Raw genomic sequence first — 46789 nt, 5'->3', positions numbered from 1 at the left:
GGCTGGGGGGCGGCAGCAGGCGGGTCCGGCATCATGGGTCTCCTTCTCCTGGAGCGACGCGGTGAGCCCGGCGAGCACATCGCGACGACCATAGCGCAGCCCGTCCGGCGGCGTGCAGGTGCTGCCTCCCATTGTCGGCGCGCGGGAAGGCCGGGATCTCACCTCCCGCGGATGAGCCAGCGGAACCGGCGGCGGGAGGAAGGGCGCGCGGGCCGGGCGCGTCCCGGGTCTGGACCGGCCGCCGGACCCGGGAAAGAATGAGGATCGTACCCGCACAGGCGCCGGCGGGCCGTCGGCGGGAGACACCCCGCGGGCACGCCGTCGAAGGAGCACGCATCGTGGAGCAGACAGCAGCGCCGGACCAGCCTCCTCCCGGCGCCATGCTCACGGCCACCCGGTCCTGGAAGCAGGGCACCTGGCGTACCCCCTCCCGGGCCCTCGCCCCGGCAGCCCTGGTGTCCCTCGCCGGCTTCGTGCTGCTCGTCCTCCACCAGCCCCTGGCCGGGTACGGACTCCTCGGTGCGGCGCTCGCCGTCGCCGCCGTGGTCGATCGCGCGCTGTTCCGGGACCTGCTGCTCATCGCCTTCGGCCTCACCGTCATGACCCTCGTGCCCATCACCACGGACATCAGCGTGGAGCACATGGCGGTCATGGGGTCGGCGATGATCCTCGCCGTCGGCGTGCCCTACACCGTCTCGCGCTTCGTGTACCGGGACCACGCGATCACCTTCCCGGTCCGGACCGGCGAACCCTGGACCCGCACCGAGAAGTGGTACCTGCCCGTCGTCGTCGTGCTGGGCTACGCCGTGCTGCCCTTCTACATGATCAGCACCGGGGTCTACACGAACTGGCCGGCGGCGTCGGAACCGGCGGAGATCGCCCGCCTGTTCGTCGGCACCAACGGGCTCGGGATCTGGGACGAGCTGTTCTTCATCTGCACCGTCTTCGCGCTCCTGCGCCGGCACCTGCCCATGGTGCAGGCCAACCTGCTGCAGGCGGTCCTGTTCACCTCGTTCCTGTGGGAGCTGGGCTTCAGGGCGTGGGCGCCGCTGTTCATCGTCCCGTTCGCGCTCCTCCAGGCCTTCATCTTCACCCGCACGCGCTCGCTGTCGTACATCATCTGCGTGCACCTCCTGTTCGACTTCGTGCTGTTCCTCGTCCTCCTCCACGCGCACAACCGGGCGTGGTTCGATGTCTTCGTCTACTGAGGGCGGTCTTCCGATGCATTTCGCGGCATTGACAGGTATTTCGGGTAGGACTAGTATCGCCGTCACAACCGTATATCGCGCATATTAAGCCATCGCGAATGTCACGCTATTCCCTGCCCGGCACAATTACCGGGTGCGGGTGGCTTCCTCCCCTCGGTATTCCATGCATCGTTTCGCAACGGAGCGCCATGAGCAGTGTCGGTTTGCTGTACGTCGGGGCGGTTCTCTTCATCAATGGATTGATGCTTATCGGGGTTGTTCCCGGTAAGTCCGCCGCCATTCTCAATTTCTTCGTCGGGGTGATGCAGGTCGTCTTCCCGACCATCATCCTCATCCAGTCGAACAACGACCTGCCGACCATCTTCGGTGCGGCAGGCCTGTACCTGTTCGGCTTCACCTACCTCTATGTGGGAATCCTCCAGATCACCGGTATCGACGGTGAGGGCCTCGGCTGGTTCTCGTTGTTCGTGGCGGTCTGTGCCGTGGTGATCGGCGCCCTCCAGTTCACCCTCGTGGGGGACCCTGTTTTCGGCGTCATCTGGTGGACGTGGGCCGTCCTGTGGTTGTTGTTCTTCCTGCTGCTGGGCCTGGGGAAGGAATCACTGGCCTACCCCACGGGCTGGTTCACGATCTTCGTCGCGCACCTCACCGGCACCATGCCGGCCTTCTTCCTGTTGGTGGGCCGCTATGAGACGACCACGGGGATCGCACTGGTGGTGGCGGTCGGAGCGGCTGCCTCCCTGGCAGCAGCCTTCCTCCTCGGGCGCCGGGGCATCCCGCGTCGGAACCCGTCCACGCACGAGGGCGCGGTGGTCTCGCCCGCCTGATCCTCCGCCCCTGCACGAATCCGTCCCTGGAAAGAGAGGCCCGCTCCATGCCGATCTACGAGTACTCCTGCCCCGGATGCGACGTGTACGAGGTCATCCGCGGCATGGGGGCGGCACCCGCAGAGGACGCCTGCCCGACCTGCGGGCAGCCTGCCCGGCGCAGGATCAGTGCGCCCCACCTCGCCAGGACGGGGACGGCAGCCTTCCAGCTGATCGACTCGACCGAGCGCAGCGCGTCGGAGCCCCGCGTGGTCTCCGGGGGTCTTCCGTCCCCCGGCCGGGGCGCCACCCCGACCTACACGACGAATCCGCTTCACCAGAAATTGCCGCGCCCCTAGTCCGGGTGCACGGCGACAATCATCAAAGGAGATGAAATGCCTGACGTCATATTCCCACTCGATTCGACCAAGAAGTTCGAGGACCAGGAGAAAGTCGGCCACAACCGGTGGCACCCCGAAATTCCTCCGGTGGCCACCGTGAAGCCCGGGGAATCCTTCAGGGTCCATTGTCGGGAATGGTTCGACGGCGCCATCGTCAACGACGATTCCGCCGACGACATCCTGAATGCCCCGCTCCTCACCGTGCACAAACTCAGCGGCCCCTTCGCGGTCGAGGGAGCGAAGCCGGGGGACCTCCTCGTCGTCGACATCCTGGACGTCGGCCCGATCCCCCAGGAGGATTCCGGTCCGCTCGCCGGCCAGGGGTGGGGGTACACCGGTATCTTCTCCCGGAATAACGGCGGCGGTTTCCTGACCGAGCAGTTCCCCGACGCCTACAAGGCCATCTGGGACTTCAATGGGCAGGTGGCCACCTCGCGCCACGTGCCGGAGGTGTCCTACGTGGGGCTCATCCACCCGGGACTCATGGGCACGGCGCCCTCGGCGAGCCTGCTGGCGAAGTGGAACAAGCGCGAGGGAGACCTGATCGCCACGGACCCGCACCGCGTTCCTCCGCTCGCGCTGCCGCCCGAGGCGGAGCACGCCGTGCTCGGGAGCCTGCCGGCGTCGGAGTTCGACCGCGTGGCGGGGGAGGCGGCCCGCACAGCACCGCCCCGCGAGAACGGAGGCAACCAGGACATCAAGAACCTGTCCAAGGGCTCGCGGATCTTCTACCCCGTGTTCGTGGACGGCGCGAACCTGTCCCTGGGCGATCTCCACTTCTCGCAGGGCGACGGCGAGATCACCTTCTGCGGTGCGATCGAGATGGGTGGTTTCATCGACCTCCGGGTCGACATCATCAGGGGCGGCATGGACACGTACGGCGTGAGCGAGAACGCGATCTTCATGCCCGGCATTGTCGACCCCCGGTACAGCGAATGGATCGCCTTCTCCGGCACCTCCGTGACGCTCGACGGCAAGCAGCACTACCTCGATTCGCACCTGTCCTACCAGCGGGCATGCCTGCACGCGATCGATTACCTGACGAAGTTCGGCTACAGCCCGGAGCAGGCCTACCTGCTGCTGGGATCGGCGCCGATCGAAGGGCGGCTGTCCGGGGTGGTGGACATCCCGAACTCCTGCTCGACCGTGTACCTCCCCACCGCGATGTTCTCCTTCGACGTCCGTCCCTCCGCGGCCGGTCCGCACAGGATCGACCCGGGGATGGGTGCGCCTCGGTCGGCGAACGCCTAGGGGCGTCGACCGGGCGCGGACGGCAGCCCGGACGGGAGTCCTTTGACACGCGTTGCCCCACGTGATTCGTTGGTGGGGCAACGCGCGGGACACCGCGGAGACCACCCGGCCGCGGAGGACGTCATGAGCAGGATGCCCACCCCGTGAGCGCGCCGGGCGACGCCGCCGACTTCATCGCCGACGCCCTCCAGTACGAGAGCTCCTGGGAGCGTGCCGAGGACTACGAGCGGCGTCTCGGCGCAGGGCTGGAGTACTACGGGGCGTCCGTCGGCGCGGTCCGCGGGACGGTCCGCAACGCCGAACGCCGCTTCCCGGACCTCGGGCACGACGACGTCACCGCCCTCGCCGCGGAGCTCTGGTCGCGTCCCGTGTTCGAGTGCCGTCTCGCGGCCGTGGTCCTGCTGCAGTCGGCGGTCCGGCTGCTGCGCGCCTCCGACCTCACGCGCATCGAGGGCTTCCTCCGCTCCGCGCGGCTGCCCGACCTCGCGGATCCGCTCGTGGTCGACGTCGTCGGGCCGATGCTCCTGCGGCTCGGCGGCCAGGACGCCGCCCGGGCGGCGACCGTTTTGGACCGGTGGGCAGCGGGGCAGGACGCCGCGCTGCGTCGCGCCGCGGTCCTCGCCCACCTGCCGGCCTTCCGGGCAGGCCGGGGCGACGACGCGCGGTTCCGCAGGACGGTCCGGCTCGTCTCGGGTGCCGGGCAGGACCGTGTACCGGCGGTGGAGGACGCGATCGGGCTCGTGCGGGGCAGCGGCGCGGGCTGAGCGCCCGGCAGGCGGCGGTCCCGGCTGGTAGTACAGCTAGCGGATGTCGATGGTCCGGACGATCCTGCCACGGAGCGCCGGCATGAGGTGGTGGATGCCCATCAGGGCGAGGCCGTACCGGCGGACGCGCCGCATCGACGTCGCGACCCGCACCCGGGGATCGATGCGCACGGCGCCGAGTCCCAGGCGGCGCGAGATCCTGACGGAGAAGTCGATGTCCTCGTCGCGCTCGTCGATCGAGGTCCGCCCGATCCCGCCGCTGGCCAGGTAGGCCGAGGAGCGCACCGCCATGTTGTGGCCGGCGACGAAGCGCAGATAGGCGGGATCCAGGTGCTTCACCGCCAGCAGGATCCGCAGCATCACCAGCGCGCCAGGCATGAGCAGGTGGTCGCCCCACCGGAAGTGCCGGTCCCGCAGCGGGACGCTCGCGCCGCCCACCAGCTGCACCTGCGGACGGTGCACGAACAGGGCGCGGATCCGGCTGGTCCAGTCCGCCTCGGGTTCGCTGTCGCCGTCGGTACGGGCGACGAGCGTGAAGCCGTCCGCGATCGCCGCGCGGAACCCCGTGTCGCACGCCGCGCCCGTGCCCTTCTGCCGCTCCACCAGGATCCTCACGTCGAAGGCCGGTCGCGCGGCGATGAAGTGTTCGACACGCTCCACCGTGTCATCGGTGGAACCGTTGTCCACGACGTAGACGCGCAGGTCCACGGCATCCCGCTGCCTGTGGAGGGCGTCGAGCGTGCGGGCTATGCCGGGTTCGTTGAACACCGGGACGACGACGGCGAGGCGGTCGGTCACGGACAGGTCCTTCGGGGGAGCGGGGGTGGGGTCGGGCATGGGTTAGGGGCGGTCGAGGTCGGACGCCGCGAAGGTGTCGCAGGACGCCAGGTCCCCGGTTTCGAAGCCCTCCGAGAACCAGGCCTGGCGCTGGGCGCTGGACCCGTGGGTCCAGCCCTCCGGGTTGACCTGCCCGGTCGCGGCCTCCTGGATGCGGTCGTCGCCCACCGATGCCGCCGCGGAGAGGGCGTCCTGCAGGTCCGTGTCCGAGAACGGGCGCAGGAACGGTTCACCCGACTCCGGGTCGGGGACGGAGACGGCGTGGGCGGCCCACATCCCGGCGAGACAGTCCGCCTGCAGCTCGACGCGGACCCCGCCCGACTCCGGTCCCTGCGGGTCCTGCTGTGCGGCGCCGAGGGTCCCGATGAGGTTCTGGATGTGGTGGCCGAACTCGTGGGCCACCACGTACTCCTGGGCGAGGGGCCCACGGGAGGCCCCGAAGCGGGTGACGAGGTCGTCGAAGAAGGCCGTGTCGTAGTAGGTCTGCTCGTCCGCCGGGCAGTAGAACGGGCCCACGGCGCTCGTCGCCGTGCCGCAGCCCGTGTTCTGCCGGCCGGAGAAGAGGACGACGCCCGGCTGGGTGTACGTCACGCCGACCTGCTCGAGGTACGGCAGCCAGAAGCCGTCGAGGCTCTCCGCCGTCGCCAGGATCCGGCAGTCGAGCTGCTCGTTGGCGTCCGCGCCGGTGAGGCACTCCGTGATCGCCCCGCCCGGGACGCCGGCGTCCTGCTCCTGCGTGGTGCCGGATCCGTCGTCGAGCCCGAGCTCGTCCACCACGCCGGGACCGAAGATCAGCGACAGGATGAGGAGCAGGCCGCCGCCCACGCCGCCGCCGACCACCGCGCCGCGACCTCGTCCCCGCCGGTCGCTGACCCGCGAGGGGTCGAGTTGCACGTTGTCGTTGAAGCTCATGATCCAACCATAAGCTGACTTAGCGTCGACCGTGGTCCCGGCCCGCCGGGAGTGCGGGGCGGGCGTCTAGTGCAGGGGTGCCGGGGCGTCGTCGGCGGTGTCGGGCCTGCGCACGAAGAACGAGGCGACGACGGCGAGCAGGAAGATCACCGCCCCGTACAGGAAGGCCGCCCGGATGCCGCCGGCGAGCGCGACGTCGGCCGCAGCACCGCTTTCCGCCAGGGCGGTGCTCCGGATGGTCATGACGGAGATGAACAGTGCTGTGCCGGCCGCGCCGGCCAGCTGCTGGACGGTGCCGAAGACCGCGCTGCCGTGGGAGTACAGGCGCGGCCGCACCGAGCCCAGGGCGGAGGTCAGGAGGGGCGTGAACATGAGCGCGAGCCCGATGCTGAGCAGGACGTGCGCGACGAGGACGAGGGGCACGGGCGTGGTCTCGCTCACCTGCGTCATGGCCCAGAAGACGGCGCTCACCAGGAACGCGCCCGGGACCAGGAGGACGCGGGGGCCGCGGCGGTCGTAGATGCGGCCGACCACCGGTCCGAGCAGTCCCATCGCCAGCCCGCCGGGGAGCAGCAGCAGCCCGGACTGGAAGGGGCTCAGGCCGAGGACGGACTGCGCGTAGATGGGGACCAGGATGATGGTGCCGAACAGGGCCATCATGCTGACCGCGATGGCGACGATCGAGATGGAGAAGTTCCTGGAGGTGAACACCCGCAGGTCGAGGAGGGCGGCGTCGCGCCGCTGCAGGACCAGCTGGCGGGTGACGAACACCGCGAGGCCGGCGACGCCGACGGCGAGGGGGAGCCAGGCGGGGACCGCGCTGCCCGTGGACGCCTCGCCGAGCTGGCTCAGGCCGTAGATGATCCCGCCGAACGCGACGGCGGAGAGCACGACCGAGGGGACGTCGATGGAGGATTTCCGCGGCGTGGTCACGTTCTGCATCTTCGCCGCACCGATGCCCAGTGCTCCGAGCGCGATCGGCAGGACCAGCCAGAACAGCCAGCGCCAGTCCAGCGTGCTGAGGATAGCGCCTGAGATGGTGGGGCCGAGCGCCGGGGCGACGGAGATGACGATCGAGATGTTGCCCATCACCCTGCCCCGAGAGGTCGGCGGCACGAGCGTCATGACCGTGGTCATCAGCAGCGGCATCATGATCGCGGTGCCGCTGGCCTGCACCACCCGGCCGGCCACGAGGACCTCGAAGCCCGGAGCCATCGCCGCGATGAACGTGCCGAGGCTGAACAGTCCCATCGCGCTCATGAAGACGGGCCGGGTGTCGAAGCGCTGCAGGAGGAAGCCGGTGATGGGGATGACCACCGCCATGGTGAGCATGAACGCCGTCGTCAGCCACTGGCCCGCACCCACGGTGATCCCGAGGTCGGTGACCAGGCGGGGGATCGCGACGCCCATGATGGTCTCGTTGAGGATCACCACGAACGCCGAGATGAGCAGGAGCGTGATGACCAGCCGGTCCCGGGCGGGGAGGGCAGCGGGGGCGGGCGTGTCGTGCTGGGGTGCGGTCCGGTCGGCGGTGTCCTCGAGGCGGGACGGGCTCTGGGTCATGACAATCCTTGATGGTTGATGCGGTCAATCAACGGAACCGCCGCCGACGGGACTCTATTCCGGCAGGTGGCGCCACCGGTGTCGCCTAGCATGGGCGGGTGAATTCTTTCTACCGTGATCTCGGCAGCGGCAAATTCGAGTCGACCATCCACGCCCAGGGCGCCTGGAACCCGCAGGAGCAGCACATGGCGCCGATCTCCGGCCTGCTCACGCAGTGCCTGCTCGAATGCGAGCCCCGCGACGGCATGCAGCTCAGCCGGGTGAGCTTCGACATCCTCGGGATGATCCCCGGTGGTGAATTCTACGTGACCACGGCCGTCGTGCGTCCGGGCCGCACCATCGAACTGGTCGAGGCCCGCATGGAGGCGGCCGGACGGACGGCGATCGTCGCCAGGGCCTGGCGACTCGCCACGCAGGACACCGCCGACGTCGCCGCCGCGGAGGACCCGAGCATGCCGGGCCCCGACGAGGCCGGACCCCACGAGGGCATGACGGCGTGGCCGGGCGGTTTCATCAGGTCGCTGGAGGTCCGGGTGGTGCCCGGGCACCGGCCCGGCCGGGGGCAGGTCTGGATGCGGAACCCCCACGCCATGGTGGAGGGACGTCAGGCCCCCGACGTCGTGCGGCTGGTCGGGATGATGGACGCCGCCAACGGGATCGCCTCCCGTGTGGAGCCCGGAGGCGACAGCTGGATGTTCCCCAACGTGGACCTGCAGATCCACCTGCACCGCATGCCGCGCGGGGAGTGGCTGGGCCTGGACACCCGCGTGACCTTCGGCGAGCACGGCGTGGGCCTGACCTCCAGCGTGGTGCACGACCTCGACGGGCCCTTCGGCCGGCTGGAGCAGATCCTCACGGTCCGGCGGCTCTGACGCCCGACGGAATGCCCCGGCCCGCCCGCGGGTTGCACGGGGTACGCAGTCCGCGCCGCGGGGCCGGACGCCGTCGAGGAGGAGGAAGCATGCCGAAGGCACTCTGGAAGGACACCGTCATCGCCCGGTCGGACACGACGGTGATGGTCGAGGGGAACCACTACTTCCCGCCGGAATCCATTGCGCAGGAATACTTCCGGCCCTCCGACACGCAGACCGTCTGCCACTGGAAGGGCACGGCCAGCTACTACACGCTGACCGTCGACGGCCAGCAGAACCCGGACGCGGCCTGGACCTACCCGGAGCCGAAGGAGGCGGCGGAGAACATCCGCGGTCACTACGCTTTCTGGAAGGGCGTCACGATCAGCGACTGACACCACCCGGAAGGGCGCCGTCGTCCCGACGGCGCCCTTCCGCGTGTCGCCCATGACACCCCACCGACGACGGCGCCGCCCGGCGCCCTGACGAAGGAGCACCCATGCAGTATCGGACACTCGGCAACAGCGGCACCTCGGTGTCGCACCTCGCCCTCGGCACGATGACCTTCGGGGCGGAAGCGGACGAGGCGGGCTCCCACGCCATCCTGTCGGACTACGCCGCCGCGGGCGGCAACCTGATCGACACCGCGGACGTCTACACCGCCGGCGCGTCGGAGGAGATCATCGGGCGGTGGCTCGCGAAGAACCCGGCGGAGCGGGACCGCATGGTGCTCGCGTCCAAGGGCCGGTTCCCGATGGGCGAGGACGTCAACGACCTCGGTCTCTCCCGGCGCCACCTCCGCAAGGCCCTGGACGCGTCGCTGACCCGCCTCGGCGTCGACCACATCGACCTCTACCAGGTCCACTCGTGGGACCCGCTGACCCCGCTCGAGGAGACCCTCGGCTTCCTGAACGAGGCCGTGGTCCAGGGCAAGATCGGCTACTACGGCTTCTCGAACTACACCGGGTGGCAGCTGACGAAGGCCGTGATGATCGCCCGGCAGCGCGGCTACAGCCTCCCGGTCACCCTGCAGCCCCAGTACTCGCTGCTCGTGCGCGAGATCGAGGCGGAGATCGTGCCGGCCGTGCTCGACGCCGGCATGGGCATGCTCCCGTGGTCGCCGCTGGGCGGCGGCTGGCTGACGGGCAAGTACACGCGCGACACCGAGCCCACGGGGGCCACCCGCCTCGGCGAGAACCCGCAGCGCGGCATGGAGGCGTGGGAGCAGCGCAACGCCCAGGAGCGCACCTGGCGGATCATCGACACCGTGACCGGCATCGCCTCCGACCGCGGCGTCAACGCCTCGCACGTGGCGCTCGCCTGGGTGGCGGCGAAGCCCGGCGTGACGTCCGTGATCCTCGGTGCCCGGACGCAGGAGCAGCTGGCCGACAACCTCGCCTCCGCCGACCTGGAGCTGACCCCGGAGGAACTCGGACGCTTGGACGAGGTCAGCGCCCCGACGTTCTCCGACTACCCGTACGGCGTCCCCGGCATCGAGCAGCGCAGCCGCGCGATCGACGGCGGCCGCTAGGAGCCTGCGGCGCAGCCCGGGGCGCCGACTGCCTACGATGGACGGATGAGCACTCCGTGGCAGGGCGCACCCGGGCTGGTACTGGTCCGTGATCCGGCGTCCGACGACGCCGCCGCCGACCTCGACCGCGGGATCGGCCTCCTGCGGGAGGTCGCCGCCGGGGACCGGCCGCCGACCCTGCGGCTCTACCGTCCGGCCCCCACGGTCGCCTTCGGCCAGCGGGACGCCCGGCTGCCCGGGTTCGGCGAGGCCGCGGCCGCCGTGGCCCGGCGCGGTTTCACGCCGCTCGTGCGGCGGGCCGGCGGCCGCGCCGCCGCCTACCATCGGGGCTGCCTCGTGGTCGACCACATCGAGCCGGCGCACGACGCCGTGGCCCTCACCCGGGCGCGCTTCGCGGCGTTCGGGGACTTCTTCGCAGGGGTGCTCGCCGACGTCGGGGCCGACGCCCACGTGGGCGAGGTGCCGGGGGAGTACTGCCCGGGCGAGTTCAGCGTGCACGGGAGGTTCGGCGGCGTCCCGGCGATCAAGCTCGTCGGGACCGCCCAGCGGGTGGTCGCGGGCGCCTGGCTGTTCTCGTCGGTGATCGTCGTCGAGGACGCCGCGCCCCTGCGGGAGGTCCTGGCCGACGCCTACGCGGGCCTGGGGCTGACGTGGCGCCCCTCCACCGCGGGCGCCGTCGAGGACCTCGCGCCGGGGGTGACCGTCGACGACGTCGAGGCCGCGCTGCTCGCCGCGTACGGCGGCGTCGTCCCGCTCACCGGCGACACGGGGGAGACCGGCGCGCTCGGCGCGCTCTGGGCGTCCGGCCCGTCCTGAGACCGGACGCCGCCGGGCGTCAGGATCCGCGCCGGATCCACTCCTGCAGGTGCGGGGCCTCGGCCCCGATCGTGGTGCTGTCCCCGTGCCCGGTCCGGGCGACGGTCTCCGGCGGCAGCGTGAGCAGCCTCGTCCGGATGGACTCGATGATCGTCGGGAAGTCGCTGTAGGAGCGCCCCGTCGCCCCGGGGCCGCCCTGGAACAGCGTGTCCCCGGTGAAGACGGTGCCCGCATCCTCAAGGTAGTAGCACACGGAGCCGGGGGAGTGGCCCGGCGTGTGCAGCGCGCGCAGGGTCACCCCGGCGACGTCGATCGTGTCGCCGTCGCCGACCGGCCGGTCGGGAGCCCTGTCGGGGAACACCATGTCCCACAGGGGGCGGTCGCCGTCGTGCAGGAGGACCGGCGCGTGCACGGCGTCGACCAGGTCGCCGACCGCGCGGATGTGGTCGTCGTGCGCGTGGGTGAGGAGGATCGCCCTGACCGTCCGTCCCCCGACCTGCTCCACGATCGCCGCGGCGTCGTGCGGGGCGTCGATGACCACGCACTCGTCGTCGTCGCCCACGATCCAGACGTTGTTGTCGACGTCCCAGGTGCCGCCGTCGAGCGAGAAGGTGCCCGAGGTGACGAGGTGCTCCACCCGCGCGGCCATCAGAGCTCCACCACCGAGCGGAGGACCGTGCCGCCGTGCATCTTGTCGAAGGCCTCCTCCACCTGGTCGAGCCGGATGCGCTCGGTGACGAAGGCGTCCAGGTCGAGGGTGCCCTGCAGGTAGTGGTCGACGAGCATCGGGAAGTCCCGGCTCGGCAGGCAGTCCCCGTACCAGGAGGACTTCAGGGAGCCGCCACGCCCGAAGACGTCGAGCAGCGGCAGTTCGACGGTCATCTCCGGGTTGGGGACCCCGACGAGCACCACGGTCCCGGCGAGGTCGCGAGCGTAGAACGCCTGCTTGTACGTCTCGGGGCGTCCGACGGCGTCGATCACGACGTCGGCGCCGTTGCCTCCGGTCAGCGCCCGGATGGCCTCCACGGGGTCCTTCTCCTTCGAGTTCAGGACGTGCGTGGCGCCGAGGCCCTTCGCGAGCTCGAGCTTCCGGTCGTCGATGTCGACGGCGATGATCCGCGTGGCCCCGGCGAGCTTCGCCCCGGCGACGGCCGCGATCCCCACGCCGCCACAGCCGATGACGGCGACGGAGTCGCCGCGGGACACGTTGCCCGTGTTGATCGCCGCGCCGATCCCGGCCATGACGCCGCACCCCAGCAGGCCCACGGCGGCGGCGTCGGCCGCCGGGTCCACCTTGGTGCACTGGCCGGCCGCGACGAGGGTCTTCTCCGCGAACGCGCCGATGCCGAGGGCCGCGGTCAGTTCGGTGCCGTCCTCGAGGGTCATCTTCTGGGTGGCGTTGTGCGTGGCGAAGCAGTACTGCGGCTCACCCCGGCGGCACGCCCGGCACTCGCCGCACACGGCGCGCCAGTTCAGGATCACGCGGTCGCCGGGAGCGACCGTCGTGACGTCCTCGCCGACCGCACTCACCACGCCGGTGGCCTCGTGGCCGAGGAGGAACGGGAACTCGTCGTTGATGGCGCCCTGCTTGTAGTGCAGGTCCGTGTGGCAGACGCCGCAGGTGAGGATGTCGACGAGGGCCTCGCCGGGCCCGGGATCCGGGACCAGGATGGTCTCGATGGTGGCGGGGGCGTCCTTCACCCGCACCACGACGCCCTGAACTTTGTGCACCATGTGTTGCTGTCCTTCCGCTGGGGGCGGCGGCCGGGTGACCGACCGCCGCTCCCAGCATATGGGGACGGCGCGGTGCCGCGGGGGGCGGCGGTCCTACGCGGCGATCCTCGCCTGGACCTCGGCGAGCGACGGGTTGGTGGCGGTGCTGCCGTCGGGGAAGATGACGGTCGGCACCGTCTGGTTGCCGCCGTTCAGGGAGGCCACGAGCTCCGCGGTGCCGTCCACCTCCTCGATGTTGATCTCGGTGAAGCCGATGCCCTGGGCGGAGAGCTGGGACTTCAGGCGACGGCAGTACCCGCACCACGTGGTGGAGAACATGGTGATGGATCCTGCTTCTGGCGTGTAGTCCACGGTGCTCCTCGTCTGTGCGCGCGGCGTCCCCGCGCGCGGATGCTGGAAGGGTGCGGGCCCGGATGGCCCCGCACGGTGGTCAACGCGGAGACGCCGCGGCTCATTCCTGCGCGGCCGTCCCGTGGAACCCGTTGCGCGCGGCGCATGCGCGGGTAGGCTTCCGGCATGGCTGAACCCGAGGATGACCAGAGCGTGAAGCAGTTGGCCGCCGTCCGCGTGGCCATCAACGAGGTGGACGAGCAGATCGTGTCCCTCATCTCCCGCCGCGAGCGGCTCGTCCGGAGGGCCGGCGCCCTCAAACGGGACGACGCGTCCGTCCGCGCCCCGGCCCGGGTGGAGCAGGTCATCGCCAACGTCCGCGGCTACGCGTCGGCGCAGGGCGTGGACCCGACCGTCGTCGAGCAGACGTACCGCGCCATGATCGATGCGTTCATCGAGTACGAGCTGCGGGTGCGGCGGGAGCGGTAGCGTCCGGATGGCACTCCGCCGTCGTCCCCGGGCGGGCCTGTTGGTCGGCCCTGCACGCACCCGATACGATCAGCAGGACGGTCCCCGGGCTCACCGGGTGCCGTCCCGCCCTGTCGGGCGCCCCTGTTCCGATTCCCCAAGGAGACCCTCCGTGTCAGCGCCGCAGTCCATGAAACTCATCGTCGACGGCGAAGACACGCAGGCGACGACGGGCACCACCGGCACGGAGCTGTTCTCCGAGCGGCGCGACGTCGTCGTCATGCGGGTCGACGGCGCCCTGATGGACCTCGACCGGGAACTGCCCGACGGCGCCGCCGTCGAGGGGGTCACGCTCGAGGACCCCGACGGGCTGGAGGTCCTCCGCCACTCCGCCGCGCACGTCATGGCGCAGGCCGTGCAGCAGCTGCGCCCCGGGGCGCAGCTGGGGATCGGCCCGTACATCACGGACGGCTTCTACTTCGACTTCGACGTCGAGGAGCCCTTCACGCCCGACGAGCTCAAGCAGCTCGAGAAGATGATGCTGAAGATCGTCAACGCCAACCAGCGCTTCGTCCGGCGCGTGGTGTCCGAGGACGAGGCCCGCGAGGCCATGAAGGACGAGCCGTACAAGCTCGAGCTGATCGGCCTGAAGGGCGGTGCCACGGACGAGGACGGCGCCTCCGTGGAGGTCGGCGCCGGTGAGCTGACCGTGTACGACAACGTGGACCGCAAGTCCGGCGACGTCGTGTGGAAGGACCTGTGCCGCGGCCCCCACCTGCCCAACACCAAGCTCATCTCCAACGCGTACGCGCTCACGCGGTCGGCGGCCGCCTACTGGCGCGGCAGCGAGAAGAACAAGCAGCTGCAGCGCATCTACGGCACGGCGTGGCCGACCAAGGACGCCCTCAAGGCCTACCAGGAGCGGCTGGCCGAGGCCGAGCGGCGCGATCACCGTCGCCTCGGCACGGAGCTCGACCTGTTCTCCTTCCCGGACGAACTCGGCTCCGGCCTGCCCGTGTTCCACCCCAAGGGCGGGGTCATCCGCAAGGCCATGGAGGACTACTCCCGCCAGCGCCACACCGACGCCGGGTACGAGTTCGTCTACACACCCCACATCACGAAGGGGCACCTCTACGAGGTCTCCGGGCACCTCGACTGGTACCGGGACGGCATGTTCCCGGCCATGCACGTCGACGAGGAGCTGAACGAGGACGGCACCGTCCGCAAGCCCGGGCAGGACTACTACCTCAAGCCCATGAACTGCCCCATGCACAACCTCGTCTTCAGGTCCCGCGGGCGGTCCTACCGTGAACTGCCGCTGCGCCTGTTCGAATTCGGGTCGGTCTACCGCTACGAGAAGTCCGGCGTGGTGCACGGCCTCACGCGCGTCCGGGGCATGACCCAGGACGACGCCCACATCTACTGCACCCGCGAGCAGATGAAGGACGAGCTCACCGGGACGCTGAACTTCGTGCTCGGCCTGCTGAAGGACTACGGGCTCGACGACTTCTACCTGGAACTCTCCACGCGCAACCCGGAGAAGTCGGTGGGCTCGGAGGACATCTGGGACGAGGCCACCCGCACCCTCGCCGAGGTCGCCGAGGCCTCGGGCCTGGAGCTCGTGCCCGATCCGGGGGGAGCCGCGTTCTACGGCCCGAAGATCTCCGTCCAGGCGCGCGACGCGATCGGCCGCACCTGGCAGATGTCCACCATCCAGCTGGACTTCAACCTGCCCGAGCGCTTCGAGCTCGAATACCAGGCGGCGGACGGCTCCCGCCAGCGCCCGGTCATGATCCACCGGGCCCTGTTCGGCTCGATCGAGCGCTTCATGGGCGTCCTCACCGAGCACTACGCCGGGGCGTTCCCCGCCTGGCTGGCACCGGTGCAGGTGCTCGCCGTCCCCGTGGCCGAGGCGTTCAACGACTACCTGTTCGACGTCGTCGACAAGCTCAAGGCCGAGGGGATCCGCGCACAGGTGGACGCCGGGTCCGACCGCTTCCCGAAGAAGATCCGGACGGCGAGCAAGGAGAAGGTTCCGTTCGTCCTCATCGCCGGAGGCGAGGACCAGGAGGCGAACGCGGTCTCCTTCCGGTTCCGCGACGGCAGCCAGGACAACCAGGTGCCGGTCGACGAGGCCGTCCGCCGCATCGTGGAGGCGGTTCGCAGCAGGGAGGCGACCCTCTGATGGCCGACGCCGACAGTCCGGAGACCTCCTTCCTCGCCGGGCCGCCGGCGTCCTACCCGGGGGACCGGGAGGTCACCGACGGGTTCGAACTCGCCGGCGTGCCCGACGCCTTCCAGCGGCTGTGGACCCCGCACCGCCTCGCCTACATCAAGGGGGGGCAGGAGCAGGTGACCACGGAGGACTCCTGCCCGTTCTGCCGCGCACCGCACCTCGGCGACGAGGACGCCCTGATCGTCCACCGGGGCACCCACGCCTTCGTGCTGCTCAACCTGTTCCCCTACAACGCCGGCCACCTCCTGGTCTGCCCGTACCGACACGTGCCCGACTACACGGACATCGACGACGCCGAGACCGCGGAGATCGCGGCCCTCACGCAGACGGCGATGCGCGTGCTGCGCCGGGTCTCCAACCCCTCCGGGTTCAACCTGGGCATGAACCAGGGCGTCACGGGCGGCGCCGGCATCGCAGCCCACCTGCACCAGCACGTGGTGCCGCGCTGGGGTGGGGACGGCAACTTCCTGCCGATCATCGCCCAGACCAAGGCCATCACGCAGACGCTCGGTGACGTGCGCGAGCAGGTCGCCACGGCGTGGTCCGCCGCCGACCGGGCCGGATCGGCCTCCTGATGCTCAACAAGTACGCGAGGGGCTTCTTCACACGGCTCTTCACGCCCCTGGCGCGGCTGCTCCTGAAATGGGGCGTCACGCCCGACGCCGTGACCATCACCGGGACCATCGGCGTCGCCGGCGGCGCGCTGGTGCTCTACCCGCTCGGCCAGCTGTTCTGGGGCACGGTGTTCATCACGCTGTTCGTGTTCTCCGACCTCGTGGACGGCATCATGGCCAGGATCAAGGGTCGCAGCGGCCTCTGGGGCAACTTCCTGGACTCCACGCTCGACCGCATCGCCGACGGCGCGCTCTTCGCCGGCGTCGCCATCTGGTTCTTCACGGGCGGGCAGAACACGCCCGTCGCGATCGCGGCCCTGGCCTGCCTCGTCCTCGGCATGATCGTGTCCTACGCACGCGCGAAGGCGGAGTCGCTCGGGTTCACCGCGAACGTGGGACTGGCGGAGCGCGCGGAGCGCCTCGTGTCCGTCCTCGTGGTCACCGGCCTCACGGGGCTCGGGCTGCCCGAAGGGTTCCTGCTCGCGGTGCTCGTCGTCCTCGCCGCCGCGAGCCTGATCACCATCTACCAGCGCATCAGCGCCGTCCGGCGGCAGTCCCGCGAACCGCGGCCGGCTGCCTGACCTCTCCCGGCAACCGCAGGAGCGCGACGCCGACGGCGGCGAACCACGCCCACAGGAGCGGGCCGTACACGGCATAGAGGCCCGGCACGGCGAAACGGAGGACCTCGCTGACGAGGCCGAGCGTCCCGGCGACGATCCCAAGCCATCCGATCCAGCGGGGAAGCACGCCCCGGGTCATGGGCAGCGAGATCAGGAGGAGCCCCAGCGGTGTGAGCGCCCCGGCGAGCGCGACCGTGTTGTTCTCCGCCACGAACGCCTCGGCCGCGGCGACCAGCGACGCCCGCACGGCCGCATCCGTCTCCACCGCGAACCTGTCGCTCAGGTACACGAGGGACAGCGTTCCCTCGCTCGTGACCGGGACGGCGAGCAGGGCGGTCCAGGACCCGGCGCCGACCGTGAAACCCAGGACCGTGAGGCTGGGACCGCTGGGCATCAGGGCGATCAGGAGGGCGACGAAGACGATCAGCCCGAACAGGGACGGAACGAGCCAGAGGAGCTGCTGGGCGATGTAGGACGCCCTGTGGTCGGCGATGAAGCGCAGCGTCGCCTCACCGCCGGACACCGGCGGCGGGTCCAGGGCGTAGAGGACGAGGGCGACGATCCCGAAGAGGACGAAGAGGATCCCCGCGACCCCGGCCACACGGTACAGCAGACCCCAGGCAGGGGCTTCGGGCCAGGACTCCGGTGACATGGCCCGACGCTAGGTGCCGTGACGCGGGGGGCCAAGGGCCTTAGGCCCCGTTCGGGCGGCGTCCCTCGTGTCTCAGGACGCGGAGGCGAGGACCGGACGGGCGCCGGCGAACGCGGCCGCGTGGTCGCGCAGGGGCGTCAGTGCGGTGCCCAGCGCGGACAGGTACTCGGCGCGGCGCTTCGGAGCCACCCTCGACGTCGGTGCGGGTGACGCGCCGGGGACGTCGGAGTAGTGGGTGGCGAGGCCGTCGTGCAGCAGCCGGAGCGCCTCGGACTTCTGCTGGGACACGGCCGAGTGCGTGGTGCCGAGTTCGGCCGCGACGTCGGTCACCGAACGGCCCTCGAAGAAGACCTGCTCGATGATGTGGCGCATCCGCTCGGGAAGATGGACCACGGCGGCCCGCAGGTGGCGGATCTGCTCGTCGGCGAGGAGGGACGCCTCGGGCAGCTGGTCCAGTGCCGGGACGAGGTCGAGCACGGTGTCGTCGAGAACGTGCACGGAGCGGGCGGCGTCGTCCAGCGCCGCATGGACCTCCTGGCGGCTGACGCCCAGCGTCATGGCGAGCTCGTCCGTCGTCGGCTTCCGCCCGAGTGTGGCCGCCAGGGAGTCCTGCGCCCCCAGGGTGTCGCCGATCCGCCGTCGGACGGAGCGTGGCGCCCAGTCGTTGGACCGCATCTCGTCCGCGAAGGCGCCGGTGATGCGACGCCGGGCGTACGCGCCGAACGGCACACCGAGCGTGGGGTCGAAGGAGTCCGCCGAGGTGATGAGCGCGATCGCGCCGACGGACGCCAGGTCCTCCCGGGAGAGGTGCGTGGCGCGGGCGCACAAGGAAGAGACGAGATACCCGACCAGTGGCAGGTTGTCGACGATGAGTGTTTCACGGTCCTGTGAATGCATGAGCAAGCTCCCCAGCTGCTTAGTCGCATTGCTGCCCGGAAGGGCCCGGTGAGGGCTGCCGAGCGGCGGTGTCGGAATGAAGCTATCAGCGGCATTTCGGGCGGGAAGGGCCCTTGGGCCAATCCTGCTCAAAGGCTGAGTATTGGCGCCTTACACCCGGCAATCCTTCGCTTCGCCGCCTCGATTCCTGCGCGGCGGAGGCGATGATTCGTGGTCGCCGGATCCGTCTGAAGGGGGACCACCCACGCTGAGAGGAAGGACATGCGATGCCGCACATCCCGGCGATCCTGCCACCCGACCTGCACATCGTCTCCCAGGCGGAGCTGCTCCTGCTGGAACGGGGAGCCGCCACGCGCGGAGGCCCGGCGGCGGACGGCCCGGCGGGGACGCCCTCGCGGTGGCCGGAGGAACCCCTCGACCGGCTGCTCGACGAACTCGAACGTCGCGAGGTGGGCCCGGGCGACCGAGCGGCCGTCGCGGGACGCGTATCATGAAGTGTCAGCTTTTATCTACGTTTTAGGGGCAAGTTGTGTCCACCGTTGAAGGAAATTCGGCAACCACAGCACAGACCGGTGGAAACCGGGTGAAGCGCGGGATGGCCGAGATGCTCAAGGGCGGCGTCATCATGGATGTCGTCACCGCCGAGCAGGCGCGCATCGCCGAGGATGCCGGTGCCGTCGCGGTCATGGCGCTCGAGCGGGTACCCGCGGACATCCGGGCCCAGGGCGGCGTCTCCCGCATGAGCGACCCCGACATGATCGACAGCATCATCGCTGCCGTCTCCATCCCGGTCATGGCCAAGGCGCGTATCGGCCACTTCGTGGAGGCACAGGTCCTGCAGTCCCTCGGCGTCGACTACATCGACGAGTCCGAGGTCCTGACGCCCGCCGACTTCACCAACCACATCGACAAGTGGAAGTTCACGGTCCCCTTCGTCTGCGGTGCCACCAACCTCGGCGAGGCCCTGCGGCGCATCAACGAGGGTGCCGCGATGATCCGGTCGAAGGGCGAGGCCGGCACCGGCGACGTCTCGAACGCGACGATGCACATGCGCAAGATCCGTTCGGAGATCAACCGCCTGTCCTCGATGGCCGAGGACGAGCTGTACGTGGCAGCCAAGGAACTGCAGGCCCCGTACGAGCTCGTGAAGGAGGTCGCCGCGGCGGGCCGCCTGCCGGTCGTGCTCTTCACCGCCGGCGGTATCGCGACCCCCGCCGACGCGGCCATGATGATGCAGCTCGGCGCGGACGGCGTCTTCGTGGGCTCCGGCATCTTCAAGTCGGGCAACCCGGCGGAGCGCGCGAACGCCATCGTCCAGGCGACGACGTTCCACGACGACCCCGACATGATCGCCAAGGTCTCCCGGGGCCTCGGCGAGGCCATGGTCGGGATCAACGTCGACGAGATCCCGCAGCCGCACCGCCTGGCCGAGCGCGGCTGGTAGTCCACCCGAACGTCCCCGAGGGGCCGCCGCCGCGAGGCTGCGGCCCTTCGGCGTTCCCGGGCGGCGCCGTCCTGCCTCGTGGCGGGACCCGCGGCGAGGTCGAATCCTGCGCCGGACCGACGGCCGGTGAGGACCTTTTCGAGGAGATCGCCTGGACCGGCTTCGCGACGCACGAACTCCGCCGGCGGCACGGGGTGCCGGCGACCGGCGCGGCGCTATGGGCCGTCGTGGTGGCGGTCCTGGCAGCCGAACGGGTCAGAGTCCCAGGGCGTACGTCTTCCCGCGACCGAGGAGCGTGAACCCCCGGCGGGAGAGGAACGCGAAACCCTGCGGCGTGGCGTTCACCGCAAGATCGACCGCCCCCGCCGCTCCGGCGGCGCGCGCGGTGGCGCTGAGCAGCGCCGTCGCGAGCCCCCGCCGCTGGTAGGCGGGCAGGACCTCCAGCTGGTGGATACCGCCGAGCCCCTTCAGCCCTGCGACGCCGGCCGGGTAGAACGAGTACGCGGCGCCCGAGATGTTGCCGTGCTCGCGATCGCGCGTCACGGCGTGCCAGGCCTGGCGAGGCTGCGACCGGACCACCCGCAGCTCCTGCTGCAGCGGCCCCGAGTAGTCGGGGACGTCGGTGGTGAGGACGGCGGCGCCGTCGTCGGCCCGGACGACGGCGGAGACGGGCGCCGCCATCCACCAGGGCTGCCAGCTCGGACCGAACCCCAGGTCGCCGAGCTCGGTGCCGTCCACCGCGCCGTTGAGCCAGACCCGTACGGAGGTCGCACCGAGCCTCGTGCCCTCGGCGAGGGCCGGCCGGACGGCGTACGCGCGGACCGTCTCGGGGAACATCATCATGAGTTCCCGCCGCGCCGGCAGCCACACCCAGGTGGCGCCGTGCGTGGAGAACGTCCTGCCGCCCGTCGCCGACGCGAGGGCCGCGCACCAGGCGGACTGCAGCCGCTGGCACGCGGCGATGCTCACCACGGCCGACCGCCGGCCGGGGGCTGCCTCACGCGAGGCCGCGGCGGACCAGCAGGGGCTGCAGGTCCGCGTCGCGCCCCCGGAACCTGCGGAACGCCTCCAGGGGATCGATGCTGTTGCCGCGCGAGAGCAGTTCGCGCCGGAAGTGGTCGCCGTTCTCCCGGGTGAGACCTCCGGAGGACTTGAACCACTCCACGGTGTCGGCGTCGAGCATCTCGCTCCAGATGTACGCGTAGTAGGACGCGGCGTAGCCGCCGGCGAAGATGTGCTTGAAGTAGGAGGTGCGGTACCGGGGCGGGACCGGCGCGAAGTCGATGCCCGCATTGGTGAGGGCTGCGGCCTCGAAGGCCAGCGGATCCTCGATCACCGTGCCGGCCGGCAGGGAGTGCCAGGCGAGGTCGAGCAGGGTGGCGCCCAGGTAGGCGGTCGTCTCGAATCCCTCACCCCAGGCGCCCGCGGCGTGGATGCGGTCGATGACGTCCTGGGGGAGCGCCTCGCCTGTCTCGTGGTGCCGCGCGTAGTGCGCCACGATCTCCGGCCACAGGATCCACATCTCGTTGACCTGCGACGGGTACTCGACGAAGTCGCGCGGCACGGACGTGCCCGCGAAGAGCGGGTACGTGACGTCGGAGAACAGGCCGTGCAGGGCGTGGCCGAATTCGTGGAACAGGGTGACCACCTGGTCGTAGGAGAGCAGTGTGGGCTCCCCGGCGCCCGGCGTCGAGATGTTGAGGTTGTTGATGACGATCGCGCGCGTGCCCTCGAGGTGGGACTGGTCCACGAAGGAGTTCATCCACGCCCCTCCGCTCTTCGTGTCGCGCGTGTAGAAGTCGCCGAGGAACAGTCCGAGCCCGGACCCGTCCTCGTTGAAGACCTCCCACACACGCACGTCCGGGTGGTAGCCCGTGAGATCGGGGCGCTCCGTGAACGTCAGCCCGTACAGTCGGTTCGCGGCGTGGAACACGCCGTCGACGAGTACGCGCTCGAGCTCGAAGTAGGGGCGCAGGGCCTCGAGGTCGACGTCGAACCTGGCCTTCCGCACCTTCGCGGCATAGAAGGCCCAGTCCCACGGCTCGATGGGGTGGCCGGCCTCGGCCTCGAGTTCGGCGGCCTCGGCGCGGGCGTTGCGGACCGCCGGAGCCGCGAGGACGCGCATGCGGTCGAGGATCGCCTCCAGCGACGGCGCCGTCTGGTTGTCGGTCGCCGCGGCCGCGTGGGTGTAGAAGCCGAGGAGGGCGGCGCGCTCCGCGCGGAGGGCGGCCATGCGCACGGCGACGGCGAGGGTGTCGGCGTCGTTGCCGCGTGCCCCGCGGGTCACGGAGGCCTCGTGCAGGCGACGGCGGACGTCGCGGTCGGTGAGCGACTCCAGCGCCGGCTGCGCCGTGGGCAGGATGAGGGTCAGGAGGTACTTGCCCTCGTGGCCGGCCTCCGCCGCCGCGGTCGCCGCGGCGGAGACGGCGTCGGCGGAGAGCCCGTCGAGTTGCGCGGGGGAGTCCAGGAGCAGCGCGGAATCGTTCGTGTCCTTCAGCAGCTTCTGCGAGAACTCGGTGCTCAGCGCCGACAGTTCCGCGTTGAGTCCGCGCAGCGTGGCCTGTGCGTCGTCGTCGAGCTCCGCCCCCGCGCGCACGAAGCTGCGCAGGTACTCCTCGACGAGCCGCACCGACTCGGCGTCGAGCCCGTCGAGGGGCACCTCCCGGATGCGCTCGAAGAGGGCACGGTTGAGCTTGATGTTGTCCTCGTGCTCCGCGAGGCGGGGAGCGATCCGCTGCTCAAGCTCCTGGATGGCCTCCGTCGCGTGGCTGACGGAATTGCTGAAGAAGACCCGCGACACGCGGTCCAGCGTGCCGCCGGCGCGTTCGAGGGCGACGAGCGTGTTCTCGAAGGAGGCCGGTTCCCCGGAACCCGTGATGCGGTCGATCTCGGCGATGTGCTCCGCGAAGCCGGCATCGAAGGCGGGCAGGTAGTGCTCGTCCCGGATGGCCGCGAACGGGGGCAGCTGGTAGTCGAGGGTGCTGGGCTCAAGGAAAGGGTTGCTCATGGGAACTAACTTTTGCACGTTGTTGCACCTGCGCGCACCACCCTTGACCCCGCCGCGCCCGCCTCTCTAGTGTCGAAATGCTTCGCTGCCTGATGATCTCGCGTCCACCCGGACCGGCGCTCACCGGGCGGGGGCGCACGGCACCGACGCCGCTGCGATGCGAGGCGCGCCGGGCAGTGCAGCCCGGCCTCGAGAAGGAGCACCGATGAGTCATCGTTCCCGAACATCCATCCTGCTGACACTGTCCCTCGCGCTCACGGGTCTCGGCGTGTCGGCAGGCCCCGCCGGCGCGGCCCCGCCCGCGCCGAAGGTCGCGCCGGCACCGGACGGCACGACGCCGATCCCCGCCGTGGAGGGGCCCCTCGCCTCGACCGAGGACTCCTACCCGTTCGGCGCCGCCGATCACCAGGAGGTTCCGCAGGACCTGGGACGGCTGGGCTACGTGGAGGAGGAGTACCTGGTCAGCGGCACCTCGAACGTCTACACGTGGCCGTCCGCCGGGCCGGCCCAGATCCGTACCGAGGACGCGCCGTACACCACCCGCGTGCTCGTCCGGAAGCCCGCCAAGGGCCAGAAGTTCAGCGGCAACGTCGTCGTCGAGATGCTCAACCCGAGCAACCTGTTCGACCTCAACATCGGCTGGGCCATGGCGCAGGAGCAGATCGTGGCCAACGGCGACGCCTGGGTGGGGATCACCGCCAAGCCGATCGCCGTGCAGGCGCTGAAGAACTTCGACCCGGAACGGTACGCGTCCCTCTCCTTCGCGAACCCCCTGCCCCTGGATTATCCGCGCAACTGCGCGACGGTCGCGGCCGATTCGGCCCGGACCACCGAGAACGGGCTGATCTGGGACATCTACTCGCAGGTGGGGGCGTGGCTGAAGAGCAGCGACGCCGACAACCCGCTGCGCTACGGAGCACGGGACTCCCAGGTGGAGCACGCCTACGGCTTCGGCTACTCCCAGACCGGCGGGTACCTCGTGAACTACATCAACGGCGTGCACCCGCTCGTCGTCGAGTCCGACGGAAAGCCCGTCTACGACGCCTACATCGTCGCCGTCGCCGGTGGTGCCTTCGCCGGCGCCTACCCGATGAACCAGTGCGAGCCTGCTCCTCCGGCCACCGACACCCGCCGCCAGTTCGAGGACGTCGGTGTGCCGATCATGCGCATCATGTCGCAGTCCGACTACCTCCTCGGCATCGGCTCCCGTCGTGCGGACAGCGACGAGCCCGGCGACGAGTACCGGCACTACGAGATGGCCGGTGCCGGCCACGCGACGCCGGACGAACTGACGTTCTCGGCGTCGTCCGCGGACATCCTCGCGGCAGGGCGCGCCGTCCCGCCGGCGTCGTGCAACGAGGGCCCACGCAGCAGGTTCCCGAGCTCCATCTTCTTCAACGCCGCGCTCCGGAACCTCGACCTCTGGGTACGGGAGGGCATCGCACCGCCGCGTGCCGAGCCGATCCTGGTCCGTGACGGGGCTCCCGTGCTGGACGAGTTCGGCAACGTGCAGGGCGGGCTCCGTTCGCCGTTTCTCGACGCGCCGACCAGCACCTGGTACGGCACGGCCACAGGGGCGTCGTTCTGCTTCATCGCGGGCTACGAGCGGCCGCTGTCGCAGGACGTGCTCGACGGCCTATACCGGAACCACGGAAGCTACATCCGGGCGGTCAAGGACAGTGCACGGACCCTCGAGGACGAGGGGTTCCTGACCCGCTACGACGCCCGCGAGCTGTGGCAGGACGCGGCACGCAGCGACATCCCCTGACCGGGGGCCGGCGGGCGAGCTCGGCGAGCGAGTCGTCGATCCCGCCGGGCTCGAAAGCACCGAACTTCCGTTCGGCGGCGGTACGCAGGAGGAAGTCGGCGATCGCCGGGTTCTTGGGCAGCAGCGAGCCGTGCAGGTAGCTCGCAACGATGTTCCGGTAGCGGGCGCCCTCGTGCTTCTCCTCGGCGTTGTTGCCGGCGCCCTTGACCACGGTCGCCAGGGGCCGCAGCCCGTCGCCGAGGAAGGTCTGCCCGCTGTGGTTCTCGTAGCCGTGGATCTCCCCGAACTCCTCGCTCGTGGCCACGACGTTCCCGATGAGCCGCTCGGAGCCGCCGCGGGTCTCGAGGTCGAGCACCCCGATGCCCGGGATCACGGTGCCCTCGACGGTGCGGAAGCTGTTGCCAAAGAGCTGGTACAGCCCGCAGATGAGGAGCATCGGGGTGCCGTCCTCGGCGAGGTCCCGCAGGCGTGGGGCGATGGCCTGCAGGTCCTCCTGGATGACCACCTGCCCGCTGTCCTGGCCGCCGCCGCCGACGATGATGTCGACGTCGTCCGGGAACGGATCGCCCGCGTTGTGCTCGAGGATCTCCGCGCCGTAGCCACGCCAGGCCAGGCGCTGCTTCAGCACGAGGACGTTGCCGTAGTCGCCGTAGATATTCATCTCGCGCGGGTACAGCTGCAGGATGCGCAGCGACCCCTTCTGCGGGTCGGTGGGGGCCCCGGTGAGGGCGGCGGCGGATGGGGCGTCACTCATCAGGAGACCACCTCGACCTTCGTGATCTTGGACAGCTCGCGGCGTACCGCGAGCATGGCGGTGTAGGTACAAAAGATGCGCTTCGGACGCCCCGAGGCGACCCGGATGAACTGCCGGAGGGCTTCGGTGGTGTCGGGTTCGACGGCGCCGACCCGGACGTCGTCGTACGTCAGGCGCAGTGCCATGTCGTAGGCGCGGACCCCGCTGACCAGGTCCACGCCGCCCAGACCCAGCGAGTCGAAGTCCACGTCCCACAGCCAGGACATGTCGCGTCCGTCGGCGTAGTTGTCGTTGATGGCGATCATGGTGGCGCACCCGGCGGGATCGAAGGACTTCAGGCCCAGGCGGAAGCCGCTCGGATTCTTGACCAGCACCAGTTCCAGGGCCTGGCCGTCGACGACGAGGCTCTCGCCCCGGCCGAACGCCGGTTCCACGGCGGCGAGGGAGGAGAACAGGCGGCCGTTGTCCGCGCTGCCGCCGAGGACGGCGCGGGCGGCCGCGAGGGCCGCCGCCGCGTTGAAGATGTTGTAGACGCCGCGCAGGCGGAGGTGGGTGTGCGTCGTCGCGCCGTCCACGTCGAAGGTGGCCGACGCGCCGTCCACGGACGCGAGGACGACGTCGGCGGGCAGCGCCGAGGCGGGGGCGGTGCCCGCGGCGCCGCGCAGTTCGTCGTCGTTCGGGAAGGTGCTGCGCAGCGAGGCGTCGAGACCGAAGTACACGACGTCGGCCGCCGTGATCGACGCCGCCAGGCCGGCGACGCGCGGATCCTCGCGGTTCAGCACCACCGTGTCCGTGGTGGCGAGCGCGATCCGCTCGAGCAGGCGCGTGGTCGCGTCGATCTCCCCGAAGCGGTCCAGCTGGTCGCGGAGGACGTTCAGCAGCAAGGAGTACCGGGGAGGGACGAGCTTCACGAAGTGCACGGCGTGGGCCTCGTCCAGTTCCAGGACGGCGACGTCGGCCCTGAGGCGCCCGCGCCAGTCGACCTCGCCGAGCAGGGCCGCGGCGACGCCGCGCGTGAAGTTGCTGCCCGTGCGGTTGGTGAACACCGTGAGGCCCTGGCCCTCGAGGAGCTCCACGACCATCTTGGTGGTGGTCGTCTTGCCGTTCGTGCCGCTGACGACGACGACGCCGCGGGGGAGGGTGGACAGCGCGCGGCCCATGAAGCCGGGGTCGAGACGTTCGACCACGAGGCCCGGGAACGCGGAGCCGCCGCCGCGCAGGCGGGAGGCGAAGCGCGCAGCCTTGCCCACGAGAACTGGAAGGGGATTCATGCCTCCAAATTATCGCAGCCCGGCCGGCCTTCCCGGGACGCGGCGGGGAGGCGCTCCTCACGCCCCCGGCGAGGACGGGGGCGGGAGAACCTAGAATCGGAGGATGACCTTCCCGTCCGCCCCGGCTCCTCCGCCCCGCTCCGACGTCGTCGTCGGCGTCCTCGCCGTCCAGGGCGACGTCCGCGAGCACATCGCGACCATCGAGTCCCTCGGCGGGCGCGCGGTGCCCGTCCGGCGGGCCTCGGAACTGGCCGGCGTGGACGGCCTGATCATCCCCGGCGGGGAATCGACGACGATGGACAAGCTCACCCGCACCTTCGGACTGGCCGAGCCGCTGCGCGAGGGCATCGCCGGCGGGTTGCCCGTCTACGGCTCCTGCGCCGGGATGATCATGCTCTCCGACGTCCTGGCGGATCCGTCGACGGACCGCCTCGGCAACCCGCAGCAGACGCTCGGAGGGCTGGACATGGTGGTGCGGCGCAACGCGTTCGGGCGGCAGCGCGAGTCCTTCGAGACGGATCTGGCCTTCGGCGGTCTCGCCGCGACCGGGGATGCGTCCGGCACCGATCCGGTGCGGGCCGTGTTCATCCGCGCGCCCTGGGTGGAGAAGGTGGGCGAGGGCGTCGAGGTGCTGGCGCAGGTGCCCGCGGCGGAGACCCCCCAGCCCGGGCCCCCGCCGGACGGGGACGGCGCCGACTTGGAACCGGTCGCTAGAATTGTCGCAGTGCGTTCAGGGAACCTGCTGGCCACGAGCTTCCACCCGGAGGTCACCGGCGAGCGGCGGGTCCACGAACTGTTTATTCGGATGATCAGAGGAGAAGCGTAGGCATGTCGGGGCACTCCAAGTGGGCAACAACGAAGCACAAGAAGGCCGCGATCGACGCCAAGCGCGCGAAGTCCTTCGCGAAGCTGATCAAGAACATCGAGGTCGCGGCACGGGCCGGCGGCGCCGACGTCGCCGGTAACCCGGGTCTCGAACTGGCCGTCTCGAAGGCCAAGAAGACCTCCGTCCCGATCGACAACATCAACCGCGCCGTCAAGCGCGGGGCGGGGCTGCTCGGCGAGGCCGTCGACTACCAGACCATCATGTACGAGGCCCGCGGACCCCAGGGCTCGGCGCTGCTGATCGAGTGCCTCACGGACAACAAGAACCGCGCGGCCTCCGAGGTGCGCCTCGGCATCTCCCGCAACGGCGGCACCGTCGCCGATCCCGGCTCCGTCGCGTACCTGTTCGCGCGCAAGGGTGTCGTCACGCTGCCGAAGAAGGACCTCACCGAGGACGAGCTGCTGATGTCCGTCCTCGACGCCGGCGCCGACGAGGTCAAGGAGTCGGCCGAGACGTTCGAGATCGTCTCCGAGCCGCAGGATCTGCGGGCCGTGGTCGCGGCGCTCGACGAGAGCAGCATCGAGTACGAGACCGACGACGTCGAGTTCGTGCCGTCCATGCAGGTGGACCTGGACGCCGACGGAGCGCGGAAGTTCCTCAAGCTCGTGGACGCCCTCGAGGAGCTCGACGACGTCCAGAACGTCTACTCGAACGCGCACCTCCCGGACGAGGTCCTCGCCGAGCTCGAGAACGACGACTGACATCGCCCGTCCCCGCCCCGGGCGTGGGGTAGCCCCGTGACCTTCCGTGTGATGGGCGTCGATCCCGGGCTGACGCGCTGCGGGCTCGCCGTCGTCGACATCGAACCGAACCGGCGCTCCACCCTCGTGGCCGTGGGCGTGGTCGGCACCGACGCCGGCCAGAGCCTCGACCAGCGGCTGCTGGTCATCGCGGAGGCCGTCGACACGTGGCTGGACCTGCACGAGCCGCAGGCCCTCGCCGTCGAACGCGTGTTCAGCGGGACCAACATCAGCACCATGATGGGCACGGCGCAGGCCTCCGGCGTCGTCATCGTGTCCGCCGCGCGCCGCGGCGTCCCGGTGGCCCTGCACACGCCCACCGAGGTGAAGGCCGCCGTCACCGGCAACGGGCAGGCGGACAAGGTCGCGGTCACGAAGATGGTGACGAAGATCCTGCGCCTCGACACGCCGCCCCGGCCCGCCGACGCCGCCGACGCCCTGGCCCTGGCCATCACGCACGCGTGGCGCCGGGGAGTGGGGACGCAGGGTGCGGCCGCCGCGGCGGCGGGTGCGCTGCTGACCCCCGCGCAGCGCCTCTGGGCCGAGGCGGAGGCCCGTGCCCGGCGCCGCTGACCGGACGGCCCGCGGTGTGGCGACTCGTGCGCTTCGCGGGACGCCGGTACCGTAGTGCATTAGAACGTATGTTCGACGCCGGGTGGACGCCCGGCGGTCCCGCCCCGCAAGTGCCCTTGGAGCCCTTCATGATCAGTTCCCTCCGCGGAACAGTGACCCACGTGGGCCTGCACTCCGCCGTCCTCGACGTCAACGGCTTCGGTATGCAGGTCCAGGCCACCCCCCAGACCCTCGCCGGGCTCCGCGTGGGGGAGCAGGCCACGATCGCCACGGCCATGATCGTCCGCGAGGACTCGATGACACTCTTCGGCTTCGAGGACGCCGACCAGCGCGAGGTCTTCGAGACGCTCCTGGCGGTCAGCGGCGTCGGGCCCCGCCTGGCCCTCGCCGTCCTCGCCGTCCACACGCCCGACGCCATCCGCATCGCCGCGGCCGCGGGCGACGACAAGGCGTTCAGCAAGGTGTCGGGCATCGGGCCCAAGGGCGCCCGCCGGATCGTGCTCGAGCTCGCCGGCAAGCTGGTCCCGCTCGACGCGAAGCCCGGCGTGCCCAAGCAGACCTGGCAGGGCCAGGTCCTCACCGCCATGATGGGCCTCGGCTGGTCCGAGAAGGACGCCGGCGCGGCGATCGACGCCGCCGTCGAGGAAGCGCCCGAGGTCGCCGCGACCGGTGACGTGGGCCAGATCCTGAAACTCACGCTGCGCCGGCTCGGCCAGGACGGTGCCCGCAGCTCGGCCCGGACGAAGGTGGGCACATGACCGACAAGCAGCAGGAGGAGGCGCCGCTCGTCGCGCCGGCCGCCGATCCCGAGGACCGTGCCGTCGAGGCGGCGCTCCGGCCGAAGAACCTCGACGACTTCGTGGGCCAGAAGCGCGTGCGCCGTCAGCTCTCGCTGGTCCTGGAGGCATCCCGCCTGCGGGGCCGCAGCGCGGACCACGTGCTCCTGTCCGGGCCTCCCGGCCTCGGCAAGACCACGCTCGCCATGATCATCGCGGCGGAGATGAACGCGCCGCTGCGCATCACGTCCGGGCCCGCCATCCAGCACGCCGGCGACCTCGCCGCCATCCTCTCCTCCCTCACCGAGGGCGAGGTGCTCTTCCTCGACGAGATCCACCGCATGTCCCGGCCCGCCGAGGAGATGCTCTACATGGCCATGGAGGACTTCCGCGTCGACATCATCGTCGGCAAGGGGCCCGGGGCCACGGCGATCCCGCTCGAACTGCCGCCCTTCACCCTCGTCGGCGCGACGACGCGCGCGGGGCTGCTGCCCGGCCCGCTCCGCGACCGGTTCGGCTTCACCGGGCACCTCGAGTTCTACTCCACCGAGGAGCTCGAGCTGGTGCTCCGCCGCTCGGCCATGCTCATGGACATGAAGGTCAACTCGGCCGCGTTCGCCGAGATCGCCGGCCGGTCCCGGGGTACCCCGCGTATCTCCAACCGCCTGCTCCGGCGCGTCCGGGACTGGGCGCTGGTGCACGGCGTCGACCTCATCGACGCCCGGTCCGCGGGAGCGGCACTGGACATGTACGAGGTGGACGCGCGGGGACTGGACCGGCTGGACCGCTCGGTGCTCACCGCGCTCATCACCAAGTTCAACGGCGGGCCCGTGGGCCTGTCGACCCTGGCGATCGCCGTCGGCGAGGAACCGGAGACGGTCGAGACCGTCGCCGAGCCCTACCTGGTCCGCGAAGGCATGCTGGGGCGTACGCCGCGAGGCCGGATCGCGACGGCCGCCGCATGGCGGCACCTGGGGATCGAGATGCCCGCCACCGTGGCCGCGGCGATGCCCGAGGACCTCTTCTCCGTGACCCCCGAGGACCTCCTGGACGCGGAGGCGGACGCCGACAGCTGGGCGCAGCCGGACTCCTGACACGGGGACGCTCAGGAAACCGCTCTACACTGGTGTCTCACGATGTGTGCCGCGGCACAGTCCTGCCACCCACACCCCATCCCCAGGAACGGATCCCCAGTGCTTGCACATGTAGTCGCCCAGCCCACCACCGGTCAGTCCGGAGGCTTCGACATCTTCAATCTGCTGCTCCCGCTGGCCCTGGCCTTCCTCATCTTCACCATGTTCCGCCGGCAGCGGAAGGCGCAGCAGCAGGTCAAGGACATGCGGACGCAGATGGAACCCGGTACCGAGGTCATGACCCAGTTCGGCCTCTTCGGCACGATCGTCTCGATCGACCAGGAGAACAACAAGGCCGTCCTCGAGCTGTCGCCCGGGAACTTCGCGACGGTCCACACCCAGGCGCTGTCGAAGGTGGTCCAGCAGGAACCCGCCGTGGCCGCCGGGGACACGGACGCCGCCGTCGTCGAACCGGCGGACCGCGCCGGCCTCGACGGCGTGGTGGCGCCCGACGACGCCTCCTCCATCGACGGCGTCGACCGCGGCCCCGCCGGTGGTTCCAGCGTCGCCGGCACCCCGGGGTCCCCCTCGGGCGCCGAGACGCCCGAGGAGACCCTGGCGCGCCTGGACCGGGAGGCGCAGCGGGAAAACCGCGACGCGCGCAACGCCCGCGACCCGAAAGCGGACCCGGACAACTAGCATTCCGTAGGGTGCCGGTCCCCGGACCGGCACCCCCACGATCCACCGGCGCACCAGACACGCCACTTCATAAGGACTTCTCACCATGCCTCGTACCGGTCCCGGGACGGCAGCCAAGCGGACACTCGTCTGGCTGGGCGTACTGACAGCACTGCTCGCCACCCTGCTGGGAGCGGGCGCCCACTGGGGCACCGCGAGCTGGAGCCCGCGCCTGGCCCTCGACCTCGAGGGGGGCACCCAGATGATCCTGGCCCCCCGGGTCCAGGGCGGCAGTGAGATCACGCCCGAACAGCTCGACCAGGCGGTGGAGATCATCCGCCAGCGCGTCGACGGATCCGGTGTCGCGGAAGCCGAGATCAGCACGCAGTCCGGCCAGAACGTGATCGTCTCCCTGCCCGGCACCCCCGACGCACAGACGCGCGACCTCATCCAGGCGTCGGCGCAGATGGAGTTCCGCCCGGTCCTCGCCGGCGGACCCGGGCAGGCGCCGCCGGCCGAGACCCCCACGCCGGAGGACCAGCTCCCGACGCCGGCCGCGGAGCCGCAGAACGCGAGCGATCCCAACTGGATCACCCCCGAGCTGTACAAGGAGTTCGAGGCCCTCGACTGCCTCGACCCGGCAGCGCTGGAGCCCGCCGAGGAGCCCGCGCCCGCCGACGAGCCGATGGTCGCGTGCGAGCCGGACACCCAGGGCAAGTACATCCTCGGCCCCGTGGAGGTGCCCGGAACCGACATCACCACGGCCAGCTACGGGCTGCAGCGCAGCCAGGGGGGCCAGTCGCTCAACAGCTGGGCCGTGAACATCGACTTCAACGACGAGGGCACCGAGACCTTCCGCGAGGTCACCGAGCGCCTCTACGCGCTCGGGGAGGGCGACCCGCGCAACCAGTTCGCGATCGTCCTCGACGGCCGGATCGTGTCCGCCCCGACCACCAACGCCGTCATCCCCGACGGCAACCCCCAGATCAGCGGCAACTTCACGGAGGAATCCGCGGCGGCCCTCGCGGAGCAGCTGAAGTACGGAGCGCTGCCGATCAGCTTCGAGATCCAGAGCGAACAGCAGATCTCCGCGACCCTGGGTGCCGACCAGCTGCGCCTCGGGCTCATCGCCGGCCTCATCGGCCTCCTGCTCGTCGCTGCCTACTCGATGTTCCAGTACCGGCTCCTCGGCCTGGTCACCATCGCCTCCCTCGTCGTCGCCGGTGTGCTCACCTACCTGGCCATCTGCATCCTCGGCTGGACGGAGAACTACCGTCTCTCGCTCGCCGGCGTCGCCGGCCTGATCGTCGCCATCGGCCAGACCGCGGACTCGTTCATCGTCTACTTCGAACGCATCCGCGACGAGCTCCGCGAGGGGCGCGGCCTCGTCTCCGCCGTCGAGAACGGCTGGCGGCGGGCCAAGCGCACGGTGCTCGCCTCCAAGGCCGTGAACCTGCTGGCCGCGCTCGTGCTCTTCTTCGTCGCCGTCGGCAACGTCCGTGGTTTCGCGTTCACGCTCGGCCTCACCGCGATCGCCGACCTCATCGTCGTCTTCCTCTTCACCCACCCGGTCCTCCGGCTCCTGGCGAGGACGAAGTTCTTCGGCGAGGGCCACCCGTGGTCCGGCCTGGACCCGAGCCGGCTCGGCGGCATCCCGCTCTACCGCGGTGCCGGGCGCCTCCGCCAGCCGGGCGAGGGCACGGTCAAGCCCGTCGCCGTCGCACGGACCAAGAACAAGGGCGCCTCCGCCGAGGCCGAGCGTCGCCTGACCATCGCCGAGCGTCGCCGTGCGGAACAGCAGAAGGCCCTCGCGGGCCGCACCGGTTCGTCCCAGAAGGAGACCAACGAATGAGCCGCACGAACTTCGCCACCTTCGGCAACGAGCTGTACTCGGGGAAGCGCTCCTACCCCTTCGTCGCCAAGCGGAACCTCTGGTTCCTCATCGCCGGCATCGCCCTCCTGATCTCGATCATCATCCCCGTCGTCAAGGGCGGCTTCAACCTCGGCATCGACTTCCGGGGCGGCTCGGAGTTCACCGTGTCCTCCGCGCAGGACACGGATCCCGCGATCGGCGAACGGGCCGTGACCGACGTCGTCCCCGAGGCCGTGCCGCGGGTCACCAACATCGCGGGCGACACCATGCGCGTCCAGACGGAGCGCCTCTCGGACGACCAGACGCTGAGCGTGCGCGACAGCCTGGCGAGCGGGTACGGCGTGGGCGAGGACCAGGTCACCTCGAGCTTCGTGGGCCCCACCTGGGGTGAGGACGTCAGCCGGCAGGCCCTTCTCGGGTTCGGGGTGTTCGTCCTCCTCGCCGCGATCCTCATGGCGGTCTACTTCCGCACCTGGAAGATGGCCCTCGCCGCGATGGCCGCCCTGGTGGTGGTCATGGTCGTCACCGCCGGGCTCTACTCGCTGAGCAACTTCGAGGTCACGCCGTCAGCCATCATCGGCTTCCTGACGATCCTGAGCTACGCCCTCTACGACACCGTGGTGGTGTTCGACAAGATCCGCGAGAACACCTCCGACATGAAGACCTCCACCGAGCGCACGTTCGCCGAACAGGTCAACCTCGCGGTGAACCAGACGCTCGTGCGGTCCATCAACACCTCCGTCGTCGCGATCCTCCCGGTCGCCTCGATCCTGTTCATCGGCGCCTTCCTCCTGGGCGCCGGTACCCTCCAGGACCTGTCCCTGGCCCTGTTCATCGGCATCATCCTCGGCACGCTCGGCACCATCTTCATCGCCGCGCCCCTCTACGCCGCGCTCCGGCTCAACGAACCCGAGCTGAAGAAGCAGGAGGAGAAGGTGCTCGCCCGGCGCTCCCTCGCAGCGCATCCCGCCTGAGCGACCCATGGGCCATAGCACCGCCGGCCGCAGGCAACCCGTCCGGGTTCCCTGCGGCCGGCGGCGTTCTCCGCACGGCTAGAATTGGACCGTCGCACGACCGGTGGTATCGCGGGCCCTCCACGGGCCCGGGATCGAGATTGAGGGATGGCACATGGCTGAAGCGGGTAAGCCCACGGCAGGGCCCGACGGCGGCCCGGCCGCGCCCGTGGCGGGTGGGCAGGGCCCGATCGCCACCGATGCCGCGCGCCCCGCAGCGTCCCGCGGCGTCGTGCAGCCCGAGACGCCGGGCTCGGCGCCGTCCGCGGCGAGCGCCGACCAGGTGGCCCCCGGCCGGCGCGGACGGACCCGCGCGCGTATCGCCCGGCTGACCGGCCGCGGCTCCTCCGGCTACTCGCCCGTGCTCGAGCCGCTCCTGCGGACCGTGCGGGCGAACAACCCCAAGGAGGATCTCGACCTCATCCAGCGGGCCTACCTCGTCGCCGAGCGCAGCCACGAGGGGCAGACCCGCAAGAGCGGCGACCCGTACATCACGCACCCGGTCGCCGTCGCCACCATCCTGGCCGAGCTCGGCATGACCGGCACCACGCTCGCGGCGGCGCTGCTGCACGACACCGTCGAGGACACCTCCTACACCCTCGAGGAGCTCAAGCGCGATTTCGGGCCCGAGGTGGCCATGCTCGTCGACGGCGTGACCAAGCTCGACAAGGTCTCCTTCGGCGACGCCGCGCAGGCCGAGACCGTGCGGAAGATGGTCGTCGCCATGGCGAAGGACATCCGGGTCCTCGTCATCAAGCTCGCCGACCGGCTGCACAACGCCCGCACGTGGCGCTTCGTCTCGCCCGCCTCCTCCGCCAAGAAGGCCCGGGAGACCCTCGAGATCTTCGCCCCGCTCGCCCACCGGCTGGGCATGAACACCATCAAGTGGGAACTCGAGGACCTGTCCTTCGCGGCCCTGCACCCCAAGGTGTACGAGGAGATCGTCCGCATGGTGGGGGACAGGACCCCCGAGCGCGAGAAGCACCTCAGCCTCGTCCGGAACCAGATCGAGGAGGACCTGCGGACCGTCAAGATCAAGGCGACGATCACGGGGCGGCCCAAGCACTACTACTCCATCTACCAGAAGATGATCGTCCGCGGTAAGGACTTCGACGACATCCACGACCTGATGGGTGTGCGCGTCCTGGTGGACAGCGTCCGGGACTGCTACGCGACCCTCGGCTCCCTGCATTCGCGCTGGAACCCCCTGCCGGGGCGGTTCAAGGACTACATCGCGATGCCGAAGTTCAACATGTACCAGTCGCTGCACACCACCGTGATCGGTCCGGGCGGCAAGCCCGTCGAGATCCAGATCAGGACCCACGACATGCACCGGCGCGCCGAGTACGGCGTCGCCGCCCACTGGAAGTACAAGAGCGGCGGCCGGCAGCTCGAGGCGCAGGACGGCGGGGACATGGGGTGGCTGCGCAGCCTCGTGGACTGGCAGCAGGAGACCTCGGACCCGAACGAGTTCCTCGACTCCCTGCGGTTCGAGATCAACGCCGCGGAGGTCTTCGTCTTCACGCCCAAGGGCGAGGTGATGGCGCTGCCGGCCGGGTCGACGCCGGTGGACTTCGCCTACGCCGTCCATACCGAGGTGGGTCACCGGACCATCGGGGCGAGGGTCAACGGGAAGCTCGTGCCCCTCAACAGCACCCTCAACCACGGTGACTCGGTGGAGATCTTCACCTCGAAGGCCGAGGGGGCAGGCCCGAGCCAGGACTGGCAGGGCTTCGTCAAGAGCCCGCGCGCACGCAACAAGATCCGGCAGTGGTTCACGAAGGAGCGGCGCGAGGAAGCCGTGGACAAGGGCAAGGACCTGCTCACGCGCGCCATGCGCAAGCAGAACCTGCCCCTGCAGCGCATGATGACGCACACCGCCCTGATGACCGTGGCGGAGGAACTGCACCACCAGGACATCTCGGCGCTGTACGCCGCCGTCGGGGACGGCCACACTTCCGCCCAGAACGTGATCGAGCACCTCGTGGCTCTCATGGGCGGGCACGAGGGCGCGGAGGAGAGCATCGCCGAGACCGTGGTGCCGGCGCAGCCCCGGCGCCCGAAGTTCTCCGACTCCGGTGTGACCGTCCGCGGCGTCGGCGACGTCTGGGTGAAGCTGGCCCGCTGCTGCACCCCCGTGCCGCCGGATCCCATCATCGGGTTCGTCACCCGCGGCTCGGGCGTCTCGGTGCACCGCAACGACTGCCGGAACGTGCAGGAGTTGCGCGACCAGCCGGATCGCATCGTCCCTGTTGACTGGGCTCCCACGCAGTCGAGCGTGTTCCTGGTGGAGATCCAGGTCGAGGCCCTCGACCGCAAGAGCCTGCTCTCCGACGTCACGAGCGTGCTCGCCGAGAACCACGTGAACATCCTCGCGGCCAACGTGAACACGTCGTCGGATCGGGTGGCGATGTCCCGCTTCGCGTTCGAGATGGGTGACCCCAAGTACCTCAGCCACGTCCTCAGCGCCGTCCGGCGCATCGACGGCGTGTTCGACGTCTACCGGACCACCGGCTCGCAGCGCCGGCCCTGACGGCGGGGGCCGGACGGCGGTCGGTGCGCGCCGGCTCATCGTGTCCGGTCCGCCGGCCGCCGGGCGGTCCGCACCCTCGACAGGGCGCGTGTCTTCCCGGGCACCCGGGAGGCGTTGACGAGCGCCGCCTCCACGAGGCGGAGCGGGCAGCCCAGGTCGCGGTCGCGGCCGATCGCGCGCAGGATGTCCACCGCGTCACGGTCCTCGCCGTGCACCGCGATGTCCAGGGCCGTGCGAAGCGGTGTGGTCACGGCCACCCCGCCGACCCTGTTCACGTCGAACGGGCCGAGGGCCACCTGGTGCATGACGGCGGCGCTGAAGGGCGGCAGCGCCGTGGTCCGGCGCCGGTGGTCCGTCACGAGGCTGACCACGGCGGGAGGCGCGGCGCACCCGTACACCCAGGCCGCACAGGACCGGCCCAGTGCCACGCGGGGCCGCACCGACTGCGGGATGCTCCTGGCCGCGGCCTGCGAACGGATGGCGGGGTTCTCGCGGACGTCGCTCCTGAGGTAGGAACCGCCGAAGACGAGGCGCACCAGGCCCTCGAGGCGCATGGCCTGCAGCTCCGCCGCGCCGAAGATGTCGCCGGCGTGGAAGAGCACGCCGCCGGTCGAGGTGACGGGAGGGTGCAACGCCCCCGGGTAGCGTTCGGGAGGAGCTGCGGCCGAGGGGGTGTGCAGGGGAGCCATCCCCTCAGCATGGGGATCGCGCAGCCCACGGAAAAGCCCTCCGGCGCCCATGTGGACAAGGGTGCCGGAGGGCTTCCGCCGCGTGCGCCGCTAGGAGAAGTCCTGGGCCGATCTCTGCAGCATGTCGAGCCACTGCTCCCGGGCGGCCAGCGCCTCGCGGGCCGTGGCGATCTTCTTGGCGTCACCGTCGCGCTCGGCGGCGGCGAGGTCCTGCTTGAGCTGGGCGATGGTCGCTTCGAGCTGGCTCAGGGCACTGTTGGTGCGCGCCTTCGTCTCGGGATTCGTCCTGGTCCAGTGCTCGTCGTCGGCGGCCTTGACGGCGTCCTCCACCTTGCGGAGGCCGGCGTCGATGCGGCCCATGTCGGCGCGCGGGACCTTGCCGGCCTCGTCCCACCGGTCGCGGACGGACTGCAGGGCCTTCTTCGCCGCGGCGAGATCCCTGATCGGCAGGATCTGCTGGGCCTCCCGCAACAGGGCCTCCTTGGCCACCAGATTGCCCGCGTACTCCTCGTCGACGGCTTCGTTGGCCGCCTTGCGGGCCTCGAAGAACCGGTCCTGGGCGGCGCGGAAGCGGGCCCACAGGGCGTCGTCGTCCTTGCGGCTGGCCCGCTTGGAGGCCTTCCACTCGTCCATCAGGTGCCGGTACTCGGCCGCGGTGTGGCCCCAGTCCGTCGAGCCGGACAGCTGCTCGGCCCGCTTGATCAGGGCCTCCTTGGCCTGCTTGGCCTCGGCGTTGTCGCTGTCCAGCTGGGAGAAGTAGGCGCGGCGGTGGCGGTCGAAGACGGTGCGGGCGGAGCGGAAGCGCTTCCAGAGCGCGTCCTCCGTGCCGCGGCCGAGCCTCGGGCCGTTCTTCTGGGCGGCCTTCCAGAGCTCGAACAGCTCGTTCATCCGGGTGCTGCTGGCCTTCCACTGCACGGTGGAGGGGTCGCGGCCGGCAAGTTCCTCCGCCTCCGCCACGATGGCCTCGCGCGCCGCGAGCTCCTTCGCCTTCAGCTCGTCCTGGACGGCCCGTTCGGCCTTCTCGAGCCCCGCGATGGCCCCGAGCAGGGCGTCGATCCGGGCCTCGAGGGCGACGACGTCGCCGACCACCTTGCGTTCGCCGACCTGCGAGCGCAGGTGCTTGGCGGTCTTGGCCATGTCCGAGGCCGGAGCCTTGGCCTGGACCCGCTGTTCGAGCAGCGCCACCTGGCTGACGATGTCGTCGAACTTGCGCACGAAGTAGGCGAGTGCCTCCTCGCGCGTGGCATCCGGGTACTGGCCTACCGGGTGCTCCTCGCCGTCGACGAGCAGGAAGACGTGGCCGTCCTCCTCGACGCGCGCGAACCGGGCGGCCTCGGCCAGCGGCGTGCTGTGCGCGACAGGGGCTGCCACCGGCGTCTTGGCCTTCTTCAGCGGGCGCGGGGCCATCGTCGTGGGAAGCGGCGGGCGGGGCGCGGCCGCCTGCGGCGACGGGCTGCCGAGCGGCGCTGCCTCGGCGGCGGACGGAGTGTCCCCGGCCGGGGCGGCGTCCGCGGGTGCGGCCTGCTCTGCCGGGGCGGCGTCCGCGGGTGCGGTCTGCTCTGCCGGGGCGGCGTCCGCGGGTGCGGTCTGCTCTGCCGGGGCGGCGTCCGCGGGTGCGGTCTGCTCTGCCGACGCGGGAGGAACGTCTGCCTCGGCGTGGTCGGCCGGGGTCCCGTCGGCGGGTACCGCTGCCGAGTCCTCGGCTGCGGCGGTCTCTGCCGTCACGGATGCTGCGCTGGCGCCGTCGCCTGCCGCAGCGTCCTGCTGCGGGTCCTGGCCGATGGTCGTGTCGTCGGATTGCTGACTGTCTGTCACCGCTAGAAGTCTTTCGCTCGTCGGATGGCCGTGAACCGCGCCAGGGCCATGTCGTGCAGGGTCTCGGAGTCTATCGCTCGTGCCGACGGGGAACGGCGGGACGCGCCTTCCGGCCGATCTCGCTCCGCACCCCGCCCCGACCTCGCTACCGGGAACCTGCCCTGAGGCTACTTTACCCATTGGCCTGCGTTCCGCGGCATGGCCGGAGGCAGGCGCACGGGGCTGCACCGGCCGCCGTCCGGTCCGGGCTTTTCCCGCGGAGGCCGACCGGCACCTAGGATTGAGGCCGCAGAACCGGATCGCCCGATGTCGGGACGACGACCGGACAACCCGCGCACGAGGAGATCCCCCCAATGGCCCGCAAGGCATCACTGTCAGGCTTTCCCGAATGGCTCCCCGAGGAGCGCCTGATCGAGCTCCACGTGCTCGAGGTGCTGCAGCGCACGTTCGAGCTGCACGGGTTCTCCAGCATCGAGACACGCGCCGTCGAGACCGTGGACCATCTGCTGCGCAAGGGTGAGATCGACAAGGAGGTGTACGCCGTCTCCCGCCTGCAGGCCGATGAGGCGTCCGCCTCGGAGAGCGGCCTGGCCCTCCACTACGACCTCACCGTGCCGTTTGCACGCTATGTCGTCGAGAACGCAGGCCACCTCGCCTTCCCCTTCCGCCGGTTCCAGATCCAGAAGTGCTGGCGTGGCGAGCGTCCGCAGGAGGGCCGTGCCCGCGAGTTCACGCAGGCGGACATCGACGTCGTCGGCGACGGGTCGCTGCCGTTCCGGTACGACGTCGAACTGGCCCTCGCCGTCGTCGAGGCCCTCGGTGCCCTCCCGATCCCCGACTTCACCCTGCGCGTCAACAACCGCAAGCTCGCGGAGGGGTTCTACCGCGCGATCGGGCTCGAGGACACGGCGGCGGTGCTGCGCAGCATCGACAAGCTCGAGAAGATCGGACCAGAGAAGGTCGGCGCGCTGCTGCGCGACGAGGTCGGAGCGAACGAGGAGCAGGTGCGTCTCGCCCTCGACCTCGCCGGGATCCGCACCGCGGACACGTCCTTCGTGGAGCGTGTCCGTGGGCTCGGCGTCACGAACGAGCTGCTCGAGGAAGGGCTCGAGGAGCTCCGGCAGGTCGTGGGGGAGGCGTCGCGGCGTGCGCCAGGCCGGGTGGTCGCGGACCTCAGCATCGCCCGCGGGCTCGACTACTACACGGGCACCGTCTACGAGACGGTGCTCGACGGGCACGAGGGGCTCGGCTCCATCTGCTCCGGCGGGCGCTACGACTCGCTCGCGCGCAAGGGCAACCGCACGTTCCCCGGCGTCGGGCTGTCCATCGGGGTCACCCGGATCGTCTCGCGGATCCTCAGCCAGGGCTTCGCAACCGTATCGCGTGCGGTGCCGACGGCGGTTCTGGTGACGCTCGCGGACGACGACGCCTGGTCGCAGGCCCAGGACGTCGCGACGGCACTCCGGAGCCGCGGCATCTCCGCCGAGGTGGCCGCGACGGCCGAGAAGTTCGGGAAGCAGATCAAGTTCGCCGATCGCCGGGGCATCCCGTTCGTGTGGTTCACCTCGACGGACGGCACGCACGAGGTGAAGGACATCCGGTCGGGTGACCAGGTGCCGGCGGACCCGTCGTCCTGGACGCCGCCGGCGGACGACCTCCGACCCGTCGTCGCCCGGGCCTGACGCGGCCCTTGCGGTGCGGACCGCCGCGGCGGGAGTGCAAACCCGGGGGAACGTTGCACCGGGTCTGCACCGCCGCGCCGGGTGCACGCACGGAGGCGGGGACGTTGCCCCGGGTCTGGGCCGCCGCGCCGGGTGCACGCACGGAGCGAGTGCCGGACGGTTCGTCAGGCTCGGCGCCGACGACGGGCCAGGACCGCGAACCGCACCGCCACCCCGGCGGCGAGCACCCCGAGCATGGTCAGCACCGACGTCGCCGGCAGGGTGAAGGCGAGCACCAGGCAGGCTGCCGCCCCGACCGCGTTGAGCCACCGCGGGGCGTACCACTGCCGGTCGGAGAGCGTGAACGCGGAGACGTTCGCGATTGCGTAGTAGACGAGCACCCCGAAGCTGGAGAACCCGACGACGGTCAGCACGTCCGTGGCGAGCAGCAGGACCACCACGACGACGGCGGTCGTGACATCCGCCACCCACGGCACCCCGAACCGCGTCGAGATGCGCGAGAGGACCGGGGGGAGGTCCCTGTTGCGGGCCATCGCGAGGCTCGTACGGCCCACGCCGGCGATCAGGGCGAGCAGGGCGCCGAGGCTCGCGAGCGCCGCCGCCGCGACGACCACGGTGTCGAGCACTCCGGCGGCGCCGTCGGGCTGTGCCGCCGCGTCGACGACGTCCAGCAGCGGCGCCGTCGACGCGGCGAGGGCCTCCGGACCGAGGGCGTGGAGGAGCGAGAGTGCCAGGAGCAGGTACAGCGCGAGGGTGAAGCCGAGGGCGCCGAAGATCGCCCGCGGGATGTTCCGGCGGGGGTCCCGCACCTCTTCGCCCATGGTCGCGATGCGCGCGTAGCCGGCGAAGGCGAAGAAGAGCAGGGCGGCAGCCTGCAGGACGCCGTCCACCCCGCCGGGCGCGGCGGACCCGGTCGCGGGGGCCGCGGGTGCGGTGAACGCCACGACCACGACGAAGGCCAGGACGGGCACGACGAGCGCGACGATCACGCGCGTCGCGAGGGCCGTCCGCGTGACCCCGAGGAGATTCACCACCGTCAGCCCGACGACGGCGGCCACGGCGGCTGCCTTCTCCGCCCCCGGTGCCGCGTACAGGCCGAACGTGAGGGCCATCGCCGCGCAGGATGCCAGTTTGCCCGTGACGAAGCCCCATCCGGCGAGGAACCCCGGCCAGGGACCGAGCCGCTCCCTGCCGTACAGGTAGGTACCGCCGCTCGAGGGGTAGTGGACGGCGAGCGAGGCCGTCGCGGCGGCGTTGCAGTAGGCCACGAAGCCCGCGATGACCACTGCGAGGGGCAGCAGCGCGCCCGCCGAGGCACTGGCGGGGGAGAAGACCACGAAGGCGCCGGCGCCGATCATCGCACCGACGCCGACCGTGGTGGCATCGAAACCGCCCATCACGCGGCGCAGTCCCGGTGACTGGGTCATGGTCCTCCTCGATGGCTGGGGAACTCGGCGGATCCGGAGCCCGACGCGTCGTGAACGCCGCGATTCCTGAGCGGGACGGTCCCACGACGCGGCGGTCCCGGGTGGCTGTCCGGCCGGTCGGGACCGGACCGGTAAAGTTGGACCGGTTTGCATCAACTCTAGGCAGGCGAGCTCGCCTGCGACTCATCGAACGTATCTGTGGGAAGGAATGCTGTGCTCCGCACGCATGAACTCGGCTCGCTTCGGCCCGAGCACGTAGGACAAACGGTCACCCTGGCGGGATGGGTCGCCCGTCGCCGCGATCACGGCGGCGTCGCGTTCCTCGATCTCCGGGACGCCTCCGGGGTCGCGCAGGTCGTCGTCCGCGAGGAGGACGTCTTCTCGAGCCTGCGCAACGAGTACGTCCTGCAGATCGTCGGCGAGGTCCAGCAGCGCCCCGAGGGCAACGAGAACCCGGCCCTGCCCACCGGTGCGATCGAGGTCATCGCGGACACCGTGACCATCCTCAACACCTCGGACCCCCTGCCGTTCCAGATCGACGAGCACGTCGAGGTGGGCGAGGAGGCGCGGCTGCGCCACCGCTACCTCGACCTCCGACGCCCCGGCCCCCAGGCGAACCTGCGCCTCCGGTCCGAGGCCAGCCGGATCGCCCGCGAACTCCTGCACGCGGACGGGTTCGTCGAGATCGAGACCCCCACCCTGACGCGTTCCACGCCCGAGGGTGCCCGCGACTTCCTGGTGCCCGCGCGCCTGGCCCCCGGCTCCTGGTACGCCCTTCCGCAGTCCCCGCAGCTGTTCAAGCAGCTCCTGCAGGTCGGCGGGTTCGAGAAGTACTACCAGCTGGCCCGCTGCTACCGGGACGAGGACTTCCGGGCGGACCGCCAGCCCGAGTTCACCCAGCTCGACATCGAGGCCAGCTTTGTGGAGGAGGACGACATCATCGCCCTCGGCGAGCAGCTCGTCGCCGCGCTCTGGAAGCTGATCGACGTCGAGATCCCCCTGCCGATCCGCCGCATGACGTACGCCGAGGCGATGGCCAAGTACGGGTCGGACAAGCCGGACCTCCGCTTCGGGCTCGAGCTCACGGAGCTGACCGAGTTCTTCAAGGACACCGGCTTCGGCGTCTTCAAGGCCCCTTACGTGGGTGCCGTCGTCATGCCCGGCGGCGCGTCGCAGCCGCGCCGGCAGCTGGACGCGTGGCAGGAGTGGGCGAAGCAGCGCGGCGCGAAGGGCCTCGCCTACGTCCTCATCGACGACGACGGCAGCCTCCGCGGCCCCGTCGCCAAGAACCTCACCGACGCCGAACGCGAGGGCCTGGCCGGCGCCACCGGGGCGAATCCCGGCGACTGCATCTTCTTCGCGGCCGGCGACCGGGCGTCCTCCCGCGCCATCCTCGGCGCCGCCCGGGTCGAGATCGGCCGCCGCACGGGACTCATCTCCGAGGGCGACTGGGCCTTCGTGTGGATCGTCGACGCGCCCATGTTCGAGCCGGCCTCCGCCGCCGTCGCCGCGGGCGACGTCGCCGTCGGGGGCGGCGCGTGGACGGCGGTCCACCACGCCTTCACCTCCCCGAAGCCCGAGTTCCTCGACACGTTCGACACCGATCCGGAGAACGCCGTCGCCTACGCCTACGACATCGTGTGCAACGGCAACGAGCTCGGCGGCGGATCGATCCGTATCCACCAGCGCGACGTGCAGGAGCGGGTGTTCGCGGTCATGGGCATCAGCAGGGAGGAAGCGCAGGAGAAGTTCGGCTTCCTGCTCGAGGGCTTCAAGTACGGGGCGCCCCCGCACGGCGGCATCGCCCTGGGCTGGGACCGGGTGGTCTCGCTCCTCGCGGGGACGGATTCCATCCGCGACGTCATCGCGTTCCCGAAGTCCGGTGGCGGGTTCGATCCCCTGACCGCGGCTCCGGCGCCGATCACAGCACAGCAGCGCCGGGAGGCCGGCGTCGACGCGAAACCGAAGGCAGATGCCACGCCCAAGCCAGATGCCACGCCGAAGGCCGCCGAGGGCTGATCGCCGGCTCTCCTCCTTCGAAGTGCAGCAGTGGCGGGTGCGGGTTCATGGCACCCGCCACAGCTGTATCCCGGGGACGCGGCGGAACGGACACCGTCTGGACGGACGTCGGCGGAACGGACACCGTCTGGACGGACGCGGCGGAACGGACGCACCGGTACTGCTTCGCTGTCGGACGAATTGTGACCGATGGGCGGGGGAGCGCGGGCGGGCTGTGAAATAATCGGCGGAGTACGTGCTCCGGGGTCGGTGTAAGTCCGAACCGGCGGTGATAGTCCGCGACCCGCTCAACGTCCCGCACCCGCGGGGTGGCGGCGGTTGAGCCGGTGGAATTCCGGGACCGACAGTCAAAGTCTGGATGGGAGAAGCACGAACAGCAGGGACTGACCGCTGCCCGTCGCCGGGCCGCGGCACCTGTCGTGGCAGCCGCCGCGCCGGGGCGTCCCTTCTGCTGCCGTTGCCCGGAGCCGTCGACTCGGTGAAGGATTGGCATGGATTTTCTGCAGTGGCTCTTCGAAGCCCGCATCCCCGTAGGCAACGGTTCCCTCCTGCTGCGCGAAGTGATGGGCAACGTCTTCGGTCTCCTCAGCGCCCTCGGTGGCATGCGCCGGCGCGTGTGGGCCTGGCCGGTCGGGATCGTCGGCAACGTGCTGCTCCTCACCGTCTTCCTCGGATCCCTCTTCGGCGCCGCGAGCGCCGCCAACCTGCTGGGGCAGGCCGGGCGGCAGGTCATGTTCATCGCCGTCTCGATCTACGGGTGGCGCCGGTGGCGGGCCGGCCGTGACCAGGGCGGCCAGGCCGTCGAACCCCGCTGGGCCGGGACGAGGGCCCGCATCGGGATGGTCTCCTTCATGATCGTGGGCACCTTCGCCCTGACGCCCCTGTTCCGCGTGCTCGGCTCCTACGAGCCCGTGTGGGCCGATGCCTGGACCTTCGTCGGCTCCCTCCTGGCCACCTACGGGATGGCCAAGGGCTGGGTGGAGTTCTGGCTCGTGTGGGTCGCCGTCGACATCGTCGGCGTGCCCCTGCTGTTCAGCGCGGGATACTACGCCAGCGCCTTCATGTACCTGTTCTACGGGGCCTTCACCCTCGTCGGGTTCTTCGTCTGGGCCCGTGCCCAGGCCGCCGAGAAGCCGCGCATCGAGACCCTCCTGCCGGATCCGACTCTGCGATGAGCACGACGACGAGCCCCCGGACCACCGCCGCGGAGGCGTCCGCCATGCTGCACGCCCTGGACCTCGCCGGCCGGGGGGTGCGCGGCGCCAACCCCCTGGTGGGCGCCGTCCTGCTCTCCGCCGACGGCACCGTCCTGGGGGAGGGGCACCACCGGGGGGCGGGCACGCCGCACGCGGAGCCCGCAGCCCTCGCGGACGCCCGGCGGCGCGGCACCGACCCGCGCGGCGCCACCATGGTCGTCACCCTCGAGCCGTGCAATCACACCGGCCGGACCGGCCCGTGCAGCGAGGCACTCGTCGAGGCCGGCGTGGCCCGCGTGGTGTACGCGGCCGACGACGTCAACGGTGCCGCAGCCGGCGGGGCCCGCCGGCTGCGGGAGGCCGGCGTGGACTGCGTCGGTGGCCTCGAGGCCGCCCGCGCGGGGCACCTCAACCGGCGGTGGACGGCGTCCGTCGTCGCCGGTCGCCCCTTCGTCACACTGAAGTCCGCGCAGTCCCTCGACGGGCGCGTGGCGGCCCGGGACAGCTCCAGCCAGTGGATCACGGGCGCCGAGGCCCGCGCTGACGGCCACCGGATCCGAGCCCTCGCCGACGCCGTCCTCGTCGGCACCGGGACCGTCCTCGCCGACGATCCGCGCCTCACCGCACGCAGCGGCGCCGCGCTGCCAGACACCGCGCTGTCCGACGCCGGGAACGCCGCGGCGGCGTCACCGGAACGGCGCCCCGGACTGCGGGTCGTCCTGGGGCGGACCCCCGTCCCCGACGACGCCCTCGTGCGGGGCGAGGGCTTCCTCCACCTCGACACGCGGGACGTCCACGAGGCCCTCGGCGACCTCCACGCCCGGGGCGTCCGGCACGTCCTCGTCGAGGGAGGGCCACGCATCGCCTCCGCCTTCCTCCGGGCCGGAGTGGTGGACGAGCTGTTCAGCTACGTCGCTCCGCTGATCCTCGGTGACGGCGCCCCCGCCTTCCCCGACCTCGGTGTGGGAACCCTCGCCGACGCCGTCCGCTGGGTGCCCGACGACGCCGGCGGGCCCGCCGTCCGGCAGTTCGGCCCCGACGTGCGGCTGCACCTCGGACCGCCCTAGCCTCCCGCCCGACC

General features: G+C 70.9%; 44 protein-coding genes and 1 riboswitch. Of the genes, 29 read left to right on the top strand and 15 right to left on the bottom strand.

Translation table 11 applies throughout. The features are described 5' to 3' along the window. The first annotated feature begins 380 nt into the window (after positions 1–380). The 5 genes from ACSGDB_RS10195 (at position 381) to ACSGDB_RS10175 (ending at position 4430) form a co-directional block, all read left to right on the top strand. Entirely contained in the window at positions 381–1208 is an 828-nt protein-coding gene (locus tag ACSGDB_RS10195; RefSeq protein ID WP_434994552.1) for a CPBP family intramembrane glutamic endopeptidase, read from the top strand. A 188-nt stretch (positions 1209–1396) separates the two neighbouring features. Next, complete coding sequence (locus ACSGDB_RS10190) at positions 1397–2035, top strand: AmiS/UreI family transporter (protein ID WP_434994546.1); 639 nt, start codon at positions 1397–1399, stop codon at positions 2033–2035. 47 nt (positions 2036–2082) lie between these two features. Beyond that, positions 2083–2373, top strand: coding sequence for an FmdB family zinc ribbon protein (locus tag ACSGDB_RS10185; protein WP_434994545.1), 291 nt, complete (start codon positions 2083–2085; stop codon positions 2371–2373). Positions 2374–2409: 36 nt separating this feature from the next. Beyond that, positions 2410–3666, top strand: a complete 1257-nt coding sequence (gene fmdA, locus ACSGDB_RS10180; RefSeq protein ID WP_434994543.1) for a formamidase — start codon at positions 2410–2412, stop codon at positions 3664–3666. Positions 3667–3809: 143 nt separating this feature from the next. Continuing rightward, a complete protein-coding gene (locus ACSGDB_RS10175) occupies positions 3810–4430 on the top strand; it encodes a DNA alkylation repair protein (RefSeq protein ID WP_434994542.1) in 621 nt (206 codons plus the stop codon). Positions 4431–4466: 36 nt separating this feature from the next. On the opposite strand, the gene ACSGDB_RS10170 is transcribed toward ACSGDB_RS10175, so the two are convergent. The 3 genes from ACSGDB_RS10170 to ACSGDB_RS10160 all read right to left on the bottom strand — a co-directional run bounded on the left by ACSGDB_RS10170 (position 4467) and on the right by ACSGDB_RS10160 (position 7742). Next, a complete protein-coding gene (locus tag ACSGDB_RS10170; RefSeq protein ID WP_434994541.1) occupies positions 4467–5228 on the bottom strand; it encodes a glycosyltransferase in 762 nt (253 codons plus the stop codon). A gap of 42 nt (positions 5229–5270) precedes the next feature. Then, positions 5271–6179, bottom strand: coding sequence for a KPN_02809 family neutral zinc metallopeptidase (ypfJ, locus tag ACSGDB_RS10165; protein WP_434994539.1), 909 nt, complete (start codon positions 6177–6179; stop codon positions 5271–5273). 66 nt (positions 6180–6245) lie between these two features. Beyond that, the gene (locus tag ACSGDB_RS10160) at positions 6246–7742 is read right to left on the bottom strand and encodes an MDR family MFS transporter (protein ID WP_434994538.1); all 1497 of its coding nucleotides are present in this window, start codon (positions 7740–7742) and stop codon (positions 6246–6248) included. A gap of 98 nt (positions 7743–7840) precedes the next feature. Here ACSGDB_RS10160 and ACSGDB_RS10155 point away from each other — a divergent pair, with 98 nt between their 5' ends. From ACSGDB_RS10155 to ACSGDB_RS10140, 4 genes are all read left to right on the top strand, one after another. After that, positions 7841–8614 carry a thioesterase family protein gene (locus ACSGDB_RS10155; protein WP_434994536.1) on the top strand — a complete coding sequence of 258 codons (774 nt, stop codon included), beginning with the start codon at positions 7841–7843 and terminating at the stop codon, positions 8612–8614. Between the two features lie 89 nt (positions 8615–8703). Next, entirely contained in the window at positions 8704–8988 is a 285-nt protein-coding gene (locus ACSGDB_RS10150) for a DUF427 domain-containing protein (protein WP_434994535.1), read from the top strand. A gap of 104 nt (positions 8989–9092) precedes the next feature. After that, on the top strand, positions 9093–10124 hold the full coding sequence (locus ACSGDB_RS10145; protein ID WP_434994534.1) for an aldo/keto reductase: 1032 nt from the start codon (positions 9093–9095) through the stop codon (positions 10122–10124). 45 nt (positions 10125–10169) lie between these two features. Next, complete coding sequence (locus ACSGDB_RS10140) at positions 10170–10940, top strand: lipoate--protein ligase family protein (RefSeq protein WP_434994533.1); 771 nt, start codon at positions 10170–10172, stop codon at positions 10938–10940. A 19-nt stretch (positions 10941–10959) separates the two neighbouring features. Here ACSGDB_RS10140 and ACSGDB_RS10135 read toward each other — a convergent pair whose 3' ends face one another. The 3 genes from ACSGDB_RS10135 to ACSGDB_RS10125 all read right to left on the bottom strand — a co-directional run bounded on the left by ACSGDB_RS10135 (position 10960) and on the right by ACSGDB_RS10125 (position 13025). Beyond that, positions 10960–11589, bottom strand: a complete 630-nt coding sequence (locus ACSGDB_RS10135) for an MBL fold metallo-hydrolase (RefSeq protein WP_434994532.1) — start codon at positions 11587–11589, stop codon at positions 10960–10962. After that, positions 11589–12674, bottom strand: coding sequence for an S-(hydroxymethyl)mycothiol dehydrogenase (locus ACSGDB_RS10130; protein WP_434994531.1), 1086 nt, complete (start codon positions 12672–12674; stop codon positions 11589–11591). The genes ACSGDB_RS10135 and ACSGDB_RS10130 overlap by 1 nt, the downstream gene beginning before the upstream one ends. Positions 12675–12767: 93 nt before the next feature. Then, positions 12768–13025, bottom strand: a complete 258-nt coding sequence (locus ACSGDB_RS10125; RefSeq protein WP_434994530.1) for a mycoredoxin — start codon at positions 13023–13025, stop codon at positions 12768–12770. A 165-nt stretch (positions 13026–13190) separates the two neighbouring features. Here ACSGDB_RS10125 and ACSGDB_RS10120 point away from each other — a divergent pair, with 165 nt between their 5' ends. From ACSGDB_RS10120 to pgsA, 4 genes are all read left to right on the top strand, one after another. Further along, the gene (locus ACSGDB_RS10120; protein WP_434994529.1) at positions 13191–13493 is read left to right on the top strand and encodes a chorismate mutase; all 303 of its coding nucleotides are present in this window, start codon (positions 13191–13193) and stop codon (positions 13491–13493) included. Between the two features lie 169 nt (positions 13494–13662). Beyond that, entirely contained in the window at positions 13663–15657 is a 1995-nt protein-coding gene (thrS, locus tag ACSGDB_RS10115; RefSeq protein ID WP_434994550.1) for a threonine--tRNA ligase, read from the top strand. Further along, on the top strand, positions 15657–16283 hold the full coding sequence (locus ACSGDB_RS10110) for an HIT family protein (RefSeq protein ID WP_434994528.1): 627 nt from the start codon (positions 15657–15659) through the stop codon (positions 16281–16283). The genes thrS and ACSGDB_RS10110 overlap by 1 nt, the downstream gene beginning before the upstream one ends. Next, a complete protein-coding gene (gene pgsA, locus ACSGDB_RS10105; RefSeq protein WP_434994548.1) occupies positions 16283–16903 on the top strand; it encodes a phosphatidylinositol phosphate synthase in 621 nt (206 codons plus the stop codon). Before ACSGDB_RS10110 ends, pgsA begins: the two co-directional genes overlap by 1 nt. Here pgsA and ACSGDB_RS10100 read toward each other — a convergent pair. Together ACSGDB_RS10100 and ACSGDB_RS10095 are read right to left on the bottom strand one after the other, a co-directional pair. Beyond that, entirely contained in the window at positions 16857–17594 is a 738-nt protein-coding gene (locus ACSGDB_RS10100) for a DUF4386 family protein (RefSeq protein ID WP_434994526.1), read from the bottom strand. The two genes, pgsA and ACSGDB_RS10100, sit on opposite strands and share 47 nt — an antisense overlap. A 72-nt stretch (positions 17595–17666) precedes the next feature. Beyond that, a complete protein-coding gene (locus ACSGDB_RS10095) occupies positions 17667–18491 on the bottom strand; it encodes a sigma-70 family RNA polymerase sigma factor (protein WP_434994525.1) in 825 nt (274 codons plus the stop codon). Positions 18492–18757: 266 nt separating this feature from the next. On the opposite strand from ACSGDB_RS10095, the gene ACSGDB_RS10090 reads away from it, so the two are divergent. Together ACSGDB_RS10090 and pdxS are read left to right on the top strand one after the other, a co-directional pair. Continuing rightward, the gene (locus tag ACSGDB_RS10090; protein WP_434994523.1) at positions 18758–18985 is read left to right on the top strand and encodes a hypothetical protein; all 228 of its coding nucleotides are present in this window, start codon (positions 18758–18760) and stop codon (positions 18983–18985) included. A gap of 35 nt (positions 18986–19020) precedes the next feature. Then, positions 19021–19935, top strand: a complete 915-nt coding sequence (gene pdxS, locus ACSGDB_RS10085; RefSeq protein WP_434994522.1) for a pyridoxal 5'-phosphate synthase lyase subunit PdxS — start codon at positions 19021–19023, stop codon at positions 19933–19935. A 255-nt stretch (positions 19936–20190) separates the two neighbouring features. On the opposite strand, the gene ACSGDB_RS10080 is transcribed toward pdxS, so the two are convergent. Both ACSGDB_RS10080 and ACSGDB_RS10075 read right to left on the bottom strand, forming a co-directional pair. After that, positions 20191–20907, bottom strand: a complete 717-nt coding sequence (locus ACSGDB_RS10080; protein ID WP_434994520.1) for a GNAT family N-acetyltransferase — start codon at positions 20905–20907, stop codon at positions 20191–20193. Between the two features lie 25 nt (positions 20908–20932). After that, positions 20933–22942 (bottom strand): M3 family metallopeptidase, encoded by a 2010-nt coding sequence (locus ACSGDB_RS10075; protein WP_434994518.1) that lies wholly within the window; start codon positions 22940–22942, stop codon positions 20933–20935. Between the two features lie 205 nt (positions 22943–23147). On the opposite strand from ACSGDB_RS10075, the gene ACSGDB_RS10070 reads away from it, so the two are divergent. Continuing rightward, on the top strand, positions 23148–24710 hold the full coding sequence (locus ACSGDB_RS10070; RefSeq protein ID WP_434994517.1) for an alpha/beta hydrolase domain-containing protein: 1563 nt from the start codon (positions 23148–23150) through the stop codon (positions 24708–24710). Here the strand turns inward: ACSGDB_RS10070 and ACSGDB_RS10065 are convergent. Both ACSGDB_RS10065 and ACSGDB_RS10060 read right to left on the bottom strand, forming a co-directional pair. Then, on the bottom strand, positions 24613–25464 hold the full coding sequence (locus ACSGDB_RS10065; protein ID WP_434994516.1) for a type 1 glutamine amidotransferase: 852 nt from the start codon (positions 25462–25464) through the stop codon (positions 24613–24615). The genes ACSGDB_RS10070 and ACSGDB_RS10065 overlap by 98 nt on opposite strands. Beyond that, positions 25464–26735, bottom strand: coding sequence for a MurT ligase domain-containing protein (locus tag ACSGDB_RS10060; protein WP_434994515.1), 1272 nt, complete (start codon positions 26733–26735; stop codon positions 25464–25466). The genes ACSGDB_RS10065 and ACSGDB_RS10060 overlap by 1 nt, the downstream gene beginning before the upstream one ends. Positions 26736–26838: 103 nt before the next feature. Here ACSGDB_RS10060 and pdxT point away from each other — a divergent pair, with 103 nt between their 5' ends. The 9 genes from pdxT (at position 26839) to ACSGDB_RS10015 (ending at position 36880) form a co-directional block, all read left to right on the top strand. After that, positions 26839–27561, top strand: a complete 723-nt coding sequence (gene pdxT / locus ACSGDB_RS10055; protein ID WP_434994513.1) for a pyridoxal 5'-phosphate synthase glutaminase subunit PdxT — start codon at positions 26839–26841, stop codon at positions 27559–27561. Between the two features lie 2 nt (positions 27562–27563). Next, positions 27564–28322 carry a YebC/PmpR family DNA-binding transcriptional regulator gene (locus tag ACSGDB_RS10050; RefSeq protein ID WP_434994512.1) on the top strand — a complete coding sequence of 253 codons (759 nt, stop codon included), beginning with the start codon at positions 27564–27566 and terminating at the stop codon, positions 28320–28322. 36 nt (positions 28323–28358) lie between these two features. Beyond that, positions 28359–28934: a crossover junction endodeoxyribonuclease RuvC gene (gene ruvC / locus ACSGDB_RS10045; protein WP_434994510.1), complete on the top strand. Its 576-nt coding sequence runs from the start codon at positions 28359–28361 to the stop codon at positions 28932–28934. A gap of 128 nt (positions 28935–29062) precedes the next feature. Then, entirely contained in the window at positions 29063–29692 is a 630-nt protein-coding gene (gene ruvA / locus ACSGDB_RS10040; protein WP_434994508.1) for a Holliday junction branch migration protein RuvA, read from the top strand. Further along, positions 29689–30804, top strand: coding sequence for a Holliday junction branch migration DNA helicase RuvB (ruvB, locus tag ACSGDB_RS10035; RefSeq protein ID WP_434994507.1), 1116 nt, complete (start codon positions 29689–29691; stop codon positions 30802–30804). The genes ruvA and ruvB overlap by 4 nt, the downstream gene beginning before the upstream one ends. Before the next feature lie 99 nt (positions 30805–30903). Beyond that, a complete protein-coding gene (gene yajC / locus ACSGDB_RS10030; RefSeq protein ID WP_434994506.1) occupies positions 30904–31482 on the top strand; it encodes a preprotein translocase subunit YajC in 579 nt (192 codons plus the stop codon). An 85-nt stretch (positions 31483–31567) separates the two neighbouring features. After that, the gene (gene secD, locus ACSGDB_RS10025; RefSeq protein ID WP_434994505.1) at positions 31568–33313 is read left to right on the top strand and encodes a protein translocase subunit SecD; all 1746 of its coding nucleotides are present in this window, start codon (positions 31568–31570) and stop codon (positions 33311–33313) included. After that, the gene (gene secF / locus ACSGDB_RS10020; RefSeq protein WP_434994504.1) at positions 33310–34308 is read left to right on the top strand and encodes a protein translocase subunit SecF; all 999 of its coding nucleotides are present in this window, start codon (positions 33310–33312) and stop codon (positions 34306–34308) included. The genes secD and secF overlap by 4 nt, the downstream gene beginning before the upstream one ends. 154 nt (positions 34309–34462) lie before the next feature. After that, positions 34463–36880, top strand: a complete 2418-nt coding sequence (locus ACSGDB_RS10015) for a RelA/SpoT family protein (protein ID WP_434994503.1) — start codon at positions 34463–34465, stop codon at positions 36878–36880. 35 nt (positions 36881–36915) lie between these two features. Here the strand turns inward: ACSGDB_RS10015 and ACSGDB_RS10010 are convergent, their stop codons facing one another. Both ACSGDB_RS10010 and ACSGDB_RS10005 read right to left on the bottom strand, forming a co-directional pair. After that, positions 36916–37569 carry a hypothetical protein gene (locus tag ACSGDB_RS10010; protein ID WP_434994502.1) on the bottom strand — a complete coding sequence of 218 codons (654 nt, stop codon included), beginning with the start codon at positions 37567–37569 and terminating at the stop codon, positions 36916–36918. 90 nt (positions 37570–37659) lie between these two features. Further along, positions 37660–39384, bottom strand: coding sequence for a DUF349 domain-containing protein (locus ACSGDB_RS10005; protein ID WP_434994501.1), 1725 nt, complete (start codon positions 39382–39384; stop codon positions 37660–37662). A gap of 353 nt (positions 39385–39737) precedes the next feature. Here ACSGDB_RS10005 and hisS point away from each other — a divergent pair, with 353 nt between their 5' ends. Continuing rightward, positions 39738–41066: a histidine--tRNA ligase gene (hisS, locus tag ACSGDB_RS10000; RefSeq protein ID WP_434994500.1), complete on the top strand. Its 1329-nt coding sequence runs from the start codon at positions 39738–39740 to the stop codon at positions 41064–41066. A 164-nt stretch (positions 41067–41230) separates the two neighbouring features. On the opposite strand, the gene ACSGDB_RS09995 is transcribed toward hisS, so the two are convergent. After that, entirely contained in the window at positions 41231–42493 is a 1263-nt protein-coding gene (locus ACSGDB_RS09995; protein ID WP_434994499.1) for an APC family permease, read from the bottom strand. 213 nt (positions 42494–42706) lie between these two features. Between ACSGDB_RS09995 and aspS the strand changes: the two genes are divergently transcribed. The 3 genes from aspS to ribD all read left to right on the top strand — a co-directional run bounded on the left by aspS (position 42707) and on the right by ribD (position 46775). Next, complete coding sequence (gene aspS, locus ACSGDB_RS09990) at positions 42707–44512, top strand: aspartate--tRNA ligase (RefSeq protein WP_434994498.1); 1806 nt, start codon at positions 42707–42709, stop codon at positions 44510–44512. Positions 44513–44744: 232 nt separating this feature from the next. After that, a riboswitch (FMN riboswitch) is annotated at positions 44745–44886 on the top strand. A gap of 117 nt (positions 44887–45003) precedes the next feature. Then, positions 45004–45687, top strand: a complete 684-nt coding sequence (gene pnuC / locus ACSGDB_RS09985; protein WP_434994496.1) for a nicotinamide riboside transporter PnuC — start codon at positions 45004–45006, stop codon at positions 45685–45687. Continuing rightward, positions 45684–46775 carry a bifunctional diaminohydroxyphosphoribosylaminopyrimidine deaminase/5-amino-6-(5-phosphoribosylamino)uracil reductase RibD gene (ribD, locus tag ACSGDB_RS09980; RefSeq protein WP_434994494.1) on the top strand — a complete coding sequence of 364 codons (1092 nt, stop codon included), beginning with the start codon at positions 45684–45686 and terminating at the stop codon, positions 46773–46775. The genes pnuC and ribD overlap by 4 nt, the downstream gene beginning before the upstream one ends. The last annotated feature ends 14 nt before the right edge of the window (positions 46776–46789 follow it).

It is taken from the genome of Arthrobacter sp. Ld5 (genome assembly GCF_051172775.1).
Classification (GTDB): domain Bacteria; phylum Actinomycetota; class Actinomycetes; order Actinomycetales; family Micrococcaceae; genus Arthrobacter_D.
This window is presented reverse-complemented; position numbering and strand designations above follow the sequence as displayed.

Bases quoted from the DNA above. Each gene is read 5' to 3' on its own strand.
- ACSGDB_RS10195 (WP_434994552.1), top strand. From the start codon at position 381: ATGCTCACGGCCACCCGGTCCTGGAAGCAGGGCACCTGGCGTACCCCC.
- ACSGDB_RS10190 (WP_434994546.1), top strand. From the start codon at position 1,397: ATGAGCAGTGTCGGTTTGCTGTACGTCGGGGCGGTTCTCTTCATCAAT.
- ACSGDB_RS10185 (WP_434994545.1), top strand. From the start codon at position 2,083: ATGCCGATCTACGAGTACTCCTGCCCCGGATGCGACGTGTACGAGGTC.
- fmdA (WP_434994543.1), top strand. From the start codon at position 2,410: ATGCCTGACGTCATATTCCCACTCGATTCGACCAAGAAGTTCGAGGAC.
- ypfJ (WP_434994539.1), bottom strand. From the start codon at position 6,179: ATGAGCTTCAACGACAACGTGCAACTCGACCCCTCGCGGGTCAGCGAC.
- ACSGDB_RS10160 (WP_434994538.1), bottom strand. From the start codon at position 7,742: ATGACCCAGAGCCCGTCCCGCCTCGAGGACACCGCCGACCGGACCGCA.
- ACSGDB_RS10150 (WP_434994535.1), top strand. From the start codon at position 8,704: ATGCCGAAGGCACTCTGGAAGGACACCGTCATCGCCCGGTCGGACACG.
- ACSGDB_RS10145 (WP_434994534.1), top strand. From the start codon at position 9,093: ATGCAGTATCGGACACTCGGCAACAGCGGCACCTCGGTGTCGCACCTC.
- ACSGDB_RS10140 (WP_434994533.1), top strand. From the start codon at position 10,170: ATGAGCACTCCGTGGCAGGGCGCACCCGGGCTGGTACTGGTCCGTGAT.
- ACSGDB_RS10135 (WP_434994532.1), bottom strand. From the start codon at position 11,589: ATGGCCGCGCGGGTGGAGCACCTCGTCACCTCGGGCACCTTCTCGCTC.
- ACSGDB_RS10130 (WP_434994531.1), bottom strand. From the start codon at position 12,674: ATGGTGCACAAAGTTCAGGGCGTCGTGGTGCGGGTGAAGGACGCCCCC.
- ACSGDB_RS10120 (WP_434994529.1), top strand. From the start codon at position 13,191: ATGGCTGAACCCGAGGATGACCAGAGCGTGAAGCAGTTGGCCGCCGTC.
- thrS (WP_434994550.1), top strand. From the start codon at position 13,663: ATGAAACTCATCGTCGACGGCGAAGACACGCAGGCGACGACGGGCACC.
- ACSGDB_RS10110 (WP_434994528.1), top strand. From the start codon at position 15,657: ATGGCCGACGCCGACAGTCCGGAGACCTCCTTCCTCGCCGGGCCGCCG.
- pgsA (WP_434994548.1), top strand. From the start codon at position 16,283: ATGCTCAACAAGTACGCGAGGGGCTTCTTCACACGGCTCTTCACGCCC.
- ACSGDB_RS10100 (WP_434994526.1), bottom strand. From the start codon at position 17,594: ATGTCACCGGAGTCCTGGCCCGAAGCCCCTGCCTGGGGTCTGCTGTAC.
- ACSGDB_RS10095 (WP_434994525.1), bottom strand. From the start codon at position 18,491: ATGCATTCACAGGACCGTGAAACACTCATCGTCGACAACCTGCCACTG.
- ACSGDB_RS10090 (WP_434994523.1), top strand. From the start codon at position 18,758: ATGCCGCACATCCCGGCGATCCTGCCACCCGACCTGCACATCGTCTCC.
- ACSGDB_RS10075 (WP_434994518.1), bottom strand. From the start codon at position 22,942: ATGAGCAACCCTTTCCTTGAGCCCAGCACCCTCGACTACCAGCTGCCC.
- ACSGDB_RS10070 (WP_434994517.1), top strand. From the start codon at position 23,148: ATGAGTCATCGTTCCCGAACATCCATCCTGCTGACACTGTCCCTCGCG.
- ACSGDB_RS10065 (WP_434994516.1), bottom strand. From the start codon at position 25,464: ATGAGTGACGCCCCATCCGCCGCCGCCCTCACCGGGGCCCCCACCGAC.
- ACSGDB_RS10060 (WP_434994515.1), bottom strand. From the start codon at position 26,735: ATGAATCCCCTTCCAGTTCTCGTGGGCAAGGCTGCGCGCTTCGCCTCC.
- pdxT (WP_434994513.1), top strand. From the start codon at position 26,839: ATGACCTTCCCGTCCGCCCCGGCTCCTCCGCCCCGCTCCGACGTCGTC.
- ACSGDB_RS10050 (WP_434994512.1), top strand. From the start codon at position 27,564: ATGTCGGGGCACTCCAAGTGGGCAACAACGAAGCACAAGAAGGCCGCG.
- ruvA (WP_434994508.1), top strand. From the start codon at position 29,063: ATGATCAGTTCCCTCCGCGGAACAGTGACCCACGTGGGCCTGCACTCC.
- ruvB (WP_434994507.1), top strand. From the start codon at position 29,689: ATGACCGACAAGCAGCAGGAGGAGGCGCCGCTCGTCGCGCCGGCCGCC.
- secD (WP_434994505.1), top strand. From the start codon at position 31,568: ATGCCTCGTACCGGTCCCGGGACGGCAGCCAAGCGGACACTCGTCTGG.
- secF (WP_434994504.1), top strand. From the start codon at position 33,310: ATGAGCCGCACGAACTTCGCCACCTTCGGCAACGAGCTGTACTCGGGG.
- ACSGDB_RS10015 (WP_434994503.1), top strand. From the start codon at position 34,463: ATGGCTGAAGCGGGTAAGCCCACGGCAGGGCCCGACGGCGGCCCGGCC.
- ACSGDB_RS10010 (WP_434994502.1), bottom strand. From the start codon at position 37,569: ATGGCTCCCCTGCACACCCCCTCGGCCGCAGCTCCTCCCGAACGCTAC.
- hisS (WP_434994500.1), top strand. From the start codon at position 39,738: ATGGCCCGCAAGGCATCACTGTCAGGCTTTCCCGAATGGCTCCCCGAG.
- ACSGDB_RS09995 (WP_434994499.1), bottom strand. From the start codon at position 42,493: ATGACCCAGTCACCGGGACTGCGCCGCGTGATGGGCGGTTTCGATGCC.
- pnuC (WP_434994496.1), top strand. From the start codon at position 45,004: ATGGATTTTCTGCAGTGGCTCTTCGAAGCCCGCATCCCCGTAGGCAAC.
- ribD (WP_434994494.1), top strand. From the start codon at position 45,684: ATGAGCACGACGACGAGCCCCCGGACCACCGCCGCGGAGGCGTCCGCC.